This window comes from Chitinophaga skermanii, from assembly GCF_003259335.1.
GTDB lineage: Bacteria > Bacteroidota > Bacteroidia > Chitinophagales > Chitinophagaceae > Chitinophaga > Chitinophaga skermanii.
The window spans coordinates 477,061-534,731 of sequence record NZ_QLLL01000004.1 but is presented as its reverse complement, the minus strand read 5'-3'; the positions used below and the strand labels follow the sequence as shown (position 1 = coordinate 534,731).

General features: G+C 41.2%; 58 protein-coding genes (2 of these 58 only partly in view). 28 read left to right on the top strand and 30 right to left on the bottom strand.

What is annotated here, in order from left to right; genetic code table 11:
* The 9 genes from LX64_RS12885 to LX64_RS12850 form a co-directional block, all read left to right on the top strand.
* A protein-coding gene (locus LX64_RS12885; RefSeq protein ID WP_111598057.1) for a hypothetical protein crosses the window boundary here: on the top strand, positions 1-147 show its 3' portion. Its footprint begins 1,389 nt before the window's first position; only the last 147 of its 1,536 coding nucleotides appear in the window; its start codon lies off the left edge, out of view; the stop codon is at positions 145-147.
* A 267-nt stretch (positions 148-414) separates the two neighbouring features.
* Positions 415-1,689: a cation:proton antiporter gene (locus LX64_RS12880; RefSeq protein WP_111598056.1), complete on the top strand. Its 1,275-nt coding sequence runs from the start codon at positions 415-417 to the stop codon at positions 1,687-1,689.
* 26 nt (positions 1,690-1,715) lie between these two features.
* Positions 1,716-2,288, top strand: a complete 573-nt coding sequence (locus LX64_RS12875; protein WP_111598055.1) for a Crp/Fnr family transcriptional regulator — start codon at positions 1,716-1,718, stop codon at positions 2,286-2,288.
* A 76-nt stretch (positions 2,289-2,364) separates the two neighbouring features.
* Entirely contained in the window at positions 2,365-3,435 is a 1,071-nt protein-coding gene (locus LX64_RS12870) for an SDR family oxidoreductase (RefSeq protein ID WP_111598054.1), read from the top strand.
* 132 nt (positions 3,436-3,567) lie between these two features.
* The gene (msrA, locus tag LX64_RS12865; RefSeq protein WP_111598053.1) at positions 3,568-4,059 is read left to right on the top strand and encodes a peptide-methionine (S)-S-oxide reductase MsrA; all 492 of its coding nucleotides are present in this window, start codon (positions 3,568-3,570) and stop codon (positions 4,057-4,059) included.
* 164 nt (positions 4,060-4,223) lie between these two features.
* Positions 4,224-4,769: a DUF2975 domain-containing protein gene (locus LX64_RS12860; protein ID WP_111598052.1), complete on the top strand. Its 546-nt coding sequence runs from the start codon at positions 4,224-4,226 to the stop codon at positions 4,767-4,769.
* A gap of 3 nt (positions 4,770-4,772) precedes the next feature.
* Positions 4,773-5,000, top strand: a complete 228-nt coding sequence (locus LX64_RS12855) for a helix-turn-helix domain-containing protein (RefSeq protein ID WP_111598051.1) — start codon at positions 4,773-4,775, stop codon at positions 4,998-5,000.
* Positions 5,001-5,021: 21 nt separating this feature from the next.
* Positions 5,022-5,147, top strand: coding sequence for a hypothetical protein (locus tag LX64_RS26355; RefSeq protein ID WP_262511792.1), 126 nt, complete (start codon positions 5,022-5,024; stop codon positions 5,145-5,147).
* Positions 5,148-5,171: 24 nt separating this feature from the next.
* Entirely contained in the window at positions 5,172-6,050 is an 879-nt protein-coding gene (locus LX64_RS12850; RefSeq protein WP_111598050.1) for a LysR family transcriptional regulator, read from the top strand.
* A gap of 3 nt (positions 6,051-6,053) precedes the next feature.
* On the opposite strand, the gene LX64_RS12845 is transcribed toward LX64_RS12850, so the two are convergent.
* On the bottom strand, positions 6,054-6,563 hold the full coding sequence (locus tag LX64_RS12845) for a GNAT family N-acetyltransferase (RefSeq protein ID WP_111598049.1): 510 nt from the start codon (positions 6,561-6,563) through the stop codon (positions 6,054-6,056).
* Between the two features lie 2 nt (positions 6,564-6,565).
* Positions 6,566-7,771: an MFS transporter gene (locus tag LX64_RS12840; RefSeq protein ID WP_111598048.1), complete on the bottom strand. Its 1,206-nt coding sequence runs from the start codon at positions 7,769-7,771 to the stop codon at positions 6,566-6,568.
* 117 nt (positions 7,772-7,888) lie between these two features.
* Here LX64_RS12840 and LX64_RS12835 point away from each other — a divergent pair, with 117 nt between their 5' ends.
* The gene (locus LX64_RS12835; protein WP_211324804.1) at positions 7,889-8,290 is read left to right on the top strand and encodes an NUDIX hydrolase; all 402 of its coding nucleotides are present in this window, start codon (positions 7,889-7,891) and stop codon (positions 8,288-8,290) included.
* Here the strand turns inward: LX64_RS12835 and LX64_RS12830 are convergent.
* Positions 8,276-8,803, bottom strand: a complete 528-nt coding sequence (locus LX64_RS12830) for a GNAT family N-acetyltransferase (protein ID WP_111598047.1) — start codon at positions 8,801-8,803, stop codon at positions 8,276-8,278. The genes LX64_RS12835 and LX64_RS12830 overlap by 15 nt on opposite strands.
* A gap of 171 nt (positions 8,804-8,974) precedes the next feature.
* Here LX64_RS12830 and LX64_RS12825 point away from each other — a divergent pair, with 171 nt between their 5' ends.
* Complete coding sequence (locus LX64_RS12825; protein WP_111598046.1) at positions 8,975-10,426, top strand: hypothetical protein; 1,452 nt, start codon at positions 8,975-8,977, stop codon at positions 10,424-10,426.
* A 42-nt stretch (positions 10,427-10,468) separates the two neighbouring features.
* Here LX64_RS12825 and LX64_RS12820 read toward each other — a convergent pair whose 3' ends face one another.
* The 3 genes from LX64_RS12820 to LX64_RS12810 all read right to left on the bottom strand — a co-directional run bounded on the left by LX64_RS12820 (position 10,469) and on the right by LX64_RS12810 (position 12,102).
* Positions 10,469-11,212 (bottom strand): dienelactone hydrolase family protein, encoded by a 744-nt coding sequence (locus LX64_RS12820; protein WP_111598045.1) that lies wholly within the window; start codon positions 11,210-11,212, stop codon positions 10,469-10,471.
* A gap of 38 nt (positions 11,213-11,250) precedes the next feature.
* Positions 11,251-11,553, bottom strand: a complete 303-nt coding sequence (locus LX64_RS12815) for a DUF3861 domain-containing protein (RefSeq protein ID WP_111598044.1) — start codon at positions 11,551-11,553, stop codon at positions 11,251-11,253.
* 63 nt (positions 11,554-11,616) lie between these two features.
* Entirely contained in the window at positions 11,617-12,102 is a 486-nt protein-coding gene (locus tag LX64_RS12810; protein ID WP_211324803.1) for an Lrp/AsnC family transcriptional regulator, read from the bottom strand.
* Positions 12,103-12,218: 116 nt separating this feature from the next.
* Here LX64_RS12810 and LX64_RS12805 point away from each other — a divergent pair, with 116 nt between their 5' ends.
* Positions 12,219-13,589, top strand: a complete 1,371-nt coding sequence (locus LX64_RS12805) for an MFS transporter (RefSeq protein WP_111598043.1) — start codon at positions 12,219-12,221, stop codon at positions 13,587-13,589.
* A gap of 412 nt (positions 13,590-14,001) precedes the next feature.
* Here LX64_RS12805 and LX64_RS12795 read toward each other — a convergent pair whose 3' ends face one another.
* The 5 genes from LX64_RS12795 to LX64_RS12775 all read right to left on the bottom strand — a co-directional run bounded on the left by LX64_RS12795 (position 14,002) and on the right by LX64_RS12775 (position 17,677).
* The gene (locus tag LX64_RS12795; protein ID WP_111598041.1) at positions 14,002-14,379 is read right to left on the bottom strand and encodes a hypothetical protein; all 378 of its coding nucleotides are present in this window, start codon (positions 14,377-14,379) and stop codon (positions 14,002-14,004) included.
* Positions 14,380-14,571: 192 nt separating this feature from the next.
* Positions 14,572-15,288 carry a 3-keto-disaccharide hydrolase gene (locus tag LX64_RS12790; protein WP_111598040.1) on the bottom strand — a complete coding sequence of 239 codons (717 nt, stop codon included), beginning with the start codon at positions 15,286-15,288 and terminating at the stop codon, positions 14,572-14,574.
* 20 nt (positions 15,289-15,308) lie between these two features.
* On the bottom strand, positions 15,309-15,704 hold the full coding sequence (locus tag LX64_RS12785) for a VOC family protein (protein ID WP_111598039.1): 396 nt from the start codon (positions 15,702-15,704) through the stop codon (positions 15,309-15,311).
* 15 nt (positions 15,705-15,719) lie between these two features.
* Positions 15,720-16,469, bottom strand: a complete 750-nt coding sequence (locus tag LX64_RS12780) for a DeoR/GlpR family DNA-binding transcription regulator (RefSeq protein WP_111598038.1) — start codon at positions 16,467-16,469, stop codon at positions 15,720-15,722.
* Positions 16,466-17,677: an MFS transporter gene (locus LX64_RS12775; RefSeq protein WP_111598037.1), complete on the bottom strand. Its 1,212-nt coding sequence runs from the start codon at positions 17,675-17,677 to the stop codon at positions 16,466-16,468. Before LX64_RS12775 ends, LX64_RS12780 begins: the two co-directional genes overlap by 4 nt.
* 574 nt (positions 17,678-18,251) lie before the next feature.
* Here LX64_RS12775 and LX64_RS12770 point away from each other — a divergent pair.
* From LX64_RS12770 to pafA, 6 genes are all read left to right on the top strand, one after another.
* Positions 18,252-18,848 carry an RNA polymerase sigma-70 factor gene (locus LX64_RS12770; RefSeq protein ID WP_111598036.1) on the top strand — a complete coding sequence of 199 codons (597 nt, stop codon included), beginning with the start codon at positions 18,252-18,254 and terminating at the stop codon, positions 18,846-18,848.
* 62 nt (positions 18,849-18,910) lie between these two features.
* Complete coding sequence (locus LX64_RS12765; protein ID WP_111598035.1) at positions 18,911-19,894, top strand: FecR family protein; 984 nt, start codon at positions 18,911-18,913, stop codon at positions 19,892-19,894.
* 119 nt (positions 19,895-20,013) lie between these two features.
* Positions 20,014-23,280, top strand: a complete 3,267-nt coding sequence (locus tag LX64_RS12760; protein ID WP_211324802.1) for a SusC/RagA family TonB-linked outer membrane protein — start codon at positions 20,014-20,016, stop codon at positions 23,278-23,280.
* Between the two features lie 12 nt (positions 23,281-23,292).
* A complete protein-coding gene (locus LX64_RS12755) occupies positions 23,293-24,762 on the top strand; it encodes a SusD/RagB family nutrient-binding outer membrane lipoprotein (RefSeq protein ID WP_111598033.1) in 1,470 nt (489 codons plus the stop codon).
* Positions 24,763-24,780: 18 nt separating this feature from the next.
* On the top strand, positions 24,781-26,112 hold the full coding sequence (locus LX64_RS12750; RefSeq protein ID WP_111598032.1) for a purple acid phosphatase family protein: 1,332 nt from the start codon (positions 24,781-24,783) through the stop codon (positions 26,110-26,112).
* A gap of 3 nt (positions 26,113-26,115) precedes the next feature.
* The gene (gene pafA, locus LX64_RS12745; RefSeq protein WP_111598031.1) at positions 26,116-27,732 is read left to right on the top strand and encodes an alkaline phosphatase PafA; all 1,617 of its coding nucleotides are present in this window, start codon (positions 26,116-26,118) and stop codon (positions 27,730-27,732) included.
* A gap of 99 nt (positions 27,733-27,831) precedes the next feature.
* Here pafA and LX64_RS12740 read toward each other — a convergent pair whose 3' ends face one another.
* From LX64_RS12740 to LX64_RS12725, 4 genes are all read right to left on the bottom strand, one after another.
* Positions 27,832-28,533 carry an Imm43 family immunity protein gene (locus tag LX64_RS12740; protein ID WP_111598030.1) on the bottom strand — a complete coding sequence of 234 codons (702 nt, stop codon included), beginning with the start codon at positions 28,531-28,533 and terminating at the stop codon, positions 27,832-27,834.
* Between the two features lie 149 nt (positions 28,534-28,682).
* Positions 28,683-30,329 (bottom strand): DUF6138 family protein, encoded by a 1,647-nt coding sequence (locus LX64_RS12735; protein ID WP_111598029.1) that lies wholly within the window; start codon positions 30,327-30,329, stop codon positions 28,683-28,685.
* 128 nt (positions 30,330-30,457) lie between these two features.
* A complete protein-coding gene (locus LX64_RS12730; RefSeq protein WP_148707305.1) occupies positions 30,458-31,153 on the bottom strand; it encodes a hypothetical protein in 696 nt (231 codons plus the stop codon).
* A 23-nt stretch (positions 31,154-31,176) separates the two neighbouring features.
* A complete protein-coding gene (locus LX64_RS12725) occupies positions 31,177-32,808 on the bottom strand; it encodes a hypothetical protein (RefSeq protein ID WP_148707304.1) in 1,632 nt (543 codons plus the stop codon).
* 185 nt (positions 32,809-32,993) lie between these two features.
* Here LX64_RS12725 and LX64_RS12720 point away from each other — a divergent pair, with 185 nt between their 5' ends.
* The 5 genes from LX64_RS12720 (at position 32,994) to LX64_RS12700 (ending at position 39,929) form a co-directional block, all read left to right on the top strand.
* Positions 32,994-34,025: a helix-turn-helix domain-containing protein gene (locus tag LX64_RS12720; protein WP_111598026.1), complete on the top strand. Its 1,032-nt coding sequence runs from the start codon at positions 32,994-32,996 to the stop codon at positions 34,023-34,025.
* A gap of 39 nt (positions 34,026-34,064) precedes the next feature.
* The gene (locus tag LX64_RS12715; protein ID WP_148707303.1) at positions 34,065-35,120 is read left to right on the top strand and encodes a hypothetical protein; all 1,056 of its coding nucleotides are present in this window, start codon (positions 34,065-34,067) and stop codon (positions 35,118-35,120) included.
* A 657-nt stretch (positions 35,121-35,777) separates the two neighbouring features.
* On the top strand, positions 35,778-37,730 hold the full coding sequence (locus LX64_RS12710) for a hypothetical protein (RefSeq protein WP_111598024.1): 1,953 nt from the start codon (positions 35,778-35,780) through the stop codon (positions 37,728-37,730).
* Positions 37,731-37,766: 36 nt separating this feature from the next.
* On the top strand, positions 37,767-39,245 hold the full coding sequence (locus tag LX64_RS12705) for a hypothetical protein (protein ID WP_111598023.1): 1,479 nt from the start codon (positions 37,767-37,769) through the stop codon (positions 39,243-39,245).
* A 96-nt stretch (positions 39,246-39,341) separates the two neighbouring features.
* Complete coding sequence (locus LX64_RS12700; protein ID WP_211324801.1) at positions 39,342-39,929, top strand: SHOCT domain-containing protein; 588 nt, start codon at positions 39,342-39,344, stop codon at positions 39,927-39,929.
* Between the two features lie 51 nt (positions 39,930-39,980).
* Here LX64_RS12700 and LX64_RS12695 read toward each other — a convergent pair whose 3' ends face one another.
* From LX64_RS12695 to LX64_RS12645, 12 genes are all read right to left on the bottom strand, one after another.
* Positions 39,981-40,613: a TetR/AcrR family transcriptional regulator gene (locus LX64_RS12695; protein WP_111598022.1), complete on the bottom strand. Its 633-nt coding sequence runs from the start codon at positions 40,611-40,613 to the stop codon at positions 39,981-39,983.
* Positions 40,614-41,054: 441 nt separating this feature from the next.
* The gene (locus LX64_RS12690; RefSeq protein ID WP_111598021.1) at positions 41,055-41,546 is read right to left on the bottom strand and encodes a hypothetical protein; all 492 of its coding nucleotides are present in this window, start codon (positions 41,544-41,546) and stop codon (positions 41,055-41,057) included.
* Between the two features lie 3 nt (positions 41,547-41,549).
* Positions 41,550-41,726: a hypothetical protein gene (locus LX64_RS26035; protein WP_158538608.1), complete on the bottom strand. Its 177-nt coding sequence runs from the start codon at positions 41,724-41,726 to the stop codon at positions 41,550-41,552.
* Between the two features lie 298 nt (positions 41,727-42,024).
* A complete protein-coding gene (locus LX64_RS12685; protein ID WP_148707302.1) occupies positions 42,025-42,618 on the bottom strand; it encodes a hypothetical protein in 594 nt (197 codons plus the stop codon).
* A gap of 176 nt (positions 42,619-42,794) precedes the next feature.
* Positions 42,795-43,289, bottom strand: coding sequence for a hypothetical protein (locus LX64_RS12680; protein WP_111598019.1), 495 nt, complete (start codon positions 43,287-43,289; stop codon positions 42,795-42,797).
* 11 nt (positions 43,290-43,300) lie between these two features.
* Positions 43,301-43,762, bottom strand: coding sequence for a hypothetical protein (locus LX64_RS12675; RefSeq protein ID WP_148707301.1), 462 nt, complete (start codon positions 43,760-43,762; stop codon positions 43,301-43,303).
* Between the two features lie 267 nt (positions 43,763-44,029).
* The gene (locus LX64_RS12670; RefSeq protein ID WP_111598017.1) at positions 44,030-44,368 is read right to left on the bottom strand and encodes a hypothetical protein; all 339 of its coding nucleotides are present in this window, start codon (positions 44,366-44,368) and stop codon (positions 44,030-44,032) included.
* Positions 44,369-44,405: 37 nt separating this feature from the next.
* Complete coding sequence (locus LX64_RS12665; RefSeq protein ID WP_111598016.1) at positions 44,406-44,690, bottom strand: hypothetical protein; 285 nt, start codon at positions 44,688-44,690, stop codon at positions 44,406-44,408.
* A gap of 50 nt (positions 44,691-44,740) precedes the next feature.
* Positions 44,741-45,355, bottom strand: a complete 615-nt coding sequence (locus LX64_RS12660) for an RHS repeat domain-containing protein (RefSeq protein WP_111598015.1) — start codon at positions 45,353-45,355, stop codon at positions 44,741-44,743.
* Between the two features lie 599 nt (positions 45,356-45,954).
* Positions 45,955-46,542: a hypothetical protein gene (locus LX64_RS12655; RefSeq protein WP_148707300.1), complete on the bottom strand. Its 588-nt coding sequence runs from the start codon at positions 46,540-46,542 to the stop codon at positions 45,955-45,957.
* A gap of 178 nt (positions 46,543-46,720) precedes the next feature.
* Positions 46,721-47,335: a hypothetical protein gene (locus tag LX64_RS12650; RefSeq protein ID WP_111598013.1), complete on the bottom strand. Its 615-nt coding sequence runs from the start codon at positions 47,333-47,335 to the stop codon at positions 46,721-46,723.
* Positions 47,336-47,709: 374 nt separating this feature from the next.
* Positions 47,710-48,051: a hypothetical protein gene (locus LX64_RS12645; RefSeq protein WP_111598012.1), complete on the bottom strand. Its 342-nt coding sequence runs from the start codon at positions 48,049-48,051 to the stop codon at positions 47,710-47,712.
* Between the two features lie 348 nt (positions 48,052-48,399).
* Here LX64_RS12645 and LX64_RS12640 point away from each other — a divergent pair, with 348 nt between their 5' ends.
* From LX64_RS12640 to LX64_RS12620, 5 genes are all read left to right on the top strand, one after another.
* Entirely contained in the window at positions 48,400-49,092 is a 693-nt protein-coding gene (locus LX64_RS12640; protein ID WP_111598011.1) for a response regulator transcription factor, read from the top strand.
* The gene (locus tag LX64_RS12635) at positions 49,082-50,437 is read left to right on the top strand and encodes a HAMP domain-containing sensor histidine kinase (protein WP_111598010.1); all 1,356 of its coding nucleotides are present in this window, start codon (positions 49,082-49,084) and stop codon (positions 50,435-50,437) included. The genes LX64_RS12640 and LX64_RS12635 overlap by 11 nt, the downstream gene beginning before the upstream one ends.
* Positions 50,438-50,549: 112 nt before the next feature.
* A complete protein-coding gene (locus LX64_RS12630; protein ID WP_111598009.1) occupies positions 50,550-51,830 on the top strand; it encodes a TolC family protein in 1,281 nt (426 codons plus the stop codon).
* 12 nt (positions 51,831-51,842) lie between these two features.
* Positions 51,843-52,928, top strand: a complete 1,086-nt coding sequence (locus LX64_RS12625; RefSeq protein WP_111598008.1) for an efflux RND transporter periplasmic adaptor subunit — start codon at positions 51,843-51,845, stop codon at positions 52,926-52,928.
* Between the two features lie 10 nt (positions 52,929-52,938).
* On the top strand, positions 52,939-56,037 hold the full coding sequence (locus LX64_RS12620; RefSeq protein ID WP_111598007.1) for an efflux RND transporter permease subunit: 3,099 nt from the start codon (positions 52,939-52,941) through the stop codon (positions 56,035-56,037).
* 93 nt (positions 56,038-56,130) lie between these two features.
* On the opposite strand, the gene LX64_RS26030 is transcribed toward LX64_RS12620, so the two are convergent.
* The 3 genes in view from LX64_RS26030 to LX64_RS12610 are tightly spaced (at most 30 nt apart) and all read right to left on the bottom strand, a layout consistent with a single transcriptional unit that may run on beyond the window.
* Positions 56,131-56,307, bottom strand: a complete 177-nt coding sequence (locus LX64_RS26030) for a hypothetical protein (RefSeq protein ID WP_158538607.1) — start codon at positions 56,305-56,307, stop codon at positions 56,131-56,133.
* A gap of 30 nt (positions 56,308-56,337) precedes the next feature.
* Positions 56,338-57,138, bottom strand: a complete 801-nt coding sequence (locus LX64_RS12615) for a hypothetical protein (RefSeq protein WP_111598006.1) — start codon at positions 57,136-57,138, stop codon at positions 56,338-56,340.
* Positions 57,139-57,166: 28 nt separating this feature from the next.
* Positions 57,167-57,671 carry the 3' portion of a type IV secretory system conjugative DNA transfer family protein gene (locus tag LX64_RS12610; RefSeq protein WP_111598005.1) on the bottom strand. The gene runs 1,199 nt beyond the window's last position, so 505 of the gene's 1,704 nt are visible here — the last part of the coding sequence; its start codon lies beyond the right edge, outside the window; its stop codon occupies positions 57,167-57,169.

The window sequence follows — 57,671 nt, the reverse complement described above, 5'->3', positions numbered from 1 at the left end:
CCAACTTACTTGAATGGCACTATTTATGAAGTAATTCTTAAGAAGAACGATCCTGATGGTATGTTTAATTTAATTACCGTACCAGATCAATTACGGTCGGCATTGAAAAATGACATTACACCTGTAAAAACCCAATTCAATCGATAACCCAATCATCATCGTGCATTTTTATATTCCACTTGCCCCGTGCTGCTTGCAGTACGGGGTTTTTCATTTAACCGGTTACCGTAACATGATAAAAATTTGCTTTCTACCTTCACACAAGCCCATTCAATATAGGATTCGGGGTAGATTTTTACTATTGAATAGAAAAAAAGTGTATGACGGGCGATTATTTTTTGTAATTTATTGAGCAACCAGTACAATATCCACTTTACATATTCGTCTTTATCGATAACGCAGCACTATTATTCTATGGAAAACTATACGGTTATTCTTGTATTGTTAGGCATCATGATTGTCATTAGTACGATAGCCGAGAACTTGAAGTTCTCGATGCCTATTGTGCTCATCTTTGCCGGTATTGGCTTAGGCTTTATCCCGGGCATGCCTACGGTACAAATCAACTCCGAGATCATCTTCCTTCTTTTCTTACCACCTCTATTATACGATGCCTCATTTAAAATACCCCTCAACGATTTCAAAGCGAACTTAAGTACTATCTCCAGTTTAGCGATTACACTTGTATTTTTAACAACCGCTGGTTTAGCCGCGATTTCTTACTACTTAATACCCGGCATGACATGGCCATTAGCCTTTGTACTTGGGGCCATATTAGCCCCAACCGATGCAGTTGCGGCTTTAAGTATTACCAAAGGTTTGAAGCTATCATCACTCAGCACCACGATCTTGGAAGGCGAAAGTTTGATCAACGATGCATCGGCGTTGGTGGCCTTCCGGTTTGCTATTGCGGCGGTAACGGGGTCTGTATTCATTTGGTATAATGCCTTGTTAACGTTTGTGATATTATTAGCAGGTGGCTTCTTAGTAGGGTTCCTAATTGCTAAATCGCTGGGGGTATTGTTACGGATGTTTAGGAATAATACCGTTACAATTTTAAGCTTATTGTTATTAGCGCCGTTTGTGACTTACTTAGTGGCTGAAAAGTTTCATACGAGCGGTGTAATTGCCGTGGTAACATTAGGCTTTAGCATGTCGCGGTTAAGTCAATTCAAATTTCCCGACCATGTGAAACATCAATCGGAAACGATTTGGGATATGGTAACTTTTATGTTGAATGGTTTGATCTTTATTTTGATTGGATTGGAATTCCCTATTATCGTAGAAGAGCTATCGGGTACCCAATTACTTACATACGCAGGCATTGCCCTATTACTTACTTTTACGGCCTTGGTGATTCGTACATGGAACGTGTATGTTAACAGGCGAAGGTTATTACGCGCGTACCATCATCCTAAATTAAAGGGAACGTCCCGTGAAATACCGCAAAGTGTTTTGATTAGCCTGCAAGACAGTATGGTTATCAGCTGGTCGGGCATGCGAGGTATAATTTCGTTAGCCATTGCCATGGGGTTACCATACGTGGTTGGTGAAAACGGGGTACCGATGAAGAATGTGATTATTTACATTACTACGGTAGTAGTGCTAATTACGGTAGTAGGACAAGGTTTATTATTACCGCGGATTGTGAAACGTGGGGAAGCGCGTTTCGCGGGAAGTGACTTGTAATTGAAATACTCCCTACCTTCGCTTACATGTTCGATCTTCTCTTTCAACATATTCAAGAAAAAGTATCGCTCTCCCCTGCCGAGATCGATACACTGGGTACTTACTTCACCATAAAGCAACTAAAGAAACGCCAGTACTTGTTACAGGAAGGCGATGTTTGCAAGCAATTGGCATTCGTGATACATGGTGCGGTAAAGTCGTATACAATTGATGACAAGGGGCATGAACATATTAGTTTGATTGGTTGGGAAGGATGGTGGATTTCCGATTTTCGGAGCTATATCTACGGCGAGCCGGCTATTTTAAACATCGATGCTATCGAGGATACAACCTTGGCTTTACTGTCGAAACAGAACTATGAAAAGATGTTTGTAGAAGTGCCCATGATGGAAAAGTATTTCCGGGTACTCTACCAAAACAGCTTGGTAACAAAAGATCGGCGCTTGATTAGCTCTAATACTTATACGGCAGAAGAGAAATTTAAAGCAATGATTGACACATACCCGCAAATTGTACATCGCATTCCCCAACAGCTAATTGCCTCTTACCTTGGTATTACACCCGAAACACTTAGTCGCATCAAAAAACGCTTGATATAGATCAAGTGAAACGCTTGCTGTAGATCAATGGTAGGCCGTAGTACGACTTGTAATTTTGCTTTTCAAATTGGATAATATGAAAAACAACATTGCATTAGTGGTAGGCGCTACAGGCATCACAGGAAGCAGTCTTGCCAAAGAATTAATCGCCGCAGGCTACACTACCTACGGGCTCGCCAGGAACCCGCATACCCATATAGAGGGCCTTCACCCCATAGCCGCCAACCTACTCGACGAAAACGCCTTACAAACAGCATTTGAGCATATTCACCCTACCCATGTATTCTTTACTACTTGGATGCGCCAGGATTCAGAAGCGGAAAACATCCGGGTAAATAGTGCCTTGGTGAGGAACTTATTGCAAGTACTATCGCCCAAGAAATCGGTACAGCATGTAGCCCTAGTTACCGGCTTAAAACACTACCTCGGTCCTTTTGATGCGTATGCGAAAGATGGGTTCTTACCCTTAACACCTGTGCGTGAGGAGCATCCGCGCCTTAACCTAGATAACTTCTATTACGCGCAAGAAGATGAAATTTATGCAGCGGCCCAACGTGATGGCTTTACTTGGAGTATCCATCGCCCGCACACCGTTATTGGTTACGCGGTAGGCAACCTGATGAATATGGGCGTTACACTGGCGGTATATGCCAGCATTTGTAAAGCCACGGGCGAGCCATTTGTATGGCCAGGTTCTGCAGCACAATGGAATGGTGTGTCGGATGTAACCGATGCCGGTATGCTGGCCAAGCAAATTGTATGGGCGGCCGAAACACCGGCGGCACATAACCAAGCATTCAACGTAGCCAATGGCGATGTATTTCGTTGGAATTGGTTGTGGCTGCAAATTGCCGATTACTTTGGTATTGAAGCAAAAGGATTTGAAGGCGGTAAACAACCCTTAGAACAAACCTTGGAAGGCACTGAAGATATTTGGCAAAACATTGCAACGCTGAATAACTTGGACGAGCCCAACTTACATAAATTGGTTTCTCCATGGCATACCGATCTCGACCTTGGTCGACCAATCGAGGTAATGACGGATATGAGCAAAAGCCGGGCGTTAGGCTTTACTGCCTACCAAAGTACAAAAGCATCGTTTATTGAATTGTTTGAAGAATTGAAGGCACAACGCATTATTCCTTAATGACCGGTTCCCGGTATGCTTGCATACCGGGATTTGCTTTCCCAAACCCGCCCATCTATCCTACATTCCCGCCTAAGCCATTTCTATGTGCTCACAATCTAGTAACTTCATACTGCAAAAAATCACAGATATATGAGTACTGAAAAAGCCATTCTTGCAGGTGGTTGCTTTTGGGGCGTGGAGGAATTGATTAGGCACATGCCCGGTGTTATTTCTACTGTAGTGGGCTACACTGGTGGCGATGTACCTAATGCAACTTACCGTAACCATGGTACGCATGCAGAAGGAATAGCGATTACTTTCGATCCAAATACAATATCGTACCGCACTTTATTGGAATTCTTCTTCCAAATTCATAACCCAACTACGCGTAACCGCCAAGGAAACGATATAGGCACCTCCTACCGCTCTGCCGTCTACTATCTTACCGACGAGCAACGCGATACAGCCAACCAGCTAATCGCCGAAATGGAAGCCTCTGGTAAATGGCCCGGTAAAATCGTAACAGAAGTGGTACCCGCAGGCGATTTCTGGGATGCAGAAGAAGAACACCAAGATTATTTACAAAAACACCCGAACGGCTATACTTGTCATTATATCCGCCCGGAATGGACATTGAAATAAGGCCTTGCCTTACAAATAATGAGCAGCAGTTTCGATGATGTCGAAACTGCTTTTTTTTGTTCATTGAAAACCAATCATTTAAAATATTTATCGAAAAAAAGTTATTATTTATCGTTTTTCGATAAATATTTATCGTAGCTTTGTTACAACAAATACAAAATAGCATGAAAACTTCTTCTATTTCCCCTACTCGAACACAACAATTATTGAAGGTGATGTACGTATGTGCATGGATCATTTTCGTTGGCCTATCGATTGAAGCCGGCTCGGTGGTTGTTTCTGGTGTAGTGGGTTATTATAAGCCCGAAATGGTCGGAAAAATGTACAAACCGGTAGATTTAACTGCTTTAAAGGGATTCAGTGATTGGTATTATATCGGTATGATCTCGTTATTGATTGGGTACAGTATTTTCAAAGCACATATTGCTTATATGATGATCAAGGTATTGGAAAGTGTAAAGTTGGAAAGTCCTTTTACAAAGAAGATTGTAAAGTTGTTAGAAGGTATTAGTTATACATTTTTAACGATTGCTATTATTGTAGCTGTGTATAATGGTACAGGGGAATGGATGTTTAAACATGCGGGTATAAACGATAAACCACAGTTACCTACCGAACAGTTCTTGGTATTGGCAGGATTAGTGTTTATCTTATCCCAAATTTTTAAACGCGGCGTGGAAATTCAAGCTGAAAACGACTTAACGGTATAAAGTATGGCAATTATTGTAAACCTAGATGTGATGATGGCCAAACGGAAGGTATCTTTGAATGAACTTTCGGAGAAAGTAGGTTTAACATTGGCCAATCTCTCTGTTTTGAAAACCGGTAAAGCGAAAGCTATTCGCTTCTCTACGCTCGATGCTATTTGCAGGGCACTCGATTGTCAGCCAGGTGATCTACTGGAATTTACCAGTGATCCTATGGAGGACGATGATGAATAATTCACGATTAAATTTGTTGTTATGATATTCACCTATATTTTGCTGCTGGCTATTTCCTGGCAAGTGTATACAGTACTAGACGAGATGGGGATTTCGCTGTGGAGTATGTTCTTATTTTTTATTGGCTTATACGCGGTATTGGGTTGAGGCTGCATTTGAAAACTTCGCTGTATGGAATTACGACAATTAAAATATTTCTTGAAAGCACAAGCACTCCTCAATTTTACAGAAGCTGCCCAAAGTTTGCAGATTAGTCAAAGTACCCTCTCGCAACAAATTAAGCAACTGGAAATTGAACTAGATACCCCGCTCTTCAATCGTTCCGGTAGAAACATTGTACTTACAGAAGCCGGTAAGTTGTTCAAAGAGTTTGCCCAACAATGTGTTGGACAGGCGGAAGCGGGCATGCTTATGATGGGAGATTTAAAGAATTTGCGCGCAGGGAAAATATCGATCGGGGTTTCTTTTGGGTTGAAGGATTATTTTATTCCTGCCTTACTTGCCTTTGCGCAGCAATATCCACAAGTAAGCGTGCATGTGATTTATGAGCCTTCTCACACCTTGCTGGAAAGATTAGCACAATTTGAATTAGATTTCATCCTAACTTTCCACGAAGACGTTATGGAGCCTATCTTCCACTATGAACACCTATTCTATACGCCTATGGTGTTGGCCACGGCTAGCCATTCTCCTATTGCAAAAAGGAAGCATATAAGTCTTGAAGAAATTGCCACTTTGCCTATAGCGATTGCTACCATGGGGTACCACGCTGGGCATACAGTGAGCAAAGCATTCCAAGAGCGTCAATTACAACCGGCTATTTCTATCGAAGTAAATGATGTACCTACCGTACTCGATATTGTTAGAACAGGTAATTGGCATAGTATTATGGTGAAAACTTGTGTGCACGGCCCCGGAGTTGCAGCTATTCCTATCAATAATGGCAACCTGCTTCGCAATACACAAATCATTTCTTTAGAAGCAGCCTACGAAACCAAGGCAGCGGCAACCTTTAAGCAAATCATTAAAAACTTGCCGCTACTGGAATAAAATTTAGGCCGACAGCAATTTTTCGTACGCCCTTCTTGGTGCACCCCTGAAATACACTTCGCCGCAATAGGTATACCCCAATTTCTCGAATATGCGTAGCATGCCTTTATTATCGAAGTTTGTATCTGCTTTTACACTATAAATCCCCTGCTGCAAAGCATATTCTTCTATCGCCACCAACATTTGTATAGCCAAGCCTTTCCCTAAATGATGTTCGTCGATGGCAACACGGTGGTACACCACGAAATCCCCTTCACTTAACCACTTACCCTCGATGCCGGCATACGCGGGTTCATCGTTGATCAGTATGGCTACGTACCCTACAATGGTGCCGTTTTCTAGGTAAACAAAACCATGTCCTTGTGTTATGTCGTTTCGAACCACCTCCGGGTTCGGATAGCCATCTTGCCATTGTTGACTTCCTTCGTTCTTTCTGCGGAGGATGGCTTGTTGTAAGATGGTCCAAATTTGATCTATCTCGTCGATGGTTGCTTGTCTGAATGCGTATATCATAATTAACTTACTTTACTAGGTGTTTTTACTGGTGCGAGTTGCATCGTCTGCTTGATAAAAAAGGTGATGAGAATATTTACCAACCCCAAGCCTGCCAGTATGCTTAAAAATATGTGTACACCGAATTGCTGCATTAAGAACCCGCCGATGAAGGGAGCACATGCTTGCAAAATTAACGGCATCCGCGCCAGTTTCCCAATGATGAGGGCGTAATGAGATTTCCCAAAGATCGCCAATGGCAAAGTTCCTCTTAATACCGATCGCATACCATTGCCTACACCAAATAAAATTACGCCTAACAAGGTTATTCCCGGTGTAAAAAAAATCAATATCACCCCCAACAACATCGAGCACGATGAGATGATAGCAATTTCTATGGCACTCATCTTGGGCAGGAATAACTCAAACATCCGTGCAGCCGATTGACTAGGTCCCAAGAATGCTACAATAAATAAGACCTGCTGCATGTCAATTTTCTTGGTGGAAACAATATCAATCAAGTGCACAATAATGGCTGTTGTCATTAAAGCGCCGATGGTAAACGACGTAAGTAATAAATAATATATTTTCGATTGGAAGAGGTCTGTGGGTACAACTTCGCGGGTTGTTGCATTGTTGGAAGAAGTATGATGTTGATACCTGAACACCCATTTATGCGCTGGGTAAATACTTATAGCCAATATGCCTGCAAAGATAAAGCAAGTATTTCGCCATCCAAAGTGCACCAACAACTGGTTACTCATCCACCATGCAATAGAAGGTGTTAAACTAGCTATTAGCGTAACCAATACAATCGATCGACGTGCTTTGTCGCCGTACTGTTTACCCAAGGTGGCAAATAATGCATCGTACAAACCCATACCCATGCCTACCCCAATAATTGCCCATCCTAATAGAAACATCACAAAGTTCATAGAAAGCCCTACAATCACTAAACCCAAAGCCATCACCACACCGGCATACAACAATGCAAAATTATGCGTAGTGGTATTAATCATTCGACCAATCCGCGGTAATAATAACCCGGAAATCAAGAGTGCTACAGATAAACAACCAAATACCATTTGATACGAATACCCCGTTTCTGCCATTACTTTCCCGGAAATAACGGATAATAAAAAGTAAGAACCTCCCCATAACAATACTTGTGCTAATCCTAGTACTATAATTTGAACGGTGTTGGCGCTATGTTGTTGTTCGATTTTCATGACGATGTACAAAATTCAGCAGGATGACGCAATTGTCAAAACGGTATTTTTCTATCGATTCAATCGGTTTTATCGATGGATGAATGTTATACCTTTGACAAAAGTTAAACTGGCAGTATGTTAAAGATGATTGATAAGGTAGCCTGGATACATGTTCAAGACAAGAAGATATTAAGCACCTTGTCGCGCGGTAAACAAACCTATTATTTACCTGGTGGCAAAAGAGAACCGGGCGAACCCGATGAAGCCTGCCTTACTAGGGAAATAGAAGAAGAATTGAATGTGCAAATAACACCCGGCTCACTACAATACATGGGAACTTTTGAAGCACCGGCACATGGCCATGCAGAAAATGTACTGGTAAAAATGACTTGCTACAGCGCAGCTTATACCGGTACCCTTGCACCTAGTAGTGAAATTGAGTGTTACCGTTGGTTAACGCATGCAGACAAACACCTTTGTTCCGCCGTGGATCAAATTATATTCGATTACCTATTATCGATTTCATTGATCGAATAAGGTCTTCTTCATGAGGATATCGAGTTGTTCATCGTCGCCAATCTTGAAAACATGTTGCCCGAATGGAACAAAGCCATTCTTTGCATAAAACCCAATGGCGCGCTTATTCTCTTCCCAAACACCCAACCAAAGATAGCTGGCATGTAATGCTTTGGCGGTTGTAAGGGCTTGCTCGTACAGTAACTGCCCTACTTTCTTACCATGGTAGGCTGCTAGCACATATATCCGTTCAATTTCCATGGCATCGGTCGCCTGGGCTTCTGTTTGAGCAAGGCCGGTATTGAGTTTTAAATATCCAATAGGCGTATTTCCTTCGTAAGCGATAAAAAAATAGGAGGCCGGGTTATTTAACTCGCTGCTTAGCTTCTCTTCACTAAAACTAGTTGCTAAATAGGCTTCCATATCATGCTCATCATTATGTTGCGCAAAAGTTTCCGCAAAGGTTTGTCGACCTATGGTTTGAATAGTGGCGAGGTCATGTATATTGACTGGTTTAATCGTAATTGTTTGCATGGTTTTCTGATGGTATTAAAAGCAATGTAGCAGGTATAAATATGAACTTGCCACTACAAAAATACACCGCAAGGGTTAGATTATATAGTCCAGGTTTTATAAAAGACCTAGACCAGTTATATTTGATTTTTGCTATATTTTTAGCAACTTGTATAAAATTCCATTCAACCTATGCAAATACCTTACTTTGGAGAAGTACAGCTTACTCCCGACTTTCCCCGTCCTTTCTTCACCGATAAATTCAGCACAACCATACAGTTACATGGACGGGCTCTACAACTTGAAATGGTGCATCATAAAGATGTTACGGTTGAACATTGGCTGGAAACGGCCCACCATGTATTTAATCATGTAGAAGTTTGGATAACCAAAGCACAAGCATACTTACAGGCTGTGAGGGAAGAACCAGGCAATACGTTCAAAGCTTTCTTCGACGTATTAATTTCAAGGCACCCTAGTACTGCAGCTTATTTAAATCCTTTTTTAGATGGCACAGCAGCACAATTGCCCTTATACGAACGGTTGCTTCAGAATTTACATATACAGCGTATCATTTACCGTGCAAACCGTATAGATAAGGTTGAATGTTACTTTGCCTTCAACAATAGTGAGGCGACCGATTACGTACTGTTAGAAATGGAACTGAATGGATTAGTCGTGAATACATCCTACAAGTTCGCAACACATCTAGCACAAAGGGAATCCAAAGACGTTATTAGCCCGGCGAAATACGCATTGCGAGAAAGTATTACGCACCCAGAGATAACCGCATTACGAAAGTTGGTACAAGCACTACCCCATCCTTTCACGTTTATATTCGATATGAAAGGCTTAACGAAGGAATGGAAGTTTGACTTCGACTTTGTATTCCTGCGGGATGATCATTATAGGAATGATTTTAAACCACTACGCGGCAATATATCTACGCCTACCCAGTTCAGCAATATGGCTCATCATTGTTTCGATGTTTTCTATAACCAAATCGAAGCGGATGTATTTGCCTGGGCGCCCGATTCAGTAGATAGCGAAGCAGTGTTGTATTACGACACAAATCCAAGCAGGCAAGGTTTCTATGCATATGTTGTATGGGAAGAAGAACCCATAGCTATCGGGCAAAACTTGTCGGATATATTCTTCCTACCCAAAACAATTTCTCCCGGAACGCCATCAAACATTCACCTTGTGAAAAGTCGCGAAATCAAAACATGGGAACAAGTATTGCATAGGAAAAAATTCGAATGGATGGACTTTAAATGGGGTTATTATACAGACTTCGCTTTCTACAAAAACTTCATCGACGAAACCATTATTCCCCTTACAAATAAGAAATTACAATATACCGAACTTTCTTACCAAGATATAGACGACGAGCGGTTAGCATTACATTGGCAAACGAAGGAGAAAACTTATACCGTTCAATTAGACAAAAGAGAAAAGTACTTCTTACAAGCCCATTCTTTTTATACGATGGTTAACGAAGTACTACAAGATAGTAACACGGCTATGGAATTTGTTTTTTTCCGGGGAGAAGATTTTGGTACACAATACATTTTGGCCTGCGTAGACACTAAAACAGCTGATACGCTCAAATACCTTCCTAGTATAGAACTGTTCAAAGATTAACATAAAAAAAGCCCATCTCGCAAGATGGGCTTTGCTAATACATTACTTCAAAATCTCTTTCAAAAATAACAAGGTATGTTGCCATGCCCTGTCGGCCATTACTTTATTATAATCTGGCGATGCAGGATCGGTAAACGTATGTTTTGAATACGCGTAAGTGATCACTTGCCAATCTGCTTTGCCTTCATTCATTTCCTTCTCAAGGCTCTTCATGATTTGTGGCGTTACGCTGCCATCTTCCGCACCATTCTCTACTAATATCTTCAATGGCAAAGGACCATTTGCACGGGCACTATCTTTAGCCAAACCACCATGAATAGCTACAACACCTTTCAAGGGGAAATTCGCGCGGGCAGCTTCCAATGCACCTGTTCCTCCGAAGCAGTAGCCAATAACGGCTATGTTGTTAGGATCGGCACCAGCTGCTTTCAACTGTGCCAAGGCAACCTCGATACGTTTTTGATAAGCAGCATAATCTTTCCTATAAGAACCGGCGGCTTTTGCAGCGGCATTATTATCAGCAGGAATATTGCCTTCGCCGTAAATATCGGCTACAAAAGCAATGTACCCTTGCTTCGCTAAGGCGATGGCAGCGTCTTTGGATTCTTGGTCGATTCCTTTCCAAGCGGGTAATACCAGCACCCCGGGCAGTTTTTTTCCTGCATTAGAGGTGACTAACCCGTTCAGCTTTTGCGCGGCATCGTTATAGGCTACCGGTTTCAAGCTTTGTGCACCGGCCGCTATGCTGGCACCGATGAAGGCTGTTACGAGGAATATTTTTTTCATTGTTGAATAGTGTTTTCTATGATAAGTGCTAAAAATGATTATTTCGAGGCGGCGGCTTTTAACTTTTTCATGAATTCGCCAAAGGCCGGGCGGAGATCTTCGAATAACGGGTTATCGCGGTGCTTGAGCATTACTTCAGAGAATAGTTTCAAGCCGATGGCAAACTCGGTCGACTGCTTAGGATCACCGAATAAATTCGCGGCTTGCTGCCGTTCGATAATGGAAAAAATATCATCATGATTATCGAAGGCCACTTCTACCGGTGGTAACGACATTGCTTCTCCCTTGTTATTCTGAACATACTCCAATGTTAACTTGTACTGGTGCGCTTTCTTTTCCATGTTCTTCCATTTTTGTGTGAATGAAGGTACTGCTTAATCGAAGTGCCCAAATGTTAAATTGTGTTATAATAATTGGTGGGTATGCTTAATTACATCCATCACGAATATACTTTTTGTATGGCCAATATTTGGTACTTCGCTGAGTTCATTCACAAAAAAATGATGGTAGGTTTCCATCGAATCCGTTATAATCTTCAGCATAAAATCGAAATCACCGGCAATATTATAACATTCAATCACTTCTTTAAAGGAGGTAATTTTATCGATAAAAGCCTGTGCAGCGTGCTTATTGTGTTCTTTTATGGTAACATGGCAAATCACGATAATCCCCTTCCCCAATTTCCGCGGGTTTAACAAGGCGCCGTATTGGGTAATAACGCCTTCATTTTCTAGTCGCCTTATACGTTCTTGTGTAGGTGAAGGACTTAAATTCACCTTCGAGGCTACTTCCCTAATAGACAGCTTTCCATTTTCTTGTAACACCCGGAGAATTTGGAGATCCTTTTCATCCAAACTCACCTGTTGCGTATTCATTCGTCCTGTTTCCATATTGTTTTGGTGCTTTTAAAAGTACAAATGACTATTAAATTCTTCTAAAATTAATCATTTGTACCAAAATTTTCAAATTAGCCTTACAAACAATACAAGCCCCTAATTTTGCGTCCATGAAAACAGTGAACAAGCAACTTATTCTCATCATTGCCTCTATGGGTATATTCGTGGAAGCATTGGATATAGCCATTGTGAATTTGGCTTTGCCTGGGATTGAGAAGGATTTAGGACTAACGAGCGAAGCGAGTTACAAATTGCAAAGTGTGTACGTACTCGTGTATGGATGTTTTTTGATTTTAGGAGGAAAGTTGTCCGACTTCTTCGGGCGTAAGAAGATATTTATATGGGGTACAAGTATTTTCATGTTCACCTCTTTGGGCGCGGGTTTATCCCATACCTTCGAACTGCTTATATTATTCCGCAGCTTGCAAGGCCTCGGTGCCGCCTTGTTAATGCCAGCCGCTTTTTCCATAGTTAACTACTACTTCACCGAACCCCAAGAGCGCAGTAGAGCCATTGCCATTTTCAGTTCCTTTGCTGCGATAGGCTCTGGTAGCGGGCTATCCATTGGTGGTATTATAGCTAGTTATTGGGGATGGTCGTGGGTATTTTTGATAAATGTACCTGTGTTATTAGTCGTGATTGTGTTAGCAGTGGTTTTGTTAGAAAACGCTACTACGAAGAAGGCTGGCTTCCCGGATATTCCTTCTGCCCTTGCCCTTGTGGTAGCGATGTTGTGTTTAACGTGGGTTACAGAATTATTATCTACCCCCATTGAACATGCTCCTCAAATTGCCATTGCCCTGTTTACATTCGGCCTTTCAACTTACATATTGTATACCCGGTTAAGAAAACAAGCATCACCCCTACTCGATCTAAAAGTGCTTTCACTGGCTTCATTAAAAAAAGGGAATACATTATTCATATTACTTGGCGCCTTGTTTACGAGTTACTTGTTTATTATGAGTTTCTTAGTACAAAAGAACTTCCATTTATCGGCGGCCAATGCAGGATTTATAATGATGCCTTTTAACGTGATCTCTGTGTTGATTGCTCGTTTTGTGTTACCGGTTATCACGAAACGCATGTCGTCGAAACGGGTTGCATTTTACGGGGCGCTAGCTATGTTATTCGGCGCACTAAATTTAGTGGCAGCCATTCACTTGCATAGCTTGGTGTTTTTGTTATTAGGCGGTTCATTTATCGCCGGTGTGGGTATGACGCTCTGTTTCACAGGGTATTCCGTGTTATCGATGCAACAAGTGCCGGTAGAACATTTAGGAGTGGGTGGCAGTTTAACCTCTACTGCTTATTTTGTTGGCGGCGGTATTGGGTTACCATTGATTTCCATCTTTATGCAAAACGAGGATGGACTAAGTAATAGTATTCCACTAATTATGTTGGCCGGCATGGCAATACTCAGCATGATTGTATTATTGCGTAAACCGAAGTACAACATTCCTGTAGAACAATTACCAGCATAGCAACTATTTCGGCTTGTTCACCATCATGAGAAGCGCAATAGATACACATATTAGGCCGCAGAACAATAGGAAATAGGTGTAGTTGTCTTCTGTTACACAATACATGATGCCTATAGCACCAAGAATAGCTGAAACCATTCCCAGCATTCCTTTAGGACCTCCTTTAAATTGGTTCGAAGTACGTCTCCTGGCAGGTTGTTGTACCGTTTTAATCACTGTTTTGGTAACTGGTTGGGGCTCTCTAATAACTACGGTACTCCCACAGTGTTCACAGAGGGCCCAATCAAAACTTTTAGGATGCCTTTTCAAACTAGTACTGCCGCATTGAGCACATGATATTACAGGATATTCCATAGGGATATGAATAGTAAATATAGATGCATGAAGTTATTAAAATATTGTAGCTGTGGTTTTATGATTCAATCTTCTTCCGCTTTTTACGAATCTCAATTGCGCATAATATTCCTACCAACAACATAATAACATATATCAAAATAAAGGTAAAATTATTCGTTAACATGCAATAAAGCATACCCAAAATGCCTATCACCAAACCAAGCGTTCTAATAATTTCATAGCCTGTGTGATCTGTGAAAGTAGGTTTAGTAGCCGGCCTAGGGTTTGCAAGCGGCTTAGGAGGTGTTACTGTAGCTGCTTTCATTTTAACAGGTGCATCTTTAGTTACAATTGTAGAACCACAATGCTCACAAATAGCCCAATCAAAACTTTTAGGATGCCTTTGCAAGCTTGTACTGCCACATTGCGCACATGATATTACGGGATATTCCATTAGGCGGATTATTATAGGTTAAATTAGCGACCGTAAAATTACATATTCTTATGAATTAAATCTGTATAAAATCGAAGCAACGGATGCTTTTATTGAGAAGAAAAACACCGGCAAAAAATAACCCCTGGCAAGAATACCAGGGGACTGCGCTATAATCAAAAATTACACGTTTATAATAAACGAGAAAAGTGTTTATAAGGATTTGATCTTAATATTTTTGAAGGAAGCTTCTTTACTCCAATCTTGCAAAGCAATGCGTCCTTTCGTGGCTACTCCAAAAACAGGGTACTTTGCAAAGTGCGTATGCGCAACCGTATCGCGCCAAGCCTGTGAAGTAAAATCTTCTTTGGCCGTTAATTGGCCATTCAAATAGAACTCTACTTTACCATTTTGTTGCACAATGCGCGATTCGTTCCATTCTTCTGCCGGTTTAAGGGCCGTTTCAGTGGCTTGCCCGTAGAACGAATACAAACAACCGGAACGTTTCGTTGGGATGGAGAAATCGTGGTGCGTAGTTTCCAGTAATTGGTATTCAGGACCAGAAGCCCAAGCTGCCACAATATCCGGGCGTTCTACCACATTAATGAACACGCCGCTATTCCCTTCCTTGCTAATCTTCCAATCGAACCGCAGTTCGTAGTTTTCGAACGATTCATCGGTTACTAAGTCGGCTACTTCCGGCATTTTACCGGCTACACATACAAGAGCGCCGTTTTGTACCGTCCATGCAGAAGGTACTTGACCTTTGTTATATACGTGCCAACCATTCGTTGTTCTGCCATCGAATAATAGTTTCCAACCTTCGCGCTCCTCTTGCGACGATAAGCGGTTATCGCCACCGGGGCGGTCGCAAGCGGTGAAAGTTAATGCCAATAAAAGGGCGGCATGTTGCCATAATTTCATCTTCATAACGTGTTTATATTTAGGATCTAATTATTGGCCACTAATTCTACCACATTCCCTTCCGGGTCGAGAAAAACCGCTTCGTAATATCCATCGCCTGTTACCCGTGGTTCGCCAGTGATGGTGAAACCTTGTTGCCGGAAATTTTCAGTCATCTCGTTTACCTTTCGTCGATCGCCGACGGTGATGGCAAGGTGTGCCCAACCTTTGGCATAGCCGCGTTTACCGATAGTAGTTGGCGTATGGGGGTTGTGCATCAACTCTATTCTCCCCTTTCCATTTGCAAAAGATATAAAATAAGATGAAAATTGTTTCACTGGGTTTACATATTTTTCGCTGGCGGTTGCATTGAAATGTACCAGGTAGAAATCTTTCATCTTCTCTAAATCGTCGACCCAAATGGCTATATGATTGATATGCATATGCGCAAAAATTTATTATACTATTTGCACCCCGTTATCTCTAAAAGCCGCTAAATCGGGATGATTGCTATCTAAATCGGTAATCAGTGTGTCGATCTCTTCGAAGCGGCACACGCGGTAATTGTAACTGGCATGTAGGCGACTGTGGTTCGCTAATGAAATAGTTTGACGAGCGTTTTCAAACATCGTTCTTTTCACATTCCCATCGAAATCGCTATTCGCCGTAATACCAAAGCGCGGATCAACCCCGCAGGTACCCATTAAATAGAGATCCACTAAATACTTGCTCGCTTGGTTACATGCCACCATACCTGTATTAGTGGCAGATTCGCGGTTATACTCGCCTCCCAATACAATAATTTCGATGTTCTTATTTTTCTCGAGAAGGGGAATAAGTGGAACATTATTCGTGATAATACGCAACGACAGGTTCAAGGGAATGCTATTACCGATAGCTGTAATAGTAGTGCCTCCATCCATAAAAACCGTCATACCAGGCTTTAAAAAGGGAATGGCTTTTAAAGCAATAAGGTCTTTTTGTTCTGTTAGGAAAGTGCTTCTATCTTGGAACGTTAAAGGGTTCTTAGAAGGCAACATAGCTCCCCCACGAATCTTGCTGAGCAAACCGTTTCTATACAAATGATCGACATCACGGCGAATGGTATCTTCCGACACATCGAGTGATATGGCCAGTTGTTCGTAGGTGATTTGTTCGAACATTTTCAGTTTTTGCAAGATATAATCGAATCTTTCCTCTTTTATCATGACAAAGTAGGTTTAGTATTAGCATTGGCCGGTTTTGATTTGATGGCATACGCTATGGCGATGAGTAACATCAACCCTGCACAGCAACCAAAAGCAGCCGGTAATGAAAAATGGTGTGCAACAAACCCAAGTAAGGCGGGTCCTGCTAATTGACCGGCATACCCGATGGTTGTAATAGCCGGGATACTGGTGGTAGCAGGAATACCGGGTAATTGTCCTCCATCACTAAAAAACACGGGCACAATATTCGCCGCCCCGATACCCAGTAAGATATAGCCTATTAGTACTAATGATACCCAAGGACTCATAATAGCAATGAATAACCCTACTGCTGCAATGAGTGCTCCACCCACTACTACGATCTTGCTATTGAAACGCTCTACGAGACCATCGCCGAGTAAGCGCATAGTGGCCATCGCAACAGAGAAGGCGGCGTAACCGGCGCCACTAAATTCGGGTGTTACCCCTTTTGTATCGCGGAGGAAAACGGCACTCCAATCGAGCATAGCCCCTTCGGCAAGAAAAGCCGAGAAGCACATCAACCCGAGAAACAGCACGCTTCCTTTTAACCATAAGAACTTGCTTTTAGGGGTATTTTCGCTCGTAGTGTTCGAAAAGTGCTCCACAGCCTCTTTTTCTGTTTGCGGGCTAAATAGGTGCTTAAATTGGCTTACAGCGATAATGATTAACAGCACAGCAATGCCGATAGCTGCATGCACAGGATCAAGTCCTATCTTCACCAAAAAACCTAAACCCAAAGAGCCGAATAATCCACCCACACTAAACAGGCCATGTAGCGACGACATAATCGGTCGCCCATATAAATTCTGTACCTGCACCCCGTGTGCGTTCATGGCCACATCAATCGTACCCACACCGGCACCAAACACCAGCAAAGCCGCTCCCATGAGCACCACGTTCGTAATCACCAACAAAGCAGGCAACATCAAAGCAATCACGAAAGCCGACACGGTCATTATTACTCTACTTCCATACTTATTAATCAGCACCCCGCTAATCGGCATCATCACCAAAGCCCCGAACCCAAGAAACAGCAATAACATCCCTAAATGCCCTTCATGTAACCCTAATCGATCTTTCGCATAAGGCACCATCGGTGCCCAACTGGCAATTCCCAATCCACACACCAAAAAAATGAGCTGCGTAGCCCTTTTTGCTTTCGCTAATTGCTGTTCTTCTAGTTTCATAACTATACGTGATTGATAATGACCCTGCAAACCTATGCAACATTTTGCAAATTTGCAAATATTTGCATTCAAAACAATATCAAAACACCCAATATTGCATAATTTGCACAAAAATGCCCCTTTTAAAAATCTAACTAATTCATCTTTAACGCTTTAATACATGCCCAAAAGGGCAAAAGATAGGCTTAGGATAGGCTCGAGATAGGCTTTAGATAGGGTCGAGATAGGCAAGAGATAGGCTCAGGATAGGCTTACCCTAGGCAAAGGATAGGAAAACATACTTAAACTATCAAGAAAGCATAAGAAAATAAGCAGCCGCCAAACGAACACCCCCTATCCCAAACGCCCGGCACTATAGTACCCCCACTGCCCCATCATGGACCCGGTAAAACGTGCACGCAGTTCACTGCACGTTTTTCGCCTTTCTTTGGTTACTTTCTTTGGCGAGCAAAGAAAGTAACAACGATGGAATATATCCCACTTAACATTGCCGCTGCCAAGCAAAAACCCTCCATTTAATACTCCCTTAACATACCACCCCTATATTTGCCCCATTCAAAATAGTTACTACGCGATGACGACCGTTCCGCCAACTGAATTGCTATTACATGACTGGCTTACTGGAGATGATGTACAATTCAAACCGCTATTTGAGTATTATTTTCCGCGCCTTCAGCGATATGCGAAAGGATTTATAGAGGATCATGCGTTGCGTGAAGAATTAGTGATGAATGTTTTGCTAAAAGTATGGCAACAGAAAACACGTATTAGTAACGTACAAGATTTTGACAGGTACGTATTTACGATGATGCGCCATGAAGTAGTGAGCATGATGCGGAAAAAGAAAATGAACATCGACACTTTATCTGAAACTACTGAAGAAACTCCTGCGCTCGACAATATCAACGATACCATTCATTACCGCGAGCTATTGTCGCGTTATCGTCAATGCCTCGACAAACTTCCCCCGCGCCGCCGCGAAGCATTTATACTCAACCGCGAGAAAGGATTGAGTTACGCTGAAATTGCGTCGATCTTAAACGTGAGCATTTTTACGGTACAGAATCATATTGCTTCTTCCTTGAAATTTATGCGTACAGAGTTAGAAGAGTATGCAGATTTCTTACCTGTAATTACTGTTATATCCGTTTCAATGTTAACTGTATATTAATTCAAATTTTCGAATAGTTTGATCATATAGCTGTTAGCGTCTTTTATGATGAACACATTTTTATGACGGATCATCAAATCGACAAACAAACGCTGGTTGCCTATTTCGAAGGGAAGATAGTGGACATGGCATTAAAGCAACATGTAGAAGACTACATTGCTGCAGATGCAAACCCACTTTTCGTACAGGCCTGTATGCAAACTGCATGGGAGCAAACGATACATAATAGTGAAACGGTTAGCAGCCAGGCGGATTGGGATACATTCAGTGTACTAGCCGGTATTCGTACCCACAAAAAAACAAGTATACGTTTTACGTGGGCAGCAGCAGCCGCTTTGCTGGTATTAATTGGTGTATCTACCCTTTATTTCACACAACAACCATCTACACATACTGCTACCACTTTAGCATGGCAAACAATTACCGCTACTCCAACTACACAGCGAGTTGTACAACTTGCCGATGGCTCCGAGTTGGTGTTATATCCAGGTTCTTCCGTTCGCTTCAACAACGAATACAATCAAACCTCCCGCGAAATATTCCTCGATGGCCGTGCATACTTCAACATTGCACCGGTGGCTAACAAGCCGTTCTTTGTCCGTAGTGGCAATTATACAACAGAAGTACTAGGTACATCTTTCGAAATATTCGAACAACGGAATCGGCGTGCATTGGCGGTAACGCTGGTATCGGGTAAAGTGCGTGTTTTGGATAAATCGCAACATCCCCTCAAGGAATTACAACCCGACCAGCAATTGGTGGTAAATACAGACAATGAACAATTTGCTGTTGCGGATGTGAGTGCTCATAATCTAATGGCGTGGACGAGTGGACATTTGAATTTCGAGCAAGTGGTATTAGAAGATGTATGTAGAGATATTGCCACTTGGTATGGCATTCCAATCAATATTCACAATAAAAGCCTTGCGCGCAAGCGTATAACGGCTGGTTTTGATCATGTACCGCTGGAAACGGTGATGACGATACTCTCTCAAACTGCCGGTTTCACTTATAAAGCAGTGAATGGACACATCGATATCTATTAAGGGATCACATAAAAAAACGCCCTGCTGCTACAGGGCGCTTCATGCAACTGACCGGTTTATCAGTCAAGTAACAAGGTACGCAGGCGTGAACCACCTGCAATGAATTCAACTGTAAAATAATGAAAACATTTTTAACGCGTCGATTCTTGATGCTCATTTTCCTATTAACGACCTGCGCCCGGTTAATGGCACAGCAAGTTTTGGACAAGTCCATCAACTTCAAAGGCAGTACCATTACGGTACAGCAGTTTATCCAGCAGGTAAAAGCGCAACAATCTTTGCAATTTACCTTCGATGAGGAAGTGAATGCTCAATTCACGAAAACCGTCCGCATCCGCAAAAATACTGCTTCTTTGAAAGAAGCACTCGATTGGCTTGCAAGCGACGCGAATATCCAATGTCGTATTGTAAACAATTATGCAATTCTTAGCATGAAACCCGCACCTTCTCAAAAGAAGCAAGATGCTGCTGCTACAATACCGGCTGCTAACGAGATACCGGCACCCTCTACCAAAAACCTCGGTGAAGTAGTGGTAACGGCTTTGGGTATCAAGAAAAGTGAACGCAACATCGGGTATGCTATCAGTCAATTATCGTCTAAAGATGTGAGCGATGTACCACAAACCAATGTTATGAACAGCTTAGCCGGTCGTGTACCAGGCGTAAGCATCCGTGCAACCGGTTCTGATCCGGGATCGAGCGTGATGGTAACAATCCGTGGACAATCTTCTATCAGCAAAGACAACCAACCATTATACGTGATTGACGGTGTACCTGTTGCCCCGGCTATTCAAAACCCGGCGCAAGCGGTAGATGGCAAACAAACCATCGACTATGGCTCCCCGATCAGTGATATTTCTGCTGATGATATTGCTAGCATTACGGTATTAAAAGGTGCGAGTGCCGCTGCTTTGTATGGTAGCCGCGCGGGTTCTGGTGTCATCCTAATTACCACGAAATCGGGTGCTGCTAAAAAAGGATTGGGCGTGAGCTTTAATTCTACTGCTATGTTCGACCAAGCATATATGTTTCCGCATTTTCAAAATGAATTCGGTTCTGGTGACTGGTATGGTACCGACAATACTTTAAGCACGGGTGCTTGGGGTCCGAAATTGAATAATGGGCTGAAATATGTACAGTGGAACAGTCCTTTAGATGCGAACGGTAAACCTATTCCATTGGAGTGGAAGTCGTTCCCTAACCGTGTAAAAGATTTCTTCCGTACGGGTCAAACTTTTACGAACAACATCGCTGTTTCGAAAAGTGGTGATGCTGGTAACTTCCGTATTTCGTATGCGAACATGCAAAACCAAGGTATTGTGCCGAATACGGATATGAAGCGTGATAACTTAACGTTTTCTGGTACGTACCATATGAACAAGTCCATTCATGTAAGTACGAACTTGGCGTATACGAACAACCGTAGTAAAAACCGTCCTTCTGCCTATACCGAAAGCGTAACCATGCAAGTATATAAATTAACGCCGAACGTTGATATTAATGCTTTGCGTAATTACTGGGTACCGGGGAAAGAAGGTTTGCAACAATACAACCCATATAGCACAGACGACAATCCTTATTTGATTGCTTATGAAGAAACGAATAGCTATACGCGTAACCGCATAACGGGCAACGTGCAGTTAACGTTTGATTTGAGAAAAGACTTATCGTTGATGTTACGTACAGGATTGGATTACTACGCTTTACAAGAAGATCAAAGAAGACCTTTTTCTGCTAAAAGAAACCCTAAAGGTGCGTATGTATTAGAAAACGACCATTTCAAAGAGCAAAACAGCGACTTCTTATTAACCTACAAACCGGCGCTAGAGAATAAATTCAAAGTGTCGGTAGCTGTGGGTGGTAACAGGATGGATCAACAAAGTCAATCTAATCAACAATCTACTGCCAGCTTAACACTACCAGGCGTTTACAATTTATCGAATGCAGCCGCGGGTTCTATTATCAATGCGCAAGGTAGTTCCCGTAAAAGAATTAATAGCTTGTATGGTATGGGCGAGGTGAGTTATGATAATGCTTTGTTCTTAAACTTAACAGCACGTAACGACTGGTCTTCTACCCTTCCTAAAGCAAACAATTCTTACTTCTACCCATCTGTTTCGATGAGCGCGATCCTGTCGGATTTATTAAATATTAGATGGAGAGAATTATCCTATTTGAAATTACGCGCGAACTGGTCGCAAGTTGGTTCTGATACCGATCCATATTCTTTATACAATACTGTTCCTTTCGATACCGATTGGGGTAGTGTAAAACGTGCTACGATCAGCTTCAGCCAAAAGAACAGTCAACTGAAACCCGAAATCGCTACTTCTTACGAAGCAGGTGTAGATGCAAGTTTCTTCAATAACCGCGTAGGATTCAATGTTACTTGGTATAAAACCAACAACCGCAACCAAATTATCCAAGTACCTACCACTATTGCATCTGGTGCTAGTACCATGTTGATTAACGCGGGTAACATCCAAAATAGTGGCTGGGAAGTAGGTTTGAATTTAGTACCTGTGCATGCAAATGGTTTTACATGGAAATCTGATGTAAACTTTACGAAAAACACGAATAAAGTAATTGAATTAACACCGGCAGTTACTAGCTACATGCTAGGTAGCACCGATGGTTCGAACATCCAGTACTTAATTAAAGAAGGTACAAAAATGGGCGATTTCTATTCAAGAAGCTGGGTAAAGGTGAAAGAAGGTCCTTATGCCGGCCAGGCTTTATTAAACAGCAATGGTTTGCAACAACAGGATGCTGATTTCGTGAAAATTGGTAACTACAATCCCGATTTCATGGTAAGTTTCAATAACAACTTCCATTACAAAAACTTTACCGCCAACTTTTTGATCGATTGGAGACAAGGTGGTCAATACTACTCTTATGTAGCGAAAAGCTTGATTCAAGATGGGCGTACAACGAATACCTTATTTGGTCGTGATAAAGCGCATGGTGGTTTAGAATGGACAGACGCCAACGGCGTAAAACGTGAAGACGGTATGATTATGCCGGGTGTGATTGCAAATGCAGATGGCAGCTATAGACCGAATGATGTGATAATTGACGCAGCGACTTACTACGATAACAAATACTGGAAATATTACGAAAACGAAACCTACAGCGCTACTTATGTAAAATTGAAAGAAGTAAGTATTACGTATGCATTTGGTAAGCAAGTTATGAGAAAATTACCATTCATCAGCAACCTATCGCTTTCTGTAATCGGTAACAACTTGTACACATGGACGAAAGCGAATAATGGCTACGATCCAGAAATTACCATGAGCTTGTCGAGCCAACGTTACCAAGGTGTTGGTCATTGGACCTTACCGGGTACACGTTCATACGGTGTAAAACTCAGCTGTAACTTTTAATCATCAACAACAATGAAACCATCTCAAATATTTTACGGCTTTTTAACAGCCCTTACCCTTACAGGATGCACGAAAGACTTCGAAAGCATAAATACGAACCCGAATGCGCCTTCAGAAACAAGACCTGAGTACCATTTAACGGAAGCCATTACACAAACAGCTTACGCGTATGCTGAAAATGGTTTCACGAGAAGGCCGGCAGCATTGGGGCGTTATATTACCCTCATCCGTAACAACGATTACGAATTGTTCCGTTGGACTTCCGTGGATTGGAATGATATTTATTCCCGCGCCATGATCATCAAAACATTACAACAAGAAGCCACGGTTACCAAGCAACCGGCTTATGTATCGGCAGCGAAGATTTTAATGGCTTTTAACATGCAATACTTAACCGACTTGTATGGTGATGCGCCGTATTCTAAAGCCTTGCAATCGGTAGAGAACGGTAATATCAAACCTTCGTACGATCGCCAAGAAGATATTTACAAAAACTTATTGGTGGTATTGAAAGAAGCGAATGCTGAATTAAAATCGAATGGCACAGGCATTGACGCAGGTGCAGATGCGATGTTTAAGGGCGATGCGTTGAAATGGAGAAAGTTAGCCAACTCGTTACGTTTGAGAATGCTCACCCGGGCGGCTAAGAATTACCCAACAGCATATACTGAAATCCAAGAAATCATCAACAACAAAGAAGAATACCCTATCATGGAAAGCAACGCGGATAACGCGGAAGTGGTGTACTTGGGTGTGAAGAAAGATGATAGCTGGGCAGGTGGACCATTGAACATGATTGACAATGATTTCTTAAAAACCAAAGCCAGCAAAGAGTTGGTAGACGCACTGATAGCCCGTAATGATCCAAGACTTGAATTGTGGATAGCACCGGTAGCTAGTACAACGGGGGCAACTGTAGATAGCCGTCAATATGTAGGTATCCCGCATGCCGTAGTAAACCCAGCAGATTACAACGGTGGTGAAACACATCAATCTACCCTTTCCAGCTACTTCCGCCAGAACAAACCCACCACGTTAAAAGCGAGCTTGATGGTATATTCTGAAGTAGCCTTTATTATCGCGGAAGCCATGCAACGTAATAAAATTACTGTAGGTGGCAGCTCGGCTGAAACGTTCTACAATAAAGGCATCGAGGCATCAATGGAGTATTACGGTTTAACGAGCGAGGCAGCTAAACGCAACTATTATGCGCAAGCGATCGTGAAATACAATGGTACGTTAGAGCAAGTAATGACACAAAAATGGTTGGCCATGACCTTCAAAGGTTCCGAAGGTTGGTTCGATTTTAGAAGAACGGGCTTCCCTGCATTTGTAGTAGGGCCAATGGCTTTCCAAAAGACCTTCCCTGTACGTTATGCATGGCCGGTATCTGAGCAAAACGTGAACCTCGACAATTACAAAGCAGCCATCAAAGTATTTGGTGCAGATGACATTAATACTAAAATGTGGTTATTGCAATAACATAACAATTCATCGAACATGGAAAAGAAAATAGCAGGCAGAAGAAAATTTTTAACCGGTTTGATGAAGGCTGGCGCGTTGCTCCCACTTACGGGAGCCGCCGGCCTTGTTAAAGCCGCTACTCCTAATAGCCTTATAGGCACAGCTGTTACCGATACACCGGGCGTTTATACCGCTGGAAGCATACCCGATAGGGTTATTCTTACGATTACGAAAGATCCCGCTACGATGGCCTCCTTCAATTGGCGTACGGGCAACCAAGTGAATAATACATTCATTGAATATACCGCTGCAGATGCGAAACCGGAATTTGCGAAAAATGTAATTCGTGTAGCCGCTACGAGCGAGGCATTTTCATTTGGAGAATTACATGTTAACCAACATACGGTAGCCTTAAGTGGTTTGCAGCCGAATACTTTGTATACGTACCGAGTTGGATCGGATAATGGCTGGAGTGAATGGCTACAGTTTACAACGGCGTCGCAGCAAACAGGGAAAGTATCCTTTATTTATTTGGGGGATGCGCAGGTGGGGATTCGCCCTTTCTGGAGCCGTGTTATCCGTAAAGCGTATGCGCAGTTGCCGGAAGCAGCGTTAATTATTCACGCAGGTGATTTAGTCAACAAAGCGAACAACGACGATGAATGGGGACAATGGTTCGAGGCCGGTAACTTTATTCACGGTAGTATTCCTAGCATGGTAACACCGGGTAACCACGAGTACACGCACGAAGATGGGCTACCGCATTTATCGGTGTTTTGGAAGAAGCAATTCTCATTGCCTGCAAATGGAACAGGGAATGCCGATTTAGAAGGTTCTGTTTTCTATGCAGATGTACAAGGAGTGCGTTTTATTTCACTCAATACCATGATGTTGGAAGAAGCCACCTCCGATGCTTTGATTACTGCGCAGAAAGAATGGTTGGAAACAACCTTGAAAAACAACCCGCACCAATGGACAGTGGTAACGATGCATCACCCTGTTTTTTCGACCAAGAAAGGTCGTTATAACGAAAAAGTGAGAGCGCATTTGAAACCCATTTTCGATCAATACAAAGTTGACATCGTATTGCAAGGGCACGACCATGCATATGGTAGAGGCATGATGAAAGTAGCACCCTATGGTACCGCCTATGTTGTTTCTGTGAGTGGATCTAAGATGTACGAGCATGAGAAAATGGAATGGGCGGATATTGTAGCGGGGCATTTACAGATGTACCACTTGGTATCGATAGATCAGCAGCAATTACAGTTTCGTTCTTACTTAGCTACGGGTGAATTATTTGATTCGTTTACCTTGGTGAAACGAAAAAATAAGACGAACAAGTTTGTTGAAGGTATCAAAGGCTAGCATATGCAATTATGTAAAATATTATTGCTGGCTGCCTTGGCGGCCAGTAACGTGGTAGGAGCGCAAACATTACCGCGTCCGAAGTTAGTAGTGGGTATAATGGTTGACCAGATGCGTTGGGATTATTTATACCGCTATTATGATCGTTATGGGAAAACGGGCTTTAAACGATTGCTACAGGAAGGATTTAGTTGCGAAAACACAATGATTAACTATGTGCCTTCTGTAACAGCAGTGGGGCACGCTTCTGTGTACACAGGTTCAATTCCGGCCGTGCATGGTATTATTGGGAATGATTGGTATGAAAGAAAGTTGCAAAAGAACGTGTATTGCGTGTATGATTCAACGGAGGCTTCAGTGGGAAGGAATGTGGATGGCAAAGGTAGCATGTCGCCCCGGCATATGTTGAGTACTACGGTGGGTGATGAATTGCGCATGGGAACAGGGTTTAAGAGTCGTGTAGTGGGGATAGCCTTGAAAGACCGCGCAGCAGTATTACCGGCCGGTCATTCGGCGAATGCCGCCTTTTGGTTTGATCATGCAAGTGGGAACTTTATAAGTAGTACCTATTATATGGACAGCTTACCTCGATGGGCTGTTGACTTCAACAACGAGAAACGACCTGCGAAATATATACAACAAGATTGGCAAACGCTTTATCCTATTAACACGTACACTGCCAGTACAGCAGATAACAAATATTATGAAGTAACCATCGACGGTGAAGAAAAACCCGTGTTCAAGCATACCTTCACAAAAGGCAAAGATTATGATAACCTCACGTATTCTCCCCTTGGCAATACCTTGACTTTCGATTTTGCCAAAGCAGCGATTACAGGCTACGAATTGGGCAAAACTGCCACTGATCTATTAGCCGTAAGCTTCTCTACACCCGATATTGCGGGGCATTCCTTTGGTCCGAACGCAATAGAAATGGAGGACATGTATTTGCGTTTGGATATTGAACTGGGGCATTTCCTTACTTGGTTGGATAATCGTTATGGGAAAGGCAACTACTTGGTGTTTTTAACCGCGGATCATGGAGCAATTAACTCACCGGGGTTCTTGCAGGAGAACAAATTACCAGCCTTGCCGGAGAAGCTGTCGAAGATCGCCGTATTGAATGAAAGTATCAGGCAAACCTTTGGTATAGAGAAAGCGATATTGTCTGATGCCGGTGGCCAATTGTACATGGACACCGCGGCCATTAACAGAAGTGGTGTTTCGTATGATAAAGTGGAGCAATTGATGGTTGGCAAACTACGTTCCTTCGCAGGTATTGCCGACGCTGTGAATATAGAAAAAATCCAAGCGGGCTATCTCCCCCAGCCTTTCAATGCGATGTTCATCAATGGCTGGCATGCTAAACGTGGTGGCGATATATTCGTAGTGCCGGGGCCGGGCGTAAAGAATGGTAGCATGATGGGCACTACCCATGGCACTATGTACCCATACGACACGCATATTCCCTTGCTATGGTTTGGTTGGAATATTACACCAGGCAAAAGCTATAAAACAACTAACATAACAGATATCGCACCTACCCTCAGCGCATTATTACATATTCAAATGCCGAGTGGTACAACAGGGCAAGTAATTGAAGAAGTGATGAAAAAGTAAATTCCTACATCCCAATACACCTTGATTTGTAAGCGCCTTGGCAACAGGGCGCTTTTATTGTTACTATCCGTGTGGGCGATTGGATAAGGTAGTATGTGATTATGCTTTTAGGAGTAGATCGTTCTCGAAAGGCAAGATACTCCAATTATGCTGGTTGTTAAATACGAATGGGAATTCCTCTGCGGGATACAGTGCTGGGTAGTGGAATTGTTGCAAAGCTTTTCGCGCAGCTTGGGCAGTGAATATAAGTGTATTGAGGTAACAGAAATTTTGGAGTGCAAATACTTGCTGCGAGGTGGGATTATTGAGTTGCAAACCAGGATACAAGAAATGGCCTTGCAAACCGGCGGCGCGTTTCTTAGTATCAACGGGGAAGTCGAACGATGCATCATTGAATTGTCCAAATCGAAGTGCATAATATGTATCGTTTGTTAGCGCTTCTCCGGCTTCATTGATGATGTGTAAGGTTGCTATTTCGTAGTGTTCTTCCGTTAAACCGGCTTCTTGTATAAAAGTTAAGAACCCTGCCGATACCAGCTTCACACCTTGTGCATAATCGTAGTAATCGAATTTAATGGGATCTTTTAATTTACGGGTCACTACGAGGTACATGCTACTGGGGAATTGATACATCTCTTCCGGGGGAAATGGCATAGTATGGATATTGAATTGCTTCCATGGTTGACCGGGCATTAACTTGGGTTTCTTCGGATCGAATGACAGCTTAAGGATGGTATCGTCTTTTGCTGGGTAACCGGTTGGAAGCTGGGTGCGGTTAAACCATATGAATAGTTTTTCCATGCGATGTGGTTTGGGTGTAAAAACAATAATAAATTTAGGCAATCTATAGCATAAAAAATATGCTAAGTTAAAATAGTACTATGCGCATGCTTCATGTTGATATAGAAAGTCGCCATGAAGCGACCTTCTAATAAAATAACTTTCAAACCTCAATCTTTCAGTACACTCACTAACCCCAATAAAGCCGGGGCTGCATCTTTTTTCTTGGCCTTTTGTTTCAGCTTAGCAACATCACCCCAAATCATCGAAACAATATGTGCTTGTTCGTAATCTTCCATACCGGTGATTAGTTGCTGTAAGGCTGTTATATTCTCGGTTGTTTCGAATTGCGCAAACAGTTTAGGCGGTCGCATCTCTTGGCAAGCCATCATACAGTTTACTAATGTAGGAATGGTTGTAGGTGTAACGCCGTATTGTTCTGCCCAAGCAATGGTGAAATGATTTTGTACAGATTGATGTTCTTCATCGACTTGTTCCATGTATTGCTTCACCAAATCGAAATAAGCAGGTGAAGCGAGGGCTAATCCAAAAACAGCGTATGTGCCGGGCATAGCACAATATTCGTCTGCGGCATCATCATACCATTCATATTCTAGCATAGCCGTAGTAGCATACTTCGCTAGCAAAGGATGCAATTCGGGATATTGCAAAGCATTTGCAAAGAACTGGTGAGTAGGCGTTTTACCTAGCTTTTTAATGGGTAAAACATGCTTGCTCTTTGCCTTTAATTGTATGCTGTAGCTACGGGGGAATCCATTTTCCAACAACCCAATTATATATTGTAACGCCGTTTGGTAGGCCTCCATTTTCTCTTGCAAAATGTGTATTTGTATCGTACCAAAAGTATCATTTGCTGTACATTTTACATCTTTGGTAACGATAGCCTCAAATTTACCACTCCCCGATTGCAACATAATAGGCGCGGTTTTGCTGCCCAATTGCCCGGCTAGTTTTATGAACTCGATACCTGTTGAACGCATGTAATTTGCTTCATGACGAATTACCTTTCCAGCAGTAAATAATACTAATTCCAGCAATGCTGGATCGGGCAAAGGATGATGGGGTTGTAAGGTATATATAGTATTGCTGAATTCCTCTTTTTGGATATTGAAGTAGAGTGGCAAGAATGTTTCTTCCACCCAATTCCGCAAAGCCTGGATGAAAGTACGGCGATGCTCTTGTTGCGCTGTTGGGTTCTCTTTGTTTAAAGCCAAGATGCGTTCATAGATGAACATTATTTCGGTAGGCAGAATTTTGCCGTATAAAGCAGGATTCAGCAGGTGACGCGATAGGAAAAAGGTATCCAATTCCTTCGTTGGATATTCGCCATCCACCACCTTACTAGCGATGTATTGTTCAACAATATTTTGCAGTTTGGCTTGTTTGGGTACGCTGGTGTGTTCAAATAAAGTAGTGGTACGCTTTTGCGAACCGGCACCAATGGTACCAATTGCTGTATAGTTAAAATCCAATACCGCGTTCTCATCAAACACAACAATCATCTCCTCCATGGCTTTCAACCACAATGCATCCAAAGCCCGCCATTCTTCTTCAGTAAAGGATAATTGTTCATCACGCACAGGTATGATTAAATCTGGTCCACCAAAATCTAAGTCGGTCGAGAACAGCTTCAACTTACCATGCGCATATTCGAAGCGTGTAAAGGAAAAAATGCCCACTTGTAAAGGTGAACGCTTGATAATTTCTGGCGGGTTGCGTTTGAGTTCCAATCTTACTATTAGCTCTTTAATCCCGGCTACAATCTCGCTAACGATGGTTTCTATGGCTTTATTCATGTGTTTTCCGATATGGGCGTAACAATTCAAAACGGCAAGATAAAAGTATTTTATTTACAACCCGTCAATTCCACGAGCGTCATCAAAAAATATGCATAAAAAAGCTGGAGGTGATCCAGCTTTTTTTATTATCTCCTAATCGTTACATCAAAAGAAACGATATGCGTTTTATCGGTATAATCTCGCACTTTCACATCGCAACCTGCAATATGCATCACCCGTTGCGCATCGCGGTATACCAATATCTTACCTTCATACGAAGTATAACCTTGCGGTAAGAAAATGATCAATTCCGCTTCTTTGGGATCGCCCCAAACATTGGCATTCAAATTATATACACCTTCCTCGATTGTTGTACGGTTAAAGAAGAATATTTTCAACCGACTGTAATGTTCTACCACTACTTGGTTGAAGCCGGGGGATAGTTGCATGTACAAATCATACAAGGTTGGACCAGCTTGGGGTCCTGCCGTGTTGATATCTACATTACAAGCAGGTTCAATAGCACCTACTATTACACTATCCGACTTTGCAGAAAAATTACACCCGGTATTTGTTGCAATGGTTACATAATAATATCCTGCACTGGATGCCCGTACATTTGGAACAATTGGCTCAGCGTCATTCGACACGAAATTGTTCGGTCCGTGCCAATAGTAGCTATAAATATCACTAGGTGCACCTTCAACACGTAAGTGGAGTGAATCGCCCATAGCCACTGTATTCTTCTTAACAACCAGCTGCACACCAGTTGGACAGCTATTATCTTTCACACAACTTGCCATGATAATGGCACCTATTAAAACAATAAATATATTTCTCATAACTGAATGATCTTGTAATTGAATTAACTTTTACCTCCGAAGATGAAACCAAATCCCATTTGCAGGTATACACTTTGAGAACCGTTTTTAATAGCGGGACCAGGGCGTTTACCTACTTCGAAATGTGTACGGAGACCGAAATTCGGCGTCCACATATTGAGGGCGGAGGCACCTACACGGTAGCCTATTTTACTAACAGGTGTTGATGATACATCCAAACGTTGTGGGAAATAATTAGTATTATAGCTGGCGCGTTGATCGCCTAAGTAGTGGTAGTATACGATATCTTGTATGTCAATTTTCTGGCCAATTAATGCGTCGATATAAATGTCGGTTTGTGAACGTACTTCGCGTTTACCTTTATAGCGATAGTCGGCTAATTGCACCTTTAAATCCCGGAATTTCGAGTATGCTAAACCCACTACAAGCGTGTTAGTTTTCATAGAACCCACTGCGTTCCCTAAATCTTGCGGTGTAAAAATGGTGGTTTTGTATTTACCGTGGTATGCCAATGGTGGAGTTGTATTGTTAAATTGCACGTCACCGGTGCTGGAACCTTTGATCATTTTTTGTTCGTAGCTGTAACCTACACGGCCCGTTATAGCCGTGCTTATTTTACCACGGAATTTACCGTATACAGTGGCAAAGCCGAGGTTTTTGAAACGTCCCCAACCTAATTGCATATGGTATTTCTTTTCTTGTTGCCAGCTAAACAAGGATGTTTTGGTGAGTACATCTATCCCTACCGCGTTATTGGTTACAGAAGGAATGCCTTTAGAAATACTAGAACTGCTAGCATTGGGCGCCTCAATATCACCTGCTACTTTGGCCATATCGAGATAGGCATAGTTATAGGTGGCATTTATTTGGAATAAACTTTTATAAGTATAGAAAGCAGTAATACCTGCACGCACATTCACGTTTAAGCTATTGATATCTGCCACGATAGGTGAAAGAATTACACCGTACAAGCCAGCATTTTGGGGTTCATTTCTAAGCACTGAATAATATACCGGGTCGCCATCGGCATAATCAATTCTACGATCAAATTTCTGATTGAGCGAAGACGAGTCGGGGCCTTTTGCTTTACGAACGGTATCCCAAGCAGGCGGGTTATAACATTGTAGATTGTAAACATCAATAGCATTCTTTAAATGCTTTTGCGATTTACTACTATGAACGAAACCAAGGATACTTCCCGTTAAGGCCGTTCCGAAACCAATATATGCGCCTGTTGCTTTTGCGCCATCGGTTTTACCGGCGATTAAACTTGTAGCCGTAATAGCCATACCTGCGCCGAATAGCGACCACATTTGTGCCTTACCCCTTCTTCGTTGAACAGCCATTTGTGCTACTTCAGCCCTTGCAGCCGCGCAGCGAGAAAAATAAGCGCGTAAAACATCTCCTTGCTTATCTATTTCTACCAAGCGCTTGTTGTTCACGCGAACATATTGCCTGAACGTTAAGAAATTACCAAACGAAGGATAATAGCCTTCCGTTTTATTATACCTCTCGAGATTTGTAACGAGCTCCAGTTTATTCGTGTTGTAAACTTTTTTGGCAGGTTTCGTGGTTGAATCGGTCGGCGCTTGTGCATGCGCAAAATAGGGAATAGTTAGTAGCAAGGCCACTAGCCACCTGTTACAATGATACATATAGTTTAGTATAGGTTAATTAATTCGGCGGCGAAGATATAAAAGTTTTGAAAGAATGCATAGCTATTTTCTTACATCTAAATAAAATAATGTAGTATGGAATCTTTGGCATCTTGCATCTTGTAGTATAAAAAACATTGTTACTATTTGAGTTTTGTTGTGGTGCTATTTTCTTGTTAGCGTGTATGCTTTACGTGCGGGTGAAGGGAACGAATGTGCTCGCCAACCGTTGGCTGGCCATTTTCTTTTTATTGGTAGGATGTGCGATGTTGGGCTGTATACTTGAAAACAATCCATCGGTAAAATCTTTTACATGGCTGATTCCATGGAGTGAGGCTACACGGTTTGTAATGGCACCTGCTTTGTATTTTTCTATTCAACACTTCGTACAAATACGCTATCAACCTGGTTGGCGCATGCTATTCCATTTTGTGCCAGCTTTGTTGTTTTTATTTGTATTGATGGGAGGAAGTGATTATTTACCCCGGGGCGCAGGACTATTTGTTTGGTTGGCTATTAAGTTGCAAATGGTGGCGTATTGGGTTGCGGGGATGATTCAATTACAACAGCATCAAAAACAAATACCATCCTTTTCCTCCAATACCGCTAAACATAGCTTAAAGTGGTTACAACATGTATTGTGGGGCATTGGCATCATGATGATCACGCAAATCACTACATCCTTCTTTCCGATCCTTCACCACCCTTCCGTATACCTCGTGTATTTACTAGCTACTTACACAACGGGGTATTTTGCATTACAACAAGCACCTATTTACAAAGATGTACCATTCGCACTTGTCCATAATATACAACCAACAGTTCAAGCACCTACCCCACGCATCCAAACCGTAGATGAATTGCCATTGAAAGAAAAACTATTACAATGCATGATAGTTGACAAGCTCTTCACAATACCATCCATTACCGCGTTAGAACTCGCACAAAAGATGGATATCACGGTACATGAATTATCCTATTTACTGAACCAAGTTGTAGGACAAAACTTCTACCAATTCATCAATCATTACCGCGTAGAAGAAGCGAAACGATTATTACGATCGGCCGATCATCAGCATATCAATATTTTATCAATCGGTTTCGAAGCAGGTTTCAATTCTAAAACGGCCTTTAATAATACCTTTAAAAAAGCAACAGGTAGTACGCCCACAGCGTATCGACAACTTGTTGTACACATGGCTCCAAGTGAACAGTAAAACCTTCTACCCTGCATAGTATTGTGAAAAATCAATGTTATGACATCACTTATGAAAGGAAAAATTTTATTGGCAGCAACGCTTACCGGGGTTATGGGCGCGTTTGCTTGCTACCGGGTATTGGCGCGGTATATTACAATTTCCCCGGCGCCTGTAAATTGGGGCATTTGCCTTGTATTCATGTTTGTTCCACTCGTGTATACGCTGATTAACATCCGTAAAGCAAGTACTTTATCCTTATTGCAAACCCTACTGGTTTTTATTGTAGCGTATGATATATATTCTTTCGGTTGCCAAAAAATAGCCGGGTTACAAATGGTAGTACCCCTGGGCTTTTTAGATCACCCTTTCAACAAGCTGGATGGAGAAACACTTACATGGGCCTACTTTAGGCGATCGTACCCGTTTACGGTAACAATTGGTATAGCGCAGATCACTTGTGCATTGATGTTACTTCTAAAAAGAACGCGGTTGTTGGGGTTGATTATGTTGATACCCATTTTGCTTAATATTATCTTCATCGATTACTTTTACCATTTGCATATTTGGGTATTGCTGCAAGCTGCATTATTAATGACTTGCGTAATTTACCTGCTCTCACAATACTTCCCACAATTAAGAACCTTCTTCTTTGTAACCGCACCCACTTTGTTTACCTTACCTATTGGCAAACCTGTACACTGGGTTGCTAGTAGTATAGTGGTTGTAATACCCCTATTTTTGCTGATGAATTACCAATTCCCGGGGAAGCATCCCAATATGTGGAGTAAGTACCAAGTAACAGCATTAAGAGTAAATGGCATACCCCAACAAGCCAACTCGCCCTACGATAGTGTACTTACTACCATTTATATGGATATGGGCGACGACTTTGTTATGGAATTCAATCATTACGACAGGCGGTTTATAGGCAATTTCCAATTCAACCCAAAATCACATGATATTAAAACGAAGTGGCGTTACCCTTCACCATTACCCGCTCCTTTACAAGGAAGCTTAATACCCATAGAGAGCAGCCGCAATTTCACATTTAGTGGTACCCTAGGGGTCGATTCAATCCAAATGCTGCTCATATATACACCGGAACCAAAATAGTAATTCCATAAAGTAATACGCCCTTAGCCTTATTAGGGCGTATTGCGTCTTAGGAATGTAGTATACTTACTGTTTTCCTATAACTTGCCTTATACGACATCATAACGAGTAGCTAGCTTCCATGTAGTTTCTAAGTAGATTCCATGTGGTTTCCCTGTAAATTCATGTGCCTTTATGCTAATAGAAGCGTATTATCATCGATTTATCCCCGGCATTCACTTGTCTTCTATTTGTGCTGTTATCGACTCTTCTCTTACACCCTGTTACTTACTACCCAATAGAAGGTATTTTACTTAATGAGCCATAACTTCTTTACTCCCGCGGTTAGGTTAGTATGCTTCCTTATTATCTTCCATTACGTACATATATTATGCGTGAACAGACTTGGATAAGCAATTGAAAAACAATTACATGTTACCCCATTCATCACTCGTTCAATCTAATATTTATTTACATTTGGTGCTGTTCGTTAACAACGTTTGTTTTCCATTCCATCTCAATACCCCAACATCACCACGTCTTGAGATGGGCGCAGTAATTACGTAAGCTATAAACATCACCCAGTTACATTTTTATCTCTGCATTGTAGAGACCGGGTAGCTTATAGATGTAGGCTTCCCTTTAGTATCCTCAATTATCAACTTTAATCAAATTTGTATGAGTTTATTTGGTTATCCTCGAATCAATTTCACAGGAGAAGCTACTATCAACGTTGGCACCGCCAACAACGACGATTACTCTGCCGGGGCACAAGATAATCCCCAACACCCCGGGGAGAAATTACCACCCGGTCAACCCTTCAATAGTAATCCCTTCCGATTGTCGGATTCGGTGAATGTGCAAGCCGTTACGTATGGTATGACCGACCAGCAATTCATGAACTGGGCGCAAACACCCCAACCCTGCCAAAACGACGATGGCTCTGCCGCTACCCAAGTACCCGGTGAATGGAATTACTTTGGCGACATGGCCGTTTCCTTCGATACGGTAACGGTACAAAGTGTGACAATGGCATTCGGTCAAACCACTACATCCAATCCCTTGGTTGGCGCATCTTTGTCGTTTACTTCTGATGAAGGTGGCTATACCACGGCTTTAATTTGCGACTCCAATCCTGAAGACGTACCGGCATCCCAAATCTTTGCAGATGTAATGGCTTTACGGAAGAATGGGACTACCTATTTCTCCGCGCAACCCACCAAGGCTGTTACCCGGTACATCAATTTCGGCAGAAACCCCCAGTTGATGCCACCTGCAGTACCGCAGCCAACCTCTGCTATGGCTAGTGCTACTTTTCAACATGGTATTCCAGTGGCGAATTTTAGTGACCCGGCATATGCTGCAATTCTATCGGCATTAGGTTTAAATGCCAATAGTGCTGTGTTGAAAAATGCGGCAGGCTTTGTTGTTCGCTATTCTATGTACCGTTGTATTCCTAAACAACATAGTGCTATCAATTATCCTACAACACAAGCCTTCGCAGATGCGATTGCAGCTATGTATAAATCAAGCAACCCTTTGAATCCCGGCGTGGCTATAGTTTCCGGGTCCATTGGCATTTGGCAAAAAGGCGAGCTGGCTTCTTTAACGATGGGGCGATTGATGCCTGCTACGAATGCCATTCCAGGCACAAAGCTTATGATCGCACCTATTACCATGAACCTCGATACAAGCGCTAAAATTATCTCGCTCGATATCTCTAATTCATTCCCGCAGAACTATAACAAAAACAATAACTCAACGCCCAACTGGGTATTTGGGCCGGTATATGTAGGTTTTCCGAGAGGAGGTAACAATTATCAAGACATAGGCGAAATTCCGCTTGATACCAATAGCTATATCAACAGCGGCGGCATGATTGATATTAGTTATAAGGATTTCACCATGTTCTATTCACTCATAGAAGCTGGGGCCTTAGCCGTATATACCCGTATAAATGGGGCCTTAACGGTGCTGGCTACAGAAACCCAGTATATGATAGGTTCCGATCAAGCGATTGTTTATGCGGAACAGAATGCAACCAGCACTAATTACCGGAGTAGCGGGCAGCAATTAGAGCCATGTAAATTGCGTGTATACTCACATGGTTCTCCATTTACAGGTTTGTTACAGGTGAAACAAGTAGAGTATTCTTCTACGCCAAACTTTAACCAGCAAACAGGCAACTATAAAACGCTCAACATTAGTGATGGCTACCAAGTGGTATTCAATATTGCTACACCTGGTTCTAAGTTAATGTTGTTCATGGTTAATTCTACTGATCCTGTTCCTGCTTATTGGGAGATTAATTTAACCGCTGCTTTTTACATTAACATGCGCGTGTTGCCCCAAGATGATTTCTCGGCGGTGATTAACAGTGGTAATATCAGCTGGGATTTCCTATATAATAACGTGCTAAGGAATTACAATTTGCTGTACCCTGCTATGAGTAAACATTTGCCTTTTGTTCAACAAGCATGGGAAGGTGCAGCGGCTTATGTGAACTCGCGTGTTAGTGCCGAGTATTGGGGCTCTTCTCAATACATGCCACGTACTAGGGATTTATCGGCTACTCGCCGTGCTTTAATTCAAGCATGGTGTAAGCAATTCCTCGTGCCACCGAAAGTATAAGCATCTTTTCATTCCTCAACTCTTTATTAATTTCTTATGAAAAATAAAATCTTACATTTTATTACTACGATCCTTTGCTTTTCACCCTTCTTCGTGCATGCGCAACAGCCCGGTTCACCATTGGATGGCTTGCCTTTGTATTTATTAAGCGTGGAGAAAACGAGTACCCAACCGGGTATTCCTTTACAATCGTTTTGTGTTGGTAAAATAGGCAACGATTTATTGTTGGTAGGTGGAAGAACGAACGGGTTTCATGGTACCGACCCTGAAAACCCGGGCTTCCAATTTCCTGTGAAGTATAACAACAAGCAGTTTTACGTGCTAGACATGAGCACCATGCGCAAGTATACGGCCACTTTGCCTTCGGCGTATATGGACCAGTTAAGCAGTACCAACATGCAGGCTTGCCAGTCGGGTAATGCATTGTATTTGTGTGGTGGTTACGGGCAGAATAGTTCCGGTAGTTATGTTACGTACTCGTCGCTAGTGGTGATTTACTTGCAAGAAATGATTGCTGCGATTAAGCGTTACGATACATTAAACCTACAACGTTACATGGGCCAAGCCAGCAGCTCCAACTTTATGGTAACAGGTGGCGAGTTAACGAATATTGGTAGTAGTTATTTTCTCGTAATGGGGCAACGTTATACAGGCCCTTACCAATTAAATGCCGCGGGACAAAAGTATACGAATTCCATCGTGCAATTAAACCTTAGTAATGGCGGTGTAGGTACCAATCCAACAGCAAGCGTGGTACGCTCAATCAATGGTGGCGATCAATTCCACCGCCGCGATTTATGTGTGCAGCCTATTATTGATAATGGCACACCGGCTATTGGTGTATTCGGGGGTGTGTTTACGCCGGTTACTAACTTGCCGTTCTTGAATCCTGTATACATTACACAGGCTACTAACGGTTCGGTGAAAGCATCCATCAACCAGTCGTTCAAACAGAAAACCAATCAGTACGATTGCGCCCGCGTGTCGATATACGATCCTAATTCGGGAGCTATGTCGGTGAACCTTATTGGTGGCATTAGCTTGTACGCCTACAAGAATTACGATAATCCCAACGATACGCTCCAAATCGACTTCCAAGTACCTTTTGTACGGAATATTACTACCATTCTTAAAGCCCGTAATGGCCGCATGTTCGAATTGGTCACCTTCCCGCAAAATTGTATGCCCACCTTCTTGGGGGCGGAAGCGAAGTTTATTCCATTAGACCAGTATATATACAGGGGCGATAGTCGTGGTATATTAGATTACAGTCGTATTCCCAACGATCCAAACGGCACCATCATTGGCTACATGATAGGTGGTATTAAAGCAGAAATTCCTAACACCAACATCATGCATCCATCGGTAACCAATAGCGATATATACGCTGTACGTTTAAAACGTTCTGTGAATTTGAGCGAGGTAAATATGATTTCGGTGAGTGATGAAGAAGGCGGCACAAAAGTGAAAGCAGCCGATGAGAAAGTGAAATCACAATATGAGAAAGAGAAATAACTAGAATGGGACATACAGCACCCCGCTTTGCCTTTGGGCGAAGTGGGGATTGCTATTGAACATGTAACCATATTCCTTCATGATAAATAACCCAATATGAAAAAAACCTTGATTTCGTTATGCTTCCTCTGTGTAATCTTTCAAGCGCAAGCACAAGATGCGCCAACAGTTATTCCGCCCGGCACCAATGCCACGAAGGCCCAGAATATGATAGATGCTGCTTACACTACACCACATGGATGGACAGTTAAGCCAGGCGATGAAATTAAAATAGGTAGAGGCACTAATCCGAATAAAACATTTGCATTTATCTATCAAAGTCCTGTTGGTTGGGGTACACAAACCTCTGGTGATAATTATTCCGAAAAACGGCATGGTTCCACATCCTTAGCAGGAAAAACGGTGAAAATAAAATCGTTGATTGCTTATGGTACTAAGAAATTGGGCTATACGGTTGTTGCAAAAATTGGTGTAGGTGAATTGGTCAATTATTGGATTGAAATTGATAACGCGGTAGATGGAGGGGAATTGATTCCACCTAGCCAGTTTGCGCCAAAGAAACCGACTTCCACAGCTGAAATATCCGTAGCAGATGAATTAAAAAAGTTAAAGGATTTATTAGATAGTGGCGCTATAACGCAAGAAGAATATGATACGCAGAAGAAAAAGTTATTGAACATGTAATGCATGAATAACCTTACAAAATATTGTAAGGTTTTTTTATGATTTCGGGGCTTACTTCAAATCTTCATACGCCTTATCTACAAAGAAATTCAAGGCCTCCTTAATTTTCTCCCGGCCTCCTGGGGATTTAATATCGATCCCACAAAACACGCTACCATTTGTTTCCGCGTAGATGTTTAAATAGTATACACCCGATACTAAGAGTGCCATCATTGCCCTGAAATCGGCTGCTTTATCGCCAAAATAGCGGTCGGCCATATGGGTAAATAATACTTCGCCCTTCTCCTCTTGTTCATCGATTACTTTCCTGTGCGAGGCGCGTTCTTCCGCCAGTTGCCAGATGAGTATTTTCTGGTACTCGATGTTATTGCCTACAAAATCGAACTGGTTCGACAATATCTGCTTGGCAGCTGTTTTACCGCCATCGGTGTCTTCAGCGATCAGCGGTTCTTCTTCTACGTTATTCCAGAAGTTTTGGGCGTGAATATATTCGTCGAGCAGTTGATCGGTGCCACCAAAATATTTATAAATAAGTTTTTTATCGAGGCCCGCGGCATTGGCAATGTCGTTCACTTTGAGGGAGGTGTAACCTTTTGTAGTTAGGATTTTGCCTACAGCATCTAAGAATTCCTGTTTGCTTTTATCCTTATTTCGTTCCCGTGTTTTAGCCGTTTTGTTTTCCATACGTAAATGCGATGTAGGCACAAAATTAATATTTTATTTGTCTTGTGGTCACTATTTGGTGACTTTTACTATATTTGCCACCGTGAATAGATCAAGCATGTGGAAATGTAGGCTGATTAGGAATCCTATTAAGCAGCTATAAAGCCTACATGAAAGCGTTTCCGTTTAACCTACCTTAATTTATTTACGCCATTCTAATAGCTGATTGTTACTATCCTGAACACCCTGAGGGTGGGATTTATATTAATTAATAAGAAAGTCCAATGATGCTAGTTATGTACCTACTAGGTATATTCTTGTAAATTCAAACAGTCTTTTATACTAACTACTACTTATCTACCTTTGTAGTTAGTCAATTATAATTTATGTAAATCTTATTAAACAATACAACCCAGTGCTTTGCCTGGGTTGTATTGTTTAATATTTATTGAATAGCTTATTTTAAATTGGTTCTTTATAAAGAACAGAGTCCGGCACATTATTTCGTTTTGCCATTGCCACTATAGTATCCAATATCTCATGTTGTAATCTTTCCATTACACGTTGCTCTTCTTCAGCAGGCATGAGCTTAGGATCAGATACGTAACCATATTTCCTAATGTTTGGATTAAATACATCTGTTAATACGAATGCCCCACCAAATGATAAAAGATACATTTCTTCTGGTTCTTGCCTAAAATAAATCCGTTTATTATAAACACTATCTAGGTCTACCAACTTAGTGAAACTCTCCCATTTTGGTGGTACCATATATCCTCTCTTTAATATTAAAGTATCCAAATACTCTCGAATAATTTTAGATCGCAATTGAGTTTCTACCGGGTACTCTAAAGCAACAAGGTTTCCTGCTTTATAAATATCCTTACACCCTATTACATGAATAATTACACTTAACAATAGGCCTGTTAAGACTTTTGTAGATATCCTTTTCATTCTTTAGCCTCCTTTTTTCGGTTTATTTGCCGTGAAGTTTCCCTTTTTGTCTTTAGTCCACTTATCTTCTATTCTTACCCAATTTCCGTCCTTATCCTTCTTCATATACTTTTGTAAAAAGTTTTGATATGCTTCTTCAATACTTTTATCAATTGTTTCGCTTTTATAGTACTTAAACATAAAAGCATGAATTTTGCTTTTCTTTGTGTTAATGACGCTAGTAAATGAGGCAATTATGCTAGCAGATAAAATGCTACTGGAGCACTCTAATACTTAGGATATCGCCTTATAATTTTGTAAAAAATCGAACGTCATTATACACATATATCTAGCTGCTTTAAGAACTACTTCACCACTTTTAATGTGTTCTGCTCTTTCACTTTTTCTTCCTTCGAAACTTTGTGCGTTTTATATAAATGCTAAGTGTATAACAACCGTTGTTAAACTACTATAGCTAAAATATTTGTAATTAATTCCCTTACAATTCTATCATATGCATGAATACAATACTTGTAACGGGTAAATCATCCGGCACATCTTTTAACGACCCAATACCCAAGTAAATTGGTGAATTTTCAGCCAATTCATATACAACCTGTATACGTTTATCCTTTGCATGAGTAAAGGACAATATACCATCCGGATCGTTATTCAAATTTATACTATCTATAAATGGCCGTATTTCCCTGAACAAGTTATCGGCATGTATACCTTTACAATCGATGCTAGCATCGTAGATAGTAATTCTCGACACGTTCGTGGTATCTTGCCAATTAGCTTCTAGCAATGCGATGGTTCTTTTATCGGTTTTGGATTTTAGTTCGATAGCACGCCAGTTGACATTTTCGTATTCGAGATTGGTTTCTTCTAAGATAAAGTTCGCTTGTAATGTTGCGTTCGCTTGAGCATGAGTTAATGGCTTGGTGAGGATGCTATCGAGTAAGATATCACAGATGGTGGGAGCCTCTTTGGTAGTGCTTATAGAAACTACCGGTTGCTTAGTAGGTGCTTGTTGACAACTGATAGTAAGTATAATTAGCAAGTTGAGCGCTATGATAACGTTGTATTTCATAAGTAACTGGGTAAGGGATTGTGTTGGATGCCTGTTGAAAATACGGATATTAATTGGGGGATTGGTAGTAGTATTTTGAATACCTGGAAATGAAAACCCCACCTTGTAGTGATGGCAAGGTGGGGAAAAGATATTTAATAGAGTTAAGAAATATTTTATTATTGCCGAAACCATATTTAAGCGTTATGAATCAGAAGTTCTTTCATAAACTTATCATATCTAAATAATAGCCTGTTAAAATTTATGATTGTTGCTGTATAATGAATCAACCCAATTAAAATAGGAAATATTCCTAATGGCCATTTTTGATTACTAAATCCTAAAAAAGATATAACCATTAAAACACCATAAAATACTCCAATAATGGAAAAAGCTCTTCCATTGAAGGTAACTTCACAGTTTAATACTGTAAAGTTACCTTCAATAGACAACTTAACTTTTGCAGGAGGCAATAATGAGCTCTTAGTATAACTCATACCATACTTCCCTGGAGCCAGTTCGAAACCACTCTGCGTTATTTTACTCGTAAATGCATCCGGCGCAAATGCACTCTTCAAAGAAAACTTCCAAGTTTTCTTTTCTGTTGAAGCTTCAACTACTTGGGTAATTTTATCCACACTTAAACGAGAGCTTAATTTCCAAACTGCAGATGGAAAATATTTTACGTCCATAGATATATATATTATAAAGTTGAAAATCTAGGTAAAAGTTCTTGAGACTGTTTTCTGGTGTTATTAACTTTAGGTTTTGCCTCCGCGGGTTGTTTACCATTTGGAACCTTAGGACTTTCAGGCTTGGTTGCAGGTTTTGCTGCCTGAGGTGGTGTTTTTGATGTAACCTCTTTTTCGGTTAACAATGCAGCATTCTCTTTTTTCTTCATTTCATCTCTCATTTGCATTAGATCTGCTCTTAAAACTGTTGCTTGTTTTATAAATTCATTAACTTGCTCGGGTGATATTGGTACAGATTTGTTTAAAACATCTTTAAGAGCATCAATAGAATTACCTATCCATTGATATTCTGATGTTGCGTATTCAAGATGTAAATCAACACCAATACCAGGAGAAATACCAGGAATAGGTAAATCTGCACTTGCGCCCCACTTTACTCCTGTTATTTTGTTTGGATCTTTCTCGTCAGTCAAAATAGACATATTAATGTCGCCACCTGCAGATACAACAGCTCCTCCAAATGAGAAACCTAAATTTATACCCGAACCATTGGTATCATGAAGAGTTGCTGTTGGGAAAATACTTACAGAAGGTCCAGCGATACGACTTTTGGCTTTAACCCTGTGGGCTACTACTTTACTTTAAACATCACGATTATTAGGAATCATTTATTGAAAACTAAAGCAAATCTTCATAATTAATAGATTCGCTTTAGTTCAAAATTTAACGATTGTATTCTTCTATTCAACTTTGTTTTCATACAAAATATGACCATTCCAAGGATATTCAACTCCTCTAAGAATAGATACTCTTAATAAAAAATAAATGGTAGATAAAACCATCAAAATCAAAAATACATATCTAAATATTAAAGATTGCGTTTTCCTTAAAATTATATTCTTTGCAATTGCGAAAAATATGTACAAAATAATAACTAATGCAATGTAAAACAAATCTCCAATCCCTTGCCCAAATGTAATAAGCCCAAATATGAATAAAAGTATGATTAAACTTAGAATTACACTCATTACAATATAATAATACTTGATAGATTTCTCTACATTAAAGACTTTTTTCATTTTTTTCTATTGGTTTATTAGATTTCAAATTATCGACTTAATTCATAACATCATTTTTGGATTTCTCTTGAAGTTTCAATGGTTTTAATTCACCACTCTTGATTGCGTCAAGAATTGCATTGGGTGCTTTGACATCAAATGAATGTGCATCCAATTTCTCATTTTTGTTGAAATACTTACTAATGTTTAACCTAACATTTGTTGTAATCGATGAATTTGTATAAAAGTCATCTCCAGCTAAACCTCCAGAAACCCCATCTACAGAATTCCAAATAGCAATGTGATCATTTATGTATTTCTTATTTGTTTCAGGATTTTCCAATCCTCCCTTTGTGTTATACGCAGGAGTGCCTAGAGTAATGATATTTACCTTTATGCCAGTACCTTGATAAATGATTTTAGATGCCCAAATAGCAACATTACCACCATAACTATGTCCAATAAGTGTAATAAACTCGCCAATTGTTTTGCAGCTTCTCCACGTATCCCATAATCATTATGTACAGGATCCTTCCAATTGAATCCAACATTGTAATAATTATTATAAGTAAGCTTTAAAATATTCCTTACACCTTGTTTAGCTTTATCATTTTCTGTCCATCTACCAGAATCAGACGTTGTTCCATGAATAAAAAATGCTTCCGCCCCATCTAAATCAATCGCTTGAATAGGTGTATTGCTGGCAAATTGATAAGATGACAACATTGGATAATTTTTTCGTAATGGGTCTACATTTAAAAATCTGCCCAATCTTGGATCATAAATCCTCATTCCATAATCCTGCTGATTTCCGCCCCCTTTAACATCATTATCATTCTCTTTACCATTAAAACCATAACGGTAATCCTTCACTTTAAATGAACGTCCAGGCATGGCCATACCAAACGGATAATAATCTTGGGCAAGATAAACATTGGGCTCAAAATAGTCAATTGTTACATTATCAGATAAAAATTTAGGTACTTTCTTATCCGTTATAGTCACCATTACATTCTCTAGCTGTTATTAAGCTCAAATAATCTTAGATTTTTCTTATTGGACAATTGATCTATATTGAAGCTGCTGGACAACTGTTAATCGATCTTCGATGTACTAAGCCTTGAAACACTATATACATACTGTTCCTCCCATGTAAGTGTATTATTATTAGATGGCGAAGTGTAAATAGCTAAAGGCACACCTTGCGGGTCAAGTATATAATATGTTGATATTTTGCCCAGGAATAGGGGCATTTGTGACCTGTTTTGTTATTCTATTTCCATCATGATCATAATTACAGGTAATCTTTGTTCCATCAGTCTTAAATATTTGAGAAATTTTCCAGATTGCATTCCAGTCTATTTTAGCAATATTCTCTTGCCTATCATTCGTTAGATTACCATTATAATCATATGCATAGTTATCACTATCCTCATTTCTATATACTCCTATTATTTAGGGTAATGAAATGATTGAACAGATTGAATAAAATAAGCGATTGAGCTTGTTTTATTACGACCTACTAACATCACCATTTATCAACCAAAGTCTGCGTAGACTCTCTTGACTTCCTAAGAAGTAATTCGTACGAACGCCCCATCCCTCTACTATCTCATATGCATTAATACAATACTTGTAACTGGCAAAGTAGCCGGCACATCGTTCAACGACTCAATACCCAGGTAAATCGGTGAATTTTCAGCCAACTCATATACAACCTGTATAGGTTTATCCTTTGCATGAGTAAAGGACAGTATACCATCCGGATCGTTATTCAAATTTATACTATCTATAAATGGCCGTATTTCCCTGAACAAGTTATCGGCATGTATACCTTTACAATCGATGCTAGCATCGTAGATAGTAATTCTCGACACCTTCGTGGTATCTTGCCAATTAGCTTCTAGCAATGCGATGGTTCTTTTATCGGTTTTGGATTTTAGTTCGATGGCACGCCAGTTGACATCTTCGTATTCTAGGTTGGTTTCTTCTAAGATAAAGTTCGCTTGTAATGTTGCGTTCGCTTGAGCATGGGTTAATGGCTTGGTGAGGATGCTATCGAGTAAGATGTCACAGATGGTGGGTGCTTCTTTGACAGTGCTTATAGAAACTGCCGGTTGCTTAATAGGTGCTTGTTGACAACTGATAATAAGTATAATTAGCAAGTTGAGCGCTATGATAACGTTGTATTTCATAAGTAACTGGGTAAGGGATTGTGTTGGATGCCTGTTGAAAATACGGATACTAATTGGGTATTGGTAGTAGTATTTTGAGTAATTGGAAAAGAAAACCCCACCTTGTAGTGATGGCAAGGTGGGGTTGTGAATTACAAATTGAAAATAAATTACGATCACTAAAATCACTTACTACTTACTATTTACTCATTCCTCTTTCTACTACTTTATCCAGCAATTGATTGAAATAACTAGCAAGATACATTTCTTCTAAAAGTGCAGGTTTAACTCTTTTATCTAACAATAAAACTTGCTTTATATATAGGAACTTATCTAAATCAACTCCCCAATCACTATCTAAATAATACTCTTCAATCTCAGGCTCGGATTTCACAAAAACATGGTATTGATGACTTACATATGACAGCACCTCGTTTACCATAGAGATCGGTTTACTTTTATATAATAATGAAAACAGTTCTTCTAAAATGTCAATTTCAAGATATTTATAAGTAAACATAATTAACAAATTAAACGATTCTGCGTCTACTAATTTCTCAGCAATATTAAATATATCATCTAAAGAAATACTTTTCCAAATTTCAGGTAAACAGAGGAATAACTTCTTTGTATACAAACTTACACTCAATTCCAAATTGAATCTAATAAAATCCAGGTTATCGTAAGACATTATCTCTGAAAGATAAGGCATTAAAAATGCTCGATCGACAGGAAAATATAAAGACTTTTGCATTGCATTGAATGAAAGATCTTTAATAAACTCTTTTATATCCTGTTCACTATTTTTTGTCATGATGTAAAACATTTAGGTTTATTTAGTAGGATCAATTCAGCTTGGGGACGCTTGATTTACAAGGACTTTTTTACCATCTTCACTAAAGAATCTAGTCCATGCCTTTCTTAGATCAACTTTTAGAAAAGTAAATACTTTATCATTCCCCCAGCCTTCCTCAACTGTCGTTTTATAATGTCCAATATCATTATCTTTATAAACGACTACCCCTTCTTCAAACTGATACTTCCAGCTGCTTGTACAGGAGCATGATCTCCTAAGTGGGCATGTCCAACACTAATTCTAATTTCATTTTTCAAAGTTACAATATAATTAAACTGCCCTGTTACAGGATTACCATAATGTGTCATTTTCCCATCAATAACTTTTACAACCTATGTAAAAAACCCAGGCCCGACTTGAGGCTTCTCATCTCTTAACGGGATAACTTGATCTGTAACGGGCACAATCTCTGGCGGCTGTACAGCCTTTGCTGTGCTAGTCATGGCACCACTCGGCTTACTAGCTCCTGTTGCTTTTGGTGTTTGAGGTGTATTTGAACTTGTAACTGAACCTTTAAACATTTTCAATCTTGTAACATATACTGGACCCATAAAACCATTAGCTGCTGCGTCCATCTGGTATTTACTGGCAGCTCCTAGTGTTGCTATGATCATATGTCCATTTGTATGCTGACGATTAAAATCTACAGGAAATAGCACTGTTTGTGAGCGCATAAAAACCACGCACTTGCGTGAAGTATCTTTAAAAACTGGCCATCCTTCTTTAAGGAAAGCTTGTTTTTCTTTTCCAGGGTTTGTGATAGAATAACAGCACCATCACCCAAAATGAATTCAACCTACAAAAGAAGAAATTACTATCACTGTAATATGCCAACGCTTTATCATGTTTGGTAATACATTTGCATATTTCCAACCGTCTTCTAATATCCCTTTAATCCCCTTTTAATCTACGCATACTACTTTTACATTTTTAACGACAATGGGGCTATATCGCGCAGGAGTAATGTTTCCCGTTACCCCGGTATCGTCCCCATCAGCCATATAAAACCTGTATAACCTAGTATGTCGAATATTCTTTTAATTGAAGATGATCCGCGCGTGGCTTCCTTTATTTCAAAAGGATTACAAGAAAAGGCTTTCCAAGTGAATGCTGTTGCGAATGGCATGAACGGCATCGATGAAGCGCTCGCATTCCCGTACGAGATCATTATACTTGATATTATGCTACCCGATATGTCGGGTTTCGAAGTATGTAAAATACTACGTCGACGGAAAAACATTTCCCCGATCATCATCCTCAGTGCCCTCGATAGCCCCGATGAGAAGGTGGAAGGACTACAAGCCGGTGCCGATGATTATCTCAGCAAACCCTTCCTGTTCGACGAGCTCCTCGCGCGCATACAAGCGCAACTACGCCGGGTGGAATTCAACAAAGGGATTGTAGAAGTACAATCATACGGTGGCGTTGTGATTAATACCGATGAACAAAATGCCACCCGCGATGGGCAAGCCCTCGCCCTTTCGCCACTCGAATACCGCTTGCTGCTTTATTTAATGCGCAACCGCGAAAAGGCCTTATCACGCATACAAATTGGACAATCGGTGTGGAATACAAGTTTCGATACGAATACAAACACGGTGGACGTGTATATCAATTTTTTACGCAAGAAGATAGACAAAGGATTTGATCAACCGCTTATTCATACGATTAAAGGAACCGGCTATATGTTTAAAATGAAACAATATGAGTCTTAAAAGAAAACTGGTATACCGTTCCACCTTGGTTTTCTTCGCCTGTATTTCGTTTGTATTGATAGGTACCTACCTACTCTTTCACTATTCTATCGAAGAATCGTACCGAAAGAAACTCCATGGTATTGCCAAACTCGCTGCCTATTTCTACTTGGAAAAGGATGAATTGAATGCTACTAAACACAAACGCATCGAACGAGAATTCAAGAAAATATCGGGCGAATCGGTACAGTTATACAATGCCAATTCTAAAACTATTTACATAGCCGATTCTTTACCATACATTGCCTCCAATGAAGTATTAAGTAAAACAATCGAAGAAGGTGTATATACTTTCAAACAAGACCAGCGGCAATTCCTAAGCATGTTCTACGAAGACAATGAAGGTGATTTTATTATTATTGTTTCCGGGGAAGATATGGAAGGAGAAAAACGCGCGCTGTTGTTGGTGCATATGCTGCTAATTTTCGGCTCGTTGGGGATTGCCATGCAATTTATCCTATCAAATATCTTAGCCAATAAAACATTCAAGCCATTTAAGAACCTCGTTAAACAAGTAAATTCTATCAAAGGAAATGATTTAGATGCGCGGTTGAAGTTTCGGGGGAAGGATGATGAAATTGATCAATTAGTGAACGAGTTCAATTATTTACTGGAACGCATTGAATCGAGTGCTATGATTCAACGCAATTTCTTGCGGAATGCTTCGCATGAAATTAAAACCCCATTAGCGATCATTCTCGGCGATATTGAAGTAGCCCTCCATTCCGCTCGCAGTAATGAAGAATACCAAGCACTCCTACAATCACTAAAAACAAATAGTCTACACCTAAAATCAGTCGTCGAAAGCCTCATCACCCTCTCCAATCTCGAAGTAACCAATACCAAATTGATGAATGAGATTAGGATTGACGAGGTGATGTGGGAAATATTGGAGAAGAAAAAGATAGAATACCCCGATTGCACAGCCATTGTACATTTCCACCCGGGCGTAGAAATGCAAGAAGGTTTACTTACCATTCAAGCGAATAAACACCTCGTGTTTATTGCTATGAATAACATTATTGATAATGCCATCAAATTCTCTAATGCCCAACCGGTAAAGATAACACTCGGTTTGAAAGGTGAACATTTATGCATCAGCATCAGCGATGAAGGCATCGGTATACCTGGAGATGAGTTACAAAACATTTTCAAACTATTCTACAGAAGCCCCCAAAACAGCCATATTCCCGGCCACGGTATTGGCTTATACTTGGCAAAGCAGATTTTCGATTTGAACAATATTCAAATCGATATACAACCTGTTCAGCCACATGGTACTACGTTCAGTCTTGTTTTTCAATAATCCGAAAAAGGTCGGCCTAGCCGGCCTTTAATCGGAATTTAATGTAGGCTACAAAACCCTTTAATCTTCGATAAATAGCTTTGCAAACATTCGTCAATGTTATTTATTAAAGATGATCAAAACCTACTTAACAGGGCTTCTCTTGCTACTCGCACATGCCAAGTTGGCTGCGCAGGATAAGGTCGATACGGTACGACTAACGCCCAATGCGGCAGAGAAAATATTCCTCGACAACAATCTTCCTTTGCTCGCCGAAAAACTAAATATCAAGCAGGGCGAAGCAAAAATTCTGCAAGCTAAGGCTTGGCCCAATCCAACGTTTACACTCGATGAGCTACAAGTGTATAAAAATGCCACAACAGAAGATATCCCACCTGTTGTTGGCAACTTCTGGCGCGATCGGAATTTTGCATTTCAATTCGAACAACTTATTCTTACCGCTAGGAAACGACAAAAAAATATTTCCCTAGAAACGCGTAACAAAGAGATGGCTGAAATCGCGTTCACAGATTTATTGTATGCCTTAAAGGCTGAATTCAGGCAAACGATGTTTGAAATCCAATACCTCCAACAAATCAGTAAAAGCTATCAAATCCAATTAATAGAGGTTAACAAGCTACTTGCAGCGCAAGAAATCCAATTTAAAAACGGGCATACCTCGCAGGCCGAGTTATTCCGCTTAAAAGGCCTGGCGATTTCATTAAAAGGAGAACTGAATGAGCATGGGGAGGAATTAAATGCACTACAGAAGTCGCTCAAATCGATGATGAACGCCAACCCACATTCCTTTATCATCCTGGAAGATGCGTTCAATACCCAAACGATCAACCATATACGGGCTATTGATTTAGCCCAAGTATTCTTACAATCGAGTCAAAACACAAAGCTCATCGCCGCCAAGCAACAAGTGAAAATCGATGAAGCGCAACTCGCCATAGAAAAAGCAAACCGCGTACCCGATGTGAACTTGATTGCCAATTTCGATAGGGCCGGTAGCACCATGAGAAATTTCGTAGGCCTTGGCTTTAGTGTAGATATCCCCGCCTTCAACCGCAACAAAGGCAATATCCGCGCTGCGCAGTTCGAAGTACAAAAAAGTAATCTCTTCCAACAAAATACAGCCAACGAATTACAACATTCATTGGTGCAACACTTCACCGATCTACAACAAGCCATGCAATTGTATACATCAATCGACACCGATTATATGCAGAAGTTGGACGATATGACAAGCGCCATTGGAAGGAATTTCGCGGCCCGGAATATTAGCTTATTAGAGTTCCTCGATTATTACGAGTCGTTCCGGGATAGCAAAGAACAGTACTACGGTGCTATCAAAGACATTCTCATTAAAAAAGAAAATCTCAATTACCTCGTCGGCGGCGAACTATAAATCTATAATACCATGATCAAATACCTATCATTCATAGCACTTTCATCGGTTATATTACCGGCTTGCACACATTCCGTGGCAGAAGAAAAACACGATGACAATTATTGCCTCGAAGCAGCTTTCAAAAAGAACTTGGAGTTTGTTACAGCTACGAAGCAACCTGTTACCCAAAGCATCCATTTAACCGGCACCGTGGAAGCCAATCCCGATAAGGTAATCAGCATGAAAAGCCTCTTTAGCGGGGTCGTTACCAACACTTACTTTGCGATAGGCGATAAAGTAACGAAAGGACAAATACTGGCAGAAATTAGCAGCACGGAATACAGCTCGCTCAATGCCGAACTGAAAAGCATTGAATCGCAAATGAATGTCGCCGCAGCAAAACTGAAGGCCGTAGAAGCCATGTTTAAAGATGGTATTGCCTCGAACCGCGAACTACAAGAAGCGCAAAGTGAACTAGATATTCTGCAAGCCGAAAAAGCGAAAACACAAAGTAACCGGAACCTATACAGTGCGAATAACGCCAAACAAGTATTCCAAGTAAAAGCCCCGGCCACCGGTATTATTACCCAAAAAGATATTGCCACCGGCATGCAAATACAAGCCGATAGTAACGATCCCATGTTCACCATTGCCAACCTCGACGAAGTATGGGTGATGGCCAATGTATATGCCAGCAATTTGGAGAATATCCAAACAGGCATGCCCGTAGAAATTACCACCGTGTCGTACCCGGGTGAAGTATTCCACGGGAACATCTCCGTGATGTCTCAAATCCTCGACGAATCGTCTAAAGTACTAAAAGCACGGATCGTGATGCAGAATGCCGATAGAAAGCTGAAGCCCGGGATGTTGGCCGATATTATGGTAAGCAAAGCACAAGGCACTACAGCCATTGCAGTACCTACCGCGGAATTAATTTTCTCGGATAATGAAAACTACGTAGTGGTATATAAAAACGATTGCGATATCGAAGCCCGCAAAATTACCATTTTGGCGCAAAATAGTTCGCAGGTGTTTGTGTCGGAAGGTTTGGCGGAGCATGAGAAAATAATCTCTAAAAACCAGTTACTAATTTTTAACCGTATTAAACGCTAATTGGAGTAACATGCACAAATTTGTACAAAAAGTCGTTGCCTTTTCTCTCAAAAACTCCATCGCGGTTTTTTTCCTCACGGGTTTACTCGTTATTGCAGGCGTGGTGTGCTACATCCATACCCCCATTGAAGCCTACCCCGATGTAACCAATACCCGTGCCCGCGTAATTACACAGTGGCCCGGCCGTAGTGCGGAAGAAATTGAGAAGTTCGTTACCCTGCCCATTATGCGGGAATTGAATACAATTCCCAAGAAATCGGGTGTAAGATCCATTTCATTGTTTGGCTTGTCGGTCGTAACCGTTACGTTCGACGATGATGTAAACGACTTCTACGCCCAACAATATGCCGCCAACCGTATTCAAAAAGTAGATTTACCTGCCGGTGCCTCCGCCGAAATAGAACCGCCTTCCGGTGCTACAGGAGAAATTTTTAGGTATGTATTGAAAAGTAAGCGCCCGGTAAAGGAATTAACCGCTTTGCAAGAATGGCTCGTTACACGCGAACTTGTGGCTGTGCCAGGTATTGCCGACGTGGTAACTTTTGGCGGGGAAGAAAAGATCTACGAAATAAAAATCAACCCTACCGAACTCGCTAACTACGATTTATCGCCCTTGGATGTATACGAAGCCATTTCGAAAAGTAATATCAATGTAGGTGGCGACGTCATCGAACGGGGCGATCAAGCCTATGTTGTACGCGGCGTTGGGTTACTAGAGAAAATCGACGATATAGAAAACATCCTCATCGAAGTAAAGAAAGGTGTGCCTATCCTCGTTAAACACGTAGCAAAGGTGGAAATAACAGCTAAGCCACGCCTTGGCAAAGTAGGTTTACAAGACAACGACGACCTCGTACAAGGCATTGTACTAATGCTGCGCGGCGAAAACCCCAGCGATGTAATTGCCCGTTTAAAAGTAAAAATCAATGAACTCAACGAACGCGTTTTACCGAAAGACGTGAAAATAGAGCCATTTATCGATCGTACCGAGCTAGTGAACACAACTGTTCACACGGTCACAAAAAACCTCGTAGAAGGCATTATACTCGTTTCTGTGATCGTATTTATCTTCTTGTACAACTGGCGTTCAACTTTAATTGTTGCGTCGGTGATACCACTTTCGTTCTTGTTCTCGTTGATTATGTTACGCCTCCAAGGCTTACCCGCCAACTTAATTTCCATGGGATCACTCGATTTTGGGTTGTTGCTGGAAGGCACCTTGGTGATTGTAGAAACCGTGTTTGTGGCCATGGCCGTGAAGGCTCACCAAGTGGGCATGACACAGTTCAATAGCATGAGCAAGCTCGGCCTTATAAAACGTAGTGCCAGCAGCGTGGCTACGTACATTTTCTTTGCGTTGCTGATATTGATTGTTGCTTTACTACCGATCTTCTCGTTCCAAAAGGTAGAAGGGAAAATGTTTTCACCGCTGGCATTTACGTTAGGGTACGCGTTGTTAGGATCGCTGATCCTGAGTTTAACCTACGTACCGGCCATGTCTAAATTACTGCTCACGAAGAACATTGTGGAACGTGAAAATAAGATATCATTGTTCTTCCGTTCTAATCTTTACCGTTTATACGAGCTAAGTACACGCTACAAACGCACTACGATTGCCGTTTTTGTGTTGTTGGTTACATTGTGCGTAGTGCGTTTTGCTTTCTATGGATCAGAATTTCTACCGAAGTTGAATGAAGGTTCTATTTATGTGCGGGCAACTTTGCCGAACAGTGTCAACATCAAAGAAACTTCTTCCATAGCCAAAGAAATCCGCGATAAGATTAGGGCAATCCAAGAAGTTAAATTTGTGCTAAACCAAGTAGGCCGCCCGAACGATGGTACCGATCCAACCGGGTTCTTCAACATCGAATTCCATATTCAACTGCTACCCGAATCTCAATGGCAGCGAAAAGTGAAGAAAGATGAATTGATTGCCGAGATACGCCAACTGCTACAGGCTTACCCGGGTATTGTATTCGGGTTCAGTCAACCTATTCAAGATAACGTAGAAGAATACGTAGCAGGCGTAAAAAGCTCCTCGGTGATTAAAATATTTGGCGACAACCTTGAAGATTTGGAGCGTTATGCCACGCAAGTGGCCGATGTTATCAAAGATGTACATGGCATTGAAGACGTAAACGTGTTTAAAAACATGGGCTTACCGGAATTACGTATCAAGCTCCACGATTCTAAGATGGCCCGGTATGGTATCGATATTGCCGATGCACAAGCAGTAGTAGAAATGGCGATTGGCGGTCGTGCCGCTACTTCATTCTACGAAAATGAAAGAATCTTCGATGTACGTCTACGGTTCGACCAAGCCTACCGCGATAATGAAAGTAAAATCGGCGACATTCTCATTCCATCCAAAGACGGCAGCCAGAAAATACCTTTGAAGGAGATCGCTACGATTGGTTACACAACAGGCCCTGCATTTATTTACAGGGAAGGAGGCAGCCGGTATATCGCCGTTGGCTTTAGTGTGGAAGGAAGAGATTTGGGCAGTACCATTGCCGAAGCACAAAAGGTAGTTGCCGAAAAAATAAAACTCCCCAGCTTCAACAAAGTTGAATGGGCCGGCGAATTTGAAAGCAAAGAAAGAGCCACCAAGCAATTGATGCTGATTGTACCAATTTCCCTTGTGCTGATCATGTTCTTACTCTATATGAACTTTAGGGGTAACATTAAAGACATGCTTATTTCCTCAGTTACCTTGCCTTTTGCCTTTGTGGGTGGATTTATATCGCTTTGGATAACACATACCGTATTCGGCATTTCCGCAGGCATTGGGTTTATCATCTTGTTTGGCGTAGCCACGATAGATGGTATTGTATTAATTGGCGTGATCCGGGAAAACCTGCAACATAGGATGCCATTACGCGAAGCCATATCCTCCGGCGTACATAGCCGCATTCGCCCAATTGTAATGATTGCTTTAATGGGATCATTAGGTTTATTACCGGCGGCATTATCGACCGGGATGGGGTCTGAAGTGCAGAAGCCATTAGCCATTATGATTGTGGGAGGATTAATCATTTGCATGTTGCTATCGCTCACTGTATTACCGCAGATTTTCTATTTAGTATACCGCAAAAAAGAAAAAGCTTGACCTAAGCTGTTTCGCTTGTTTTCGTAATGAAGAAACGGTTACACCCATTGGTGTAACCGTTCTTACGTATGACTGTACTTAATAGGGAGCAAATTACCGTTTGCTACGAACAATTTTGCGTAACCAAAAGAAAAGCAATACACCGCAAATCAACGTACCTAGTACAACAATATACAGCGGAAATGCTTGGTGCTGCCAAATTAGAATCGCTGGAATAGCGATCAATAACAAGATGATAAAGCTTGGGGCATCTAAACGATTGACTGGCATATAAGAAGAATTAAAATGATGAATACTATTTTAACGATCGCGATCACGTTCTTGTCCACGGCGTAATTCCTTTTCACGCATAATTTGCTCTAATCTCATGGCACGTTCGGCCTCTTCTTTGCTCTTTTCTACCTTTTCACTCATGAGGCTCTCTCCCATTTCCTTATAATTTACTTTCGGTAAATCATCCAACGTTTTGCGTTTATCTTGCTCCGCTGCTTTCTCCGCTTTCTTTTCCGCTATTTCAGCCTTCTTCTCTTCTTTAGCTGCTTTTATCTCTTCCTTTTCAGTTTTCTGCTCGTCTTTCTCCTGCTTCTTTTCCTCTTTCTCAGTCTTCTTTACCGCTTCCTTGTCCTTCTTAGTTTCATCTTGTTTACGCACTTCTTTATTTTCTCTTTTCTCAAACTCTTCCACATTTCTTACGATAGCAGCTACTTCTTGCTTTTTTAGCATGTTTACCCTTTCTGGGTCGGGCGATAAGGCCCCTAATGCTTCCATCGCAGCAGGTATAACCTTATCCGGGTCTTTTAGGTTTTTCTTTATGCCTTCTATCTCTTGTTTGGCTACTGCCTTATAATCGCCTATTTTATCTTTCAACGAACGGTTAGCTGCTTGGTAGCGTTGGGTATTCTTTTCCATATTAGATCGTACCCTATCTAACTTTTCCTGCAACTCTTTTGCCTGTGCTTTAAGTTCGTTTACTTTTACTTCGTTACCCTGTATGCTTTTCGCTTGGCGTAACTGGTCTTCTGTTTTCTTAACCTGGCCTTGAATGGAAGCTTCTTCATGACGAAGATCTTTATTCATGGCAATCCATTCGTCTCTTGTCATGTTTGAATAATTTTAACTTGGATGAAATTTATTCGTAAACGCGTGGCGCTGGATCAGCTTGTTTTATGTAATACTCGTGCCAGCCATCTTGTGGTAGGTTGCCCGATTTGATGATCTTGGCATTTTCTTTTGTTAGTTCTGGATGATCGTGGCTAATTCCTTCGAACATGTTCCTAAACCACGGTTGTTTTTTATGTACGAAACGGTGCCCCTCCCCGATATAGAAAATCACTTCTTTCGCTGCTTCTATTTCATCGGGCGACACTAAATCTTTCTCATATGTTTGCCAACTGTTAGAGGTGGTGGTGGAAGATGAATCTCTACTACTAGTATGGCCATGCGTTCTAACCAACTTCGAAGCCGTTGTTTTACCATAGGCTTTACTGAAATATTGGGTAGTGTATTGATCTTTCATACCACCGAAACACAACAACAGGGCTGCATTCCCAATGAAGGTATTCATACCATCTTCGCCGTAAATTTCTTTGATTTGGGAAAGATTCTGTGCAAAGAACCACATCACAATATTCTGG

Coding starts and splice junctions, on each gene's coding strand:
- LX64_RS12765 (WP_111598035.1), top strand. CDS start 18,911: ATGACGGATCATCAAATCGACAAACAAACGCTGGTTGCCTATTTCGAA.
- LX64_RS12670 (WP_111598017.1), bottom strand. CDS start 44,368: ATGAAAAAAGTCTTTAATGTAGAGAAATCTATCAAGTATTATTATATT.
- LX64_RS12615 (WP_111598006.1), bottom strand. CDS start 57,138: ATGACAAGAGACGAATGGATTGCCATGAATAAAGATCTTCGTCATGAA.
- LX64_RS12725 (WP_148707304.1), bottom strand. CDS start 32,808: ATGTATCATTGTAACAGGTGGCTAGTGGCCTTGCTACTAACTATTCCC.
- LX64_RS12715 (WP_148707303.1), top strand. CDS start 34,065: ATGACATCACTTATGAAAGGAAAAATTTTATTGGCAGCAACGCTTACC.
- LX64_RS26035 (WP_158538608.1), bottom strand. CDS start 41,726: ATGTTTAAGTACTATAAAAGCGAAACAATTGATAAAAGTATTGAAGAA.
- LX64_RS12880 (WP_111598056.1), top strand. CDS start 415: ATGGAAAACTATACGGTTATTCTTGTATTGTTAGGCATCATGATTGTC.
- LX64_RS12860 (WP_111598052.1), top strand. CDS start 4,224: ATGAAAACTTCTTCTATTTCCCCTACTCGAACACAACAATTATTGAAG.
- LX64_RS12680 (WP_111598019.1), bottom strand. CDS start 43,289: ATGGACGTAAAATATTTTCCATCTGCAGTTTGGAAATTAAGCTCTCGT.
- pafA (WP_111598031.1), top strand. CDS start 26,116: ATGCAATTATGTAAAATATTATTGCTGGCTGCCTTGGCGGCCAGTAAC.
- LX64_RS12645 (WP_111598012.1), bottom strand. CDS start 48,051: ATGCGCTCACAAACAGTGCTATTTCCTGTAGATTTTAATCGTCAGCAT.
- LX64_RS12705 (WP_111598023.1), top strand. CDS start 37,767: ATGAAAAATAAAATCTTACATTTTATTACTACGATCCTTTGCTTTTCA.
- LX64_RS12685 (WP_148707302.1), bottom strand. CDS start 42,618: ATGAAATACAACGTTATCATAGCGCTCAACTTGCTAATTATACTTACT.
- LX64_RS12620 (WP_111598007.1), top strand. CDS start 52,939: ATGCACAAATTTGTACAAAAAGTCGTTGCCTTTTCTCTCAAAAACTCC.
- LX64_RS12750 (WP_111598032.1), top strand. CDS start 24,781: ATGGAAAAGAAAATAGCAGGCAGAAGAAAATTTTTAACCGGTTTGATG.
- LX64_RS12720 (WP_111598026.1), top strand. CDS start 32,994: ATGCTTTACGTGCGGGTGAAGGGAACGAATGTGCTCGCCAACCGTTGG.
- LX64_RS12870 (WP_111598054.1), top strand. CDS start 2,365: ATGAAAAACAACATTGCATTAGTGGTAGGCGCTACAGGCATCACAGGA.
- LX64_RS12835 (WP_211324804.1), top strand. CDS start 7,889: ATGTTAAAGATGATTGATAAGGTAGCCTGGATACATGTTCAAGACAAG.
- LX64_RS12785 (WP_111598039.1), bottom strand. CDS start 15,704: ATGCATATCAATCATATAGCCATTTGGGTCGACGATTTAGAGAAGATG.
- LX64_RS12790 (WP_111598040.1), bottom strand. CDS start 15,288: ATGAAGATGAAATTATGGCAACATGCCGCCCTTTTATTGGCATTAACT.
- LX64_RS12740 (WP_111598030.1), bottom strand. CDS start 28,533: ATGGAAAAACTATTCATATGGTTTAACCGCACCCAGCTTCCAACCGGT.
- LX64_RS12815 (WP_111598044.1), bottom strand. CDS start 11,553: ATGGAAAAGAAAGCGCACCAGTACAAGTTAACATTGGAGTATGTTCAG.
- LX64_RS12820 (WP_111598045.1), bottom strand. CDS start 11,212: ATGAAAAAAATATTCCTCGTAACAGCCTTCATCGGTGCCAGCATAGCG.
- LX64_RS12805 (WP_111598043.1), top strand. CDS start 12,219: ATGAAAACAGTGAACAAGCAACTTATTCTCATCATTGCCTCTATGGGT.
- LX64_RS12795 (WP_111598041.1), bottom strand. CDS start 14,379: ATGGAATATCCCGTAATATCATGTGCGCAATGTGGCAGTACAAGCTTG.
- LX64_RS12625 (WP_111598008.1), top strand. CDS start 51,843: ATGATCAAATACCTATCATTCATAGCACTTTCATCGGTTATATTACCG.
- LX64_RS12770 (WP_111598036.1), top strand. CDS start 18,252: ATGACGACCGTTCCGCCAACTGAATTGCTATTACATGACTGGCTTACT.
- LX64_RS12650 (WP_111598013.1), bottom strand. CDS start 47,335: ATGACAAAAAATAGTGAACAGGATATAAAAGAGTTTATTAAAGATCTT.
- LX64_RS12710 (WP_111598024.1), top strand. CDS start 35,778: ATGAGTTTATTTGGTTATCCTCGAATCAATTTCACAGGAGAAGCTACT.
- LX64_RS12840 (WP_111598048.1), bottom strand. CDS start 7,771: ATGAAAATCGAACAACAACATAGCGCCAACACCGTTCAAATTATAGTA.
- LX64_RS12735 (WP_111598029.1), bottom strand. CDS start 30,329: ATGAATAAAGCCATAGAAACCATCGTTAGCGAGATTGTAGCCGGGATT.
- LX64_RS12730 (WP_148707305.1), bottom strand. CDS start 31,153: ATGAGAAATATATTTATTGTTTTAATAGGTGCCATTATCATGGCAAGT.
- LX64_RS12855 (WP_111598051.1), top strand. CDS start 4,773: ATGGCAATTATTGTAAACCTAGATGTGATGATGGCCAAACGGAAGGTA.
- LX64_RS12775 (WP_111598037.1), bottom strand. CDS start 17,677: ATGAAACTAGAAGAACAGCAATTAGCGAAAGCAAAAAGGGCTACGCAG.
- LX64_RS12695 (WP_111598022.1), bottom strand. CDS start 40,613: ATGGAAAACAAAACGGCTAAAACACGGGAACGAAATAAGGATAAAAGC.
- LX64_RS12635 (WP_111598010.1), top strand. CDS start 49,082: ATGAGTCTTAAAAGAAAACTGGTATACCGTTCCACCTTGGTTTTCTTC.
- LX64_RS26355 (WP_262511792.1), top strand. CDS start 5,022: ATGATATTCACCTATATTTTGCTGCTGGCTATTTCCTGGCAAGTGTAT.
- LX64_RS12850 (WP_111598050.1), top strand. CDS start 5,172: ATGGAATTACGACAATTAAAATATTTCTTGAAAGCACAAGCACTCCTC.
- LX64_RS12655 (WP_148707300.1), bottom strand. CDS start 46,542: ATGAAATACAACGTTATCATAGCGCTCAACTTGCTAATTATACTTATT.
- LX64_RS12690 (WP_111598021.1), bottom strand. CDS start 41,546: ATGAAAAGGATATCTACAAAAGTCTTAACAGGCCTATTGTTAAGTGTA.
- LX64_RS12780 (WP_111598038.1), bottom strand. CDS start 16,469: ATGATAAAAGAGGAAAGATTCGATTATATCTTGCAAAAACTGAAAATG.
- LX64_RS12825 (WP_111598046.1), top strand. CDS start 8,975: ATGCAAATACCTTACTTTGGAGAAGTACAGCTTACTCCCGACTTTCCC.
- LX64_RS12660 (WP_111598015.1), bottom strand. CDS start 45,355: ATGGTGACTATAACGGATAAGAAAGTACCTAAATTTTTATCTGATAAT.
- LX64_RS12760 (WP_211324802.1), top strand. CDS start 20,014: ATGAAAACATTTTTAACGCGTCGATTCTTGATGCTCATTTTCCTATTA.
- LX64_RS26030 (WP_158538607.1), bottom strand. CDS start 56,307: ATGCCAGTCAATCGTTTAGATGCCCCAAGCTTTATCATCTTGTTATTG.
- LX64_RS12755 (WP_111598033.1), top strand. CDS start 23,293: ATGAAACCATCTCAAATATTTTACGGCTTTTTAACAGCCCTTACCCTT.
- LX64_RS12845 (WP_111598049.1), bottom strand. CDS start 6,563: ATGATATACGCATTCAGACAAGCAACCATCGACGAGATAGATCAAATT.
- LX64_RS12810 (WP_211324803.1), bottom strand. CDS start 12,102: ATGGAAACAGGACGAATGAATACGCAACAGGTGAGTTTGGATGAAAAG.
- msrA (WP_111598053.1), top strand. CDS start 3,568: ATGAGTACTGAAAAAGCCATTCTTGCAGGTGGTTGCTTTTGGGGCGTG.
- LX64_RS12875 (WP_111598055.1), top strand. CDS start 1,716: ATGTTCGATCTTCTCTTTCAACATATTCAAGAAAAAGTATCGCTCTCC.
- LX64_RS12830 (WP_111598047.1), bottom strand. CDS start 8,803: ATGCAAACAATTACGATTAAACCAGTCAATATACATGACCTCGCCACT.
- LX64_RS12640 (WP_111598011.1), top strand. CDS start 48,400: ATGTCGAATATTCTTTTAATTGAAGATGATCCGCGCGTGGCTTCCTTT.
- LX64_RS12630 (WP_111598009.1), top strand. CDS start 50,550: ATGATCAAAACCTACTTAACAGGGCTTCTCTTGCTACTCGCACATGCC.
- LX64_RS12700 (WP_211324801.1), top strand. CDS start 39,342: ATGAAAAAAACCTTGATTTCGTTATGCTTCCTCTGTGTAATCTTTCAA.